The following is a 54,897-nucleotide window of genomic DNA, read 5'->3' as shown; positions in this document are numbered from 1 at the left end:
CGACAGCGCCACAGGGCTGAAGCTCGCCGAGCTTGACGAACCCGAGCCCGCCCCGCACGAGGCGCTGGTCTCGGTCCGGGCTGTCTCGCTGAACCGCGGCGAACTGCGCCTGCTCAACATCCGCCCGAACGGCTGGGTGCCTGGCCAGGACGTCGCCGGAATTGTCGAGCGCGCCGCGGCCGATGGCTCCGGGCCGGCCGTCGGCGCCCGCGTTGCGGCTCTGGTCGACGAGGCGGGGTGGGCCGAAAATGTTGCCGTTCCAACCGACCACCTTGCCATCCTGCCGGACGACGTCAGCTTCGTTGCCGCCGCCACTGTTCCGGTCGCAGGCACGACCGCGCTGCGGACCCTGCGCCTTGGCGGCGAGCTGGCCGGCCAGCGGGTCCTGATTACCGGCGCAAGCGGCGCGGTCGGCCGTTTCCAGGTCCAGCTCGCCAGCCGGCAGGGCGCGTCGGTGACGGCGGTCGCCGCCTCCCGGCATGCCGCGGATCTCCGCAACCTCGGAGCCGAGCGGGTCGTCGAAACGATCGAGCTGGCCGAAGGACTGTTCTCGCTGATTACTGAATCGGTCGGCGGCGATAGCCTCGCCCACGCGATCGAACGGGTGGCGCCTGGCGGGACCGTCGTCATGTTCGGCTCGAGCAGCGGCGAACTCACGCCCATCGGCTTCCGCCAATTCGTGCCGGGTCACGAGGGCGCGCGGCTTCAGACCTTCGCCTACTACACGTCCGGTCCGGAGGTCGGCGCCGACATCGCCTCGCTGCTCGCGCTGATCGCAGCCGGCCAGCTCGAAACGCGCGTGGTCCTGACCGTGCCGTGGCGAGACGTCGGCCAAGCCCTCGACGCGCTGCGGCAGCGCAGCATCAGTGGCAAGGCGGTGCTTACCGTGACCGCATGAGCAGCCGCGGCCACCGGACGGGACAGGTATCTATCCCATGGGCTGCTACGGCAACGTGAGTCCGTCCGCGATTGCCCGTTGAAGCCCGGCCCGGCTTCCGCTAAGAAGCCGGGGCTGGCCGGTTTACCGGCTGGTTCGTTTTCCGGATCGCCGATCCTGAAAGCACCCGTAGCTCAGCTGGATAGAGCGCTGCCCTCCGAAGGCAGAGGTCACAGGTTCGAATCCTGTCGGGTGCGCCAAATCTCAAAGGGTACGGCCCGGAGACATGGGTTGCGGTTTATACCGGAGACATGGTGGACTGCACCCCTTGGATGAGCCACTAATTACGGACTGTTCCCCAAATTTTGGATTGCGCAGAGCCTCCTAGCGCAACGGTTAAGTAGGCGACCGCGGGAAGTCCGCGGAGGGTCAAGCTTGTGCAAAAACGCCGGGCCTGGCTCCAATAAGATCCGTGGATCATGTACTGTGATGAGACGTCGGGACCGAGGATCAGCGGATATGGACGAGGAGGGCTTGGCCGAGATCTCAGCCCGATATATTCGCTTCGCCGATACGGAAGCTCGCGGTCGCTCGCCGCTCTACGAGGAGTTGGCTCGGGCAGTCGCTGGGGATCGGGAGGCGCTCGGTTTCCTGTGGACCCTCCCGGACGTAAAGCGGCAACCGAATCTTCTACTTGCCGCGGTGCGTCACCTGTTCGGTACGCCGACAGGGTGGACCGAGTTTCGCCAGGCGCTTCAGGCTAATCCAGACGCTATCCGCTCGCTTATGCTCGAGCGCTCAACGCAAACCAACGAGCCGGGAAGATGCGCCACCCTGCTCCCCGTCCTGGCGCGGTTGCCGCAGCCGCTGGCGCTCATCGAGGTCGGGACATCCGCAGGGCTCTGCCTCATGCCGGACCTCTACGGCTATGACTATGGACGCACGGTGATCCGCGCACCCGCGATGGCCTTGGAGCAGCCTGTCTTCCGATGCCTCGCCAGCGAAACAACGCCATTGCCGACGGCCTTGCCGCAAGTCGTCTGGCGGGCGGGATTGGACCTGAGCCCGATAGATGCTTCGGACGACTCGCAAGTCGCATGGCTTGAGACACTGGTCTGGCCGGAACAGACAGCACGGCTCGCCAATCTGCGGGCGGCCCTGAAGATCGCTGCCACAGTCAAGCCTCGGGTGGTGAAGGGCGACCTGCGCGGGAGCGACCTCGTGCAACTCTGCAACGAAGCGCCAAACGACGCTACACTCGTCATCTTTCACACCGCCGTCCTCGACTATGTCTCCGACCCTGGTGACAGAGAAGCTTTCGCCGAGCAGGCGATGCGTCTCTCGCCTTATTGGGTATCGAACGAGTTCCCTCGTGTCTTCCCGTCCATCGCCACACGCGCCGGAACAAGCTGGCCGCCCGGCCGCTTCCTCCTATCTGCGAATGGCTCCCCTGTAGCCTGGACTGACCCGCATGGCGCCTCGCTCGAATGGATCGCGAACGAGGCGTAGGATATTGGTGGCGGATTACCGTCTTTGGCCAGAGGCGCCATCAGTTCCCAGCTTCATCTATACTCGTTTCGACTGCTGCGTCTCGAATTCATTGGAAGCGACCTCTCCGACTTGTCTTGTCACCGCCTCTACCGGTCGGCCGAGAACGAGAATGGCGAGCCGAGGCCCGCGCAGACCGTCTCCGCAATCGGGAACCACAGCTATCGGCCAGCCGTTTACACTGCAAACCCACCTGGCGATCCTCAGAGGCCGGGCCGAGTTCTCCGAGATCCGAAAATTGGAGATTGATCATGACAAGCGCTGCCGACCGCGATCCGCGCCACCACACGCAGAAGATGCAGAAGAAATTGGAGGAGGTGAAACAGCACCTTCGCGAGGACATCGAGAAGGTCGATGAGCCGCAGCTGAAGGCGATGTCCGAGACGTCCGCCGAGGTGATCGGCGGTCTCCAGAAAGCGTTCCAGGACTATGAACAAAAGAATGAACCCGCTTGGCGTTGAACGACTTCTTCGTGAGTAGACCTCGAAGGGATCGCCCTGTGCCCGCACCGCCCGAAATGGATGTCGTTCTCGAAAAGCTGCCGTTGAGGATCGGCGCCTACATACCTGACGACCTGCTGGAGGACTGGTTTGCGCCGGGAACGGGCATGAACCCGGTCAGCAAGGAGGCGCTTGCGGCCGCCAAGAATTACGGTTGGCGCTTCGAATGCGACTTCAAGCACTACCCCGACCGAAAGGAGGGCGTGTTCTGGAAGTGGGTGCCGGCGATCTGACCGTGCTGGACGGCTCATCGTTTTACGGAAACGCAGAACCGGTCTATCTTTTTGACGCAACTCCGGACGGAAAACCGTTTCACACTTTTCCTGGAATTGCTTTAGCCGCCGCCTATCGGCGTCGTCACCTTGCCGGTTCCGCCGCATTCGGGGCAGGTCCGGCCGTCGATCATGCCTGACCCTGCACAGCGGCGGCAAATGTTCTCGCCAGCGCCGGGGACGCCTGCCGGAACCTCGTCCATGTTGGTTTGAGCGGCTTGCCGGGGCTTGCCCTGCAGCTTGTTTCTCAACCGGGCGACCAAGCCTTCGTCGACCTCGAGCGGCTTGCTGCTGTCGTCCGGCAGGCCTTCGCCGGATTGGCCGATGGTTTCATTGCGCGGCCGGTCATTCATGCCTGTCGTGATCTTCTGAGCCATTGCCGTTGCCTTTACGCCTTGCAATTTTTCGAACGCCTCAGCTCCGCGGAGGTTCCGGTTGCGGCCAGCCGCCTTCAGCCGGGTTTTGCCCCTGCCGGCCGGCGGCCGCGGCTGGCGAGGATAGTGGGAAGCGTGACCGGACGAAAATCCCAGCTGTCGACGCCGACGTCATACTGGCACGTGACCGGGGTGAGCCGGCCGTGCGAATGGCCATGCAGGTCGATCGACCTCCGGCCGATCTGGTTCCAGGTGCGAAAAGGATAGTGGCAAAGGATCAGCAGGCTGCCGCCGAGCGTCAGCTCCTTGTAGTGTTGCGTGCTGGTCCAACCCGTCGCGTCAATGGTGGCCGCAGCATCGTTGTTGCCGATGATCAAGTGCTTGCTGCCATGAAGAGACGACAGCAGCGACGACACGAAGGACGCCGAGCCCTTGGCAAAATCGCCGAGGTGCCAGACCTCGTCGTCCGGCCCGACAGTCTCGTTCCAGAACGCAATGAGCGCCCGATCATGCTCCGCCAGCGAGCCGAACGGGCGGCGGTCGATGCGCAAAATGCGCGGGTCGCTGAAATGCGTGTCGGCGGTGAAGTAGATCATGCGCTGGAGCCTGTTTCGAACTGCCGATCTGGGCGCGTGGCGCACCAAGTCCATGTTGCTCTCCCCAATGCTTGCTCAACCCGCTCGATCTTCGGTTGTTCCTGTAAACAGGCCTAGGCGGCTTCCGCTTGTTGGAACTTTAAGAAGGGGGAACTTTAAGAAGGGAGAACTTTAAGAAGGGGAACTGTGAAACGGGGGAACTTTGAAATGAGACGCAGGTTAGAATGCTTGAGGCCGATGCTCTGAAAGGACCTCGACGATGACCGACGCAGCACCCGTTGGGCGAAGCCCGGCTCAAGCGCGGGGCGATATCGACGCCGGGCGCGGAGGGGATAAGACACCGGGAATCGACCCAGCCGCGGCTCCCATGGAAACGGACGCGGAATCGGGCGGCAGCGTTCCGGCAAAGGATCGGTCTGCGCCTCATGAAAAGCCGGAGTTCACCAACCAGGCGAGCTACGCCAATGCGATGCGTCCGCTGAAGGATGAGCCCGACGTCCAACCGAGCAGATATGGGCCAGTGCTGGTGATTGCCGCCATCGTCGTGCTGGCCGCGGCGGTTTTCATCGGCGCAGCCATGCTGCGCTGAATATCGCAGATCCGAGAGCAGTGGCTGGACATTTTGCTTCCGGTCCGAGAATTTGCTGACGCGCCAGGTTGAGGCGCGATCAGTCCGGTGCACGTTGACCACGAACCACCAATTCTTTGCCCGAGACGCCACCACCGTGGCGCGCGACATGATTGGCGCGACGCTGCTTTTGCACGGCGTTGGCGGCATCATCGTCGAGACCGAGGCCTATCGCCCCGATGACCCGGCTTCGCATGCTTTCGGTGGCAGGACGGTGCGCAATGGCGCCATGTTCGGCACCCCGGGCAGCGCGTATGTCTATCGCTCCTATGGCCTGCACTGGTGCCTCAATGCCGTGTGCCTGCCCGGCAGTGCCGTGCTCATCCGCGCAATCGAACCGCAATCCGGGCTGGAGGTTATGCGGGCCAATCGCGGCGTTGACGACCCCCGGCTGCTTTGCTCGGGACCCGGTCGTCTTTGCCAGGCGCTGGCAATCGACAAATTCCATGACGGGCTGCCACTGGACGTGCCGCCATTCGAATTCAGGCAGCCGGGCGACGCCAGCGCCATTCTTACAGGCCGCCGGATCGGCATTTCCAAGGCTATCGATGCCGAGTGGCGGTTCGGGCTGCGCGGCTCGGATTATCTGAGCCGCAAGTTCTGACGCCTGCGGCAGCGGCAGAGCAGCTGCCTGGCATCACTCGTCGGGTTTGCCGAGATGCATGGGTGTCGCCTGCTGGCGGGCTTCCCTGGTCACCTCGTCAGCTCCGGCAGGTGAAATCCCTCGCAACGCCTTCGCGGCTTCGACCAGGCGCCCACGATCATTGCCGAAGCTCTTGATCAGCTGACGGACCTGGTCGGCGGTGATGCCGTTCTGTTGGGCAAAATACTCGACTTCACGGTCGTCTTCCGCAGCAACGCGATCGCGGTCGCGGAAATCCCGCTTGCTCTTATCGTCGGCCATTTTTTCCTCCTGGTGGAGCCTTGCATCAACGGCAACGTGGGCAAGCCGCTTTCGTTGCCGCGACCGGGCGGACTTTTGCGCCGCCGAGCCGACTGACCAGGAACCATGAGGCGAGCAGCCGGTTTGGCTTGGATGCAGCAGCCACCAATTCATACCGATGGAGATTACGATGACGCTCGCAAGCAAAACCACTGCAGTTGCCGCGGCGCTGGCTATGTTGGCCGCGCCGGCATTCGGCCAGACGAGCCCGCCCGCGTCCGCAGCTCCGGCGCCCGGAATGAGCGGGCAGAGCCAGGATGCCATGCGCGATATGATGCGCCAGATGATGACCGAGATGCTGGAGGAGAGAATGCAAGAGGATCGCGCGCCCCGGGCGGAACGGCGTGGTCGCGACCGCTGGCATCACGACTACAGGATGGGCCCGCCTGACCGAGATTGGGAGACGGGAGGCCGCGGTGGCATGGGACGCGGGATGCATGGCGCGAGGATGCGAATGATGTTCGCCATAGTCGATGCCGATGGCGACGGCGCGCTTTCCCAGAGCGAAGTCCAGGATTTCGTCGGGCGGATATTCAACGCCGTCGATGAGGACGGTGACGGCAGCGTCGACATGCAGGAAATCCGGTCCTTCTTCCACGGAGGCGGCGTCGAGGATCAGGAGTAAGTCTCCCACCGGTCGGCAAGGAGGCCTATCCTGGCAGCGCCACCTACGTCGGCCGGGAAGATGAAACGTCGCTGGCAACGGGATACCAGGCTGCCAGCCGGGGAGATCCGTTCCTTGGCTGGCATTCGAACGCCGGCGGACCAATCAGACCAGCAGGGATTCGTTGGCCATGACAGAGAAAATTACGGAGAAAACTCCGACCATCGCCCGTATCTGGCGCGGCAGAACAAGGCCTGAAAAGGCGGATGCCTACGAGAGTTACAATTACGAAGCCGGCATCAAGCCGCTGATCGAGAAGGCCCTGGGCGTGCAGACCTTTCGCGAGGACACGCCCACCCATTCGGAATTCGTGACGATCTCCTATTGGGAAAACGTCGAGGCGATGGCGGCATTCACCGGTGGCGATCCGACAAAAATCCACCATCTGGCGCGGGACGAAGAGTTCCTGATCGAGCTGCCGTCGCGGGTGCAGGTGCTGCGCATCCGCTCCAGTCACGGTCGGCTGGCATAGGGCGCCGCCGCTGCCCAGATCTATGGAATCGCCGTCAAGTCGATTTCGGTAATGTGCCAGCGGCCGAGATTTGCGGTGTAGAGCTTGTCGCCCTTGAAGGCGATGTTGGTGGGATGGGCGAGCGTGGTTGCCGCCGGATCCTCGATCAGCACCTCGAGCCCGCTATTCTGTCGCCAGCGATAGATGCGGCTCGGCTCGTAGCACGAGATGAACAGCGAACCGCCCGGGGCCACGGCGACGCCATCGGGGACGTTGTTCACGCCGTCCACGACGAGCTGGCGAGGTCCTGCCGTGCCGTCGGCACGGATCGGCACATAGCTGACGCAGGCTGCATGGCTTTCCACGACGTAAAGCCCATTGCCATCCGGCGCCAATGCCATGCCGTTGGCGAAGGCCATGGCCTCGCGGCACCACAGGCCGCCTTCGCCGGTCTTCAGATCATAGCGGTAGATACCGGAGCGGTTGTCTTCGCCGAGGCTATCGGAGACATAGAGCCAGCCGCGCGCCTCGTCGACGATCGGATAGTTCGGCACGCGGATGCCGGCCGAAGCGAAGCGTTGCATCTCGGCCACCGCGGCATCCCAGCGAAAGACCGCCGCATGTCTGAGATCGCAAGCAAAGCAGTTGCCTGTGCTATCGAAGGCGATGCCAAGCAGAAAGCCTTCCGTGCCACCCATTAGTTCGACCGAGCTGCCATCGGCGGCCAGCCGCAACAGGTCGCCGGTTTCGGTGCCGCACCAGATCGAGCCGTCGCGATGGATGGCCACGCCTTCAGGATGCGCGACGCGCGGGTTGGTGAAGATGCCGTCGAAGAAGACCTTCGCCGCTGACATTTCGAGCAACGGCTTTGCCATGCGCCGCCCCCTCTTCAGCCTGTTTCGGTATGCGATTGCTGCGCGGCAATACAGCGCTCGACCATCAGCCGGTCGGCCGCGAGTATCTCGGCGATCAGCGCGCCGCGCTCCTTGGCGCTGACGAATTCCAGTCGCCGCAGGCCGAGCGGGTCGATGCGGTTTCGCAGGACATCGAGCGTTTCGTTCGCGGGCAGCGGAACGTTGCGGCAATCGGCAGCGAATATCACAGCAAATCCGGTGGCATCCTGGATCTGCCGGCGGGTCACGCCCGGCATCGTCTCGACGACGACCAATTGCCGGCTCTCCCGGTCGAGCCGAAACACGCAAAGGTCGGTGAACACTAGCGCCGCGCCGGTCCGGTAGCCCATCGGCTCGCGTTCGGCCTGCGTCAACAGTCCGCGCGCCGAGCTGGCGATCTCGACGGCATCGACCAGCGACTGCACGGAATGGCGGGGGACGTAGAGCAGATAATCGCGGTGCATGTTGGCGACATCGGCCATGCCGCCTTGCCCGGGCAGCCGGATGGCGCTGCCATCGCGTTTGCGCAAGGCTATGGTGTTGACGCGGCTGCGTCGATCGACCTGTGCGGCACCGACGATCTCATGCGTCACTGCGCCGGCCTGATAGTAGGTCGAATAGGTGTCGTCGCCGCCGGCATGCGCCACCGCCGTTTCGCAATCGAGGCTTTCGATCAGCGACAGGATCATCGGGCTCGGCGCGATGTCGAGATGGCCGCAACTCATGGTGGCGATGATCATGTCCGGCGCGTGCGTCGCTTTGGCCAACCGATAGGCGACATTGGCCAGCGGCGACACCGCGCCGGCACTGGCAAAGCTGTCGTTGTCGAGTTCGGCGGCGATGCGGGCGGCGATGATCTCGTCGATGGACGCCTGCTTTTCGCCGTGCACGAGCCCGGGCATGGCGAGGACTGTCTCAGCCCGAACTTTTGCAGCGTCTTGAACCCGTTCCGGCACGCCTTCCGAAGGCATGCTCAGGCTGTCCGACAAAGGTATTTCCTTGGCCGCGAACGCCCCCGCCAACGCTTGATAATCCGTCACATAGAAAGGCAGGCAGGAGGCGGGATAGGCGCCGCCCGGCGCCAGCGCTATGGCCGACACCTGATTGCGGGTCAAAATGCTCTGCCGGCCGTCATGCCGCAGCGCCCCGACCGGGACAATTTCCTCAACCGTGACCAGCACCTGGCGCGCCGCGCCGGCCATGGCGAAATCCAGCGCCCGCGGCCCGATGATCTGGACATTGCCGCTCTCGTCGGCGCGCTGGGCATGGACGACGAACGTGTCGAGCCGCAAGGCCGGGATGAATCCGATCTCGGTTCTGGCAATGGGATCTGGCACGGCGATCGCGCCCGGCACGCGCGCCAGCATGTCCGAGCCCTCGGGAAGCTGAAACAGCATCGACGGCAGGTTCTGCTGCGCCGCCCGCAGCGCCTGGATCATGGCCAGCGCCGTCCAGTCGCGGACCGGCACGGCATTGGTCTCGGCGGCCGCGCGGAAGCGCGGCGGCAAGCCAAAAATGTCGAGGCTGGAAAAGCAGATGTCGATCTCCGCCACGGCATCCGCTTCGAGGAGCAGTTCGAGCGGCAGGCCGCCGGCCCAGCAGACATAGCGTAGGCCCTTGACGCCCGAGCGGGCGATGGCGCGCAGCAGGGCGATCGGCAGCCGGGCAAAATGATGCCCGCCGACGCCGAAGACATCGCCGCCGCCGACCATCGCCGCCAGGCTCTCGACATCGGTGAAGCGCGGCCGGTTCGGCTTGACCAGGGATGTCATTGCCCAGCCTTCGCCCGCGCGGCACTTTTTTTGGCGAACGCCTTCACCCGCTGCTGGCCGATCTCGCTACGATAAAGCCGGCCCAGTACGTCGCGCTCCAGGGCAAGGCCTTCCGCCAAGTCGCCCGACACGGCGTGCGCTGTCAGCGCCTTCAATGCCGCGATCGCGGCAGCCGGTTCGGCGGCTATCATGCCGGCGAGTTCCAGCGCCCGCGGCATCAGCTTTTCGGCGTCGACGATCTCGTTGACCAGCCCGGCGGCGACGAACTCGGAGGCCGGCACGATGGCGCCGGTCATCAGCAAAAGGTTGGCGCGGTTGCGGCCGAGCTTTTGGACGCTGCGCTGCGTGCCGCCGCCGCCTGGGACCAGCCCTAGCTTGATCTCGGGCAGGCCGAGCTTTGCGAACTGGTTGGCGATGACGATGTCGCAACACAGCACCAGCTCCATGCCGCCGCCGAGCGCAAAACCATTGACCGCGGCGATGACCGGCTTGCGGTTCTGCTCGATCGCCGCATACATGCGCGTGCCGGCGGTCTGGAAGACGTCGAACTCGGCAGCTGTCTGGGCGGCGTATTCCTTGATGTCGGCGCCGGCCATGAAGCCGCGCCCCTCGCCGGTCACCACGGTCGCGCCGATCCCGTCATCCCTTGACAGCGCCTCGAAAACATCGGTGATCTCGCTTTGCATCAGCCGGTTCATTGCGTTGAGCTGATCGGCGCGCCGGAAGGTGACGACTGCGACGCGCCCGGATATTTCCATGCTGAGTGTCTGGTACACGCTCATCGTCAGACAGCATCCACGGTCATGTCGCCGGACGCCTCAAGTGCTGCAATCTCGCCGCTGGAGAGACCGAACTCGGCCAGTATCTCGCGGCCATGCTGGCCGACCAGCGGCGCCGGCCGCTCTATGGTAGGCGGCGTCTCGCTCATCTTGACCGCCGGTGCGACCACCCTGACCTTACCGCCGCGCGGATGATCGTAACTGGTGATCATGCCCAAGTGCTTGACCTGCGGGTCCTCGGCTGCGCGCCTTATGTCCTTCACCTCGGCACACCAGATGTCGGCTGCCAGCAGCCGCGCCAGCAGGTCCTGCGTGGCAAACTTCCTGGTTTCGGCGTTGACCTTGTCGAACACCTCGTCGCGCTTGTCGAACAGCGTCTTGAGATCGTCATAGACAGCAAGCTGCGGCGCCTCCAGCACTTCATACAGCGTCTTGAACGGGCTCATGGCGATCGACACATAGCCACCGTCCTTCGCTTCGTAGATACCGAACGGCGCCTGCATGCCGGGGTGGCCGATGCCTGAATTCGGGCGCACGAAATCCTCGCCGAGATTGAGCACGGCGACATATTCCTGATTGAGGTGCGCCAGCATCCCGGCCAGCAGATTGACCTCGATCTTCTGGCCCTTGCCGGTCTTCTCGCGATAGTAGAGCGCCGACAATATGCCGTAGACCATGTTCATGGCGCCGATCTGGTCGGCGAGGCCGGCACCGGCCGGAACAGGAGCCTGATCGCCGCGGCCGGTGTTGGAGATCAGCCCGGACAGCCCCTGGATCAGCATGTCCTGACCGGGACGCTCGACATAGGGGCCTTCCTCGCCATAGCCGGAGCCAGAGCAATAGATGATGGCGGGGTTGACCGCCTTGAAATCCTCGTAGCCATAGCCGAGCCTGGCGAGCACGCCGGGGCGGAAATTCTGCACCACCACATCCGCCTTCTTGGCCATGTCCATGATGATGGCATGCACCTTGCGGCTTTTCAGGTTGAGCGCGATGGAGCGCTTGTTGCGGTTCCAGGCGAGGAAATTCGGGCTTTCGCAGCCGCCGACCCATTTGGCGAAGAAGGTCATGCCGCGGAACATGTCGCCGGCGCCTGAACGCTCGATCTTGATTACGTCGGCGCCCATGTCGCCGAGCAGCTGCGTGGCGAACGGCCCCTGCAGCAGATGGCTGAAATCGAGGATGCGGACGCCTTCGAGGGCCTTGTTCATTTTTGTCTCATTGGTTGTCAAAGCAGGTCGGGTACGTAGCGGGGTGCCGCGGTGAGGCCGCCGTCGACGCGCAGGTCGGTACCGGTGGTGAAGCCGGCGGCGTCGGAGGCGAGATAGACGGCGGCTTCTGCCACTTCGGACGGTTTGCCGATGCGACCGAGCGGATGCATTTTCACCCAGGCCTTGGCGAGATTGCCGCCGATCTCCTTGATCAGTTTGTCGTTCATCGGCGTGTTGATGGTTCCGGGCGAGATCGAGTTGACGCGGATGTTGAGCGGGCCGAACTCGACCGCCATCTGACGCGTCATCGCCATCACCGCGCCCTTGGCGCCGGCATAGGCGGTCCAGCCGTCGAGCCCGATATGCCCTTGCGCCGAGGCCATGTTGATGATCGAGCCGGATTTCTGCGCGATCATGTGCGGCAGCGCATATTTGCAGCCGCGGAACACGCTGGTCAGGTTGACTGCGATCAGCCGGTGCCACTGCTCGTCGGTCATCTCATGGACCGGCATGCCGCCGATGGCGATGGCGGCATTGTTGACCAGAATGTCGAGATGGCCGGTCTTGCCGACGGCGCCGTCTATCAGGGCGGCGATGTCGGCCTCCTCTGCCACGTCGCAATGGATGTAGTCGGCGCGGTGGCCGGCGGCGCGCAGCTCGGCTGCGAATTTTTCGCCCTTCTCATCATCGATGTCGCCGAGGAAGACGTGCGCGCCCTCACGCGCCATTGCCTCGCTGATCGCATGACCGATGCCGTCGGCGGCGCCGGTGACGATTGCGGTTTTCCCTTTGAGACGATCCATGTCAGACTCCAATGGCGCGCCGGCGCTTCGCTTCGTCGAAAGCGACAGCGGCTATGATGATCATGCCGGTGATGACCAATTGCCACTCGGTCGGCAGGCCGAGCCCGCGCAGCCCGTTGGACAGGAACTGCAGGATCAGCACGCCGAGCGCCATGCCGGTCAGGCTGCCGATGCCGCCGGCAAGGCTCACCCCGCCGAGCACGGTGGCGGCGACGACCTGGAACTCGAAATTCAGCCCGGCCGTATGCTGCGCCGAGCCGACGCGGGCGCCCAGGATAATGCCGGCTACCGTTGCCAGCAGCGCGCTGATGATGAAGCAGATGAATTTGACGCGGCGCACGTCGTAGCCGGCCAGCCGTGCCACTTCGGGATTGCCGCCGACGGCATAGATCTGCCGCCCGAACGGCCGGTGCTGCATCACGTAGGCGAAGACGGCGAGCAGAACGATGGCAATGATAGCCGAATAGGGAACGACGTTGAACAGGCGACCGTCCGACAGCGCGATGAAGCTGTCGAGCGCTGCATCGTCGGGGATGGCGCGCTGGCCGGTGTAGAGGTAGACACCGCCGCGCATGATGAACATCGTGCCCAGGGTCACGATCAGCGAGTTGATGCCGGCATAGGCCGTCAGATAACCATTCACAACGCCGATGATCAGCCCGAACAGCAACGCGCCGCTGATGCCGAGCACAAGCGAGTTGGTGTCGTTCATGATGATGATCAGCGGCAGCGCGATGGTCGCCAGCAGCGAGCCGATCGAGATGTCGACCTCGCCGGAGATGAAGACGATGGCGCAGCCGATGCCGGCCGTCAGCGCTAGCGAAGCTTGACCGAGCACATTGGTGATGTTGCGCACGGAGAAGAAATTCTCAGCGGTGAAGGAAAAGAACGCGATCACCAGGATGAGGCAGAGGAGCAATGCCACTTCCTGCCGTGCGACGAGCCGCGCCAGCATGGACGGCCCAGATTTCGTGGTGTCGGTGCTTGCCAGGCTCATCACTTGGTCCCTTTGCGAAGCGTCATCGTCTTAGCCGATCGCCGCATTGAGGATATTCTCCTGCGTGGCCTCGTCGCGGGACATGATAGCGGTGAGGCGGCCTTCGCACATCACCGCGATGCGGTCGGCAAGCCCCAGCAGCTCGGGCATTTCGGACGTCATCATGACGACCGCCAGGCCTTCGCCGGCGAGCCGGTCGATGAGCGCAAAAATTTCCGACTTGGCGCCGACGTCGATGCCGCGGGTCGGTTCGTCGACGACGATCACCTTGAGACCGCGCATCAGCCAGCGCGAGATCAGCACTTTCTGCTGATTGCCGCCCGACAGGTTCTTGACCTGCTGGAACAAGCTCGGCGTCCTGATGCGGAAGCGGTCGACATAGTCCTGCACCGCTTTGCGTTCGCTTGCCTTATCGACGAAGCCCATCCTGGCGAAGGCGCCGAGCGAGGCGAGGCTGGCATTCTGGTAGACCGGCAGTTCGCCCATCAGCCCTTCGCTCTTGCGGTCTTCGGTGAGCAGGCCGATGCCGAGCCGGACGCCGGTGTGCGTGTCGTGCGGCAGCAGCGGGCTGCCATCGACCGAAATCGTGCCGGAGGTGATCGGATCGAAGCCGACAATCGCCTTGGCGAGCTCGGTCCGGCCCGCCCCCATCAAGCCGAAGAAGCCGAGGACTTCGCCGGCATGCGCTTCGAACGACACGTCCTTCAGCTTTTTCGCCGTGCTAAGTCCTTGCACGGAAAGGGCGACCTTGCTGCCTGGTGCACCGCGCTTGCGCGGGAACAGGTTTTCGATGCGCCGGCCGATCATGTCCTGGATCAGCGTATCGTTGGTGTGCTCGCTGATCGGCCTGGTCGAGACGTGACGGCCGTCGCGCAGTACGGTCACGGTGTCGGCGATCTCGAAGACCTCGTCGAGCTTGTGGCTGACATAGAGCACGGCGATGCCGAGCGCGGCCAGCCGGCGGATGACGGTGAACAGCAGCGAGACCTCGTTCGGCGTCAGCGAGGAGGTCGGCTCGTCCATCACCACGACGCGTGCTTCATGGACGAGTGCGCGGGCGATCTCGACCATCTGCTGCTGGCTGACCGGCAGCGATCCCGTGCGCGCTGCCGGGTCGACGTTGAAGCCGATACGCCTGAACAGAGCGGCCGCATCGGCACGGATCTTCTTCCAGTCGATCGAGCCGCCTTTGCCGGTCGGATAGCCTTCGAGGAAGATGTTCTCGGCGACGCTGAATTCGGCGATCAGCGCGATCTCCTGGAACACCACCTTGATACCCTCTTTCAGGCTGTCGCGCGGCGACTTGATGTCGGCCTCGCGGCCGCGCAGCCGGATGTTGCCGGCATCCTTGCCGTATACCCCGGCCATGATCTTGATCAGCGTCGACTTGCCGGCGCCGTTCTCGCCCATCAGTGCATGGATCTTGCCGGGTTCCAGGGTCAGGTCGACATTGTCCAGCGCCACCACGCCCGGAAAACGCTTGCCGATGCCGCGCATCTCCAGCGCCGGCACGCTTTTGTCGACAGCCACGGTTTCGTCGGGGTGAAGGAAATCAACCGACATTGGCTCTGTTCCGCACGATGTCGAGATAGGTCGCCAGGATGATGACGATGCCGGGCACCACCATCTGCAGATCCTGGTTCCAGCCGAGGATGATGATGCCGTTGTCGATGACCTTCAGCACCAGCACGCCCAGCAACGTGCCAAGCAGCGAGCCGCGGCCGCCCAGCAGGCTGGTGCCGCCGAGGATGACCGCGGCAATAACCGTCAGCTCGAAGCCACGGCCGGCGGTCGGCTGGCCGGCATTCATCAGCGACGACAGGATCATGCCGGCAATGCCGACGCAGAGGCCGGTGACGACGAAGGCGAAGAGTTTCAAGCGTTGCGAGCGCACGCCGGAGAGACGAACCGCGCGCTCGTTGGCGCCGACAGCGTAGAGATAACGGCCGAGCGTGGTGAAGCGCAGCGTTGCCGCGGCCAGCGCGAAAATCACCGCGGCAACGACCACGGGCAGCGGGATCGCGCCGATGTAACCGGCGCCGAGATCGGTGAAGCCGGCAAGTCGGTGGTGGTTCTGCACCGCCTCGCGGGTGAACAGATAGACGCCGCCCTGCAGCATCATCATGGTGCCGATGGTGGCGATCAGCGAGTTCACCTTGAGCATGGTGACGACCAGCCCGTTGAACAGACCGACCGCGCCTGAAAAGGCGAGTGCCGCCAGCAGGCCGAGCGTCAGGCTGTGTGTTGAATTGAGCACGGCCATGCCGATACAGCCGACAAAAGCTAGCGATGCACCGACCGACAGGTCGACTTCCGCGGTGATGATCAGCATCGTCATGCCGGAGGCAACGATCAGCACCAGCGCGCATTGGCGCAGGATGGCGATGATGTTGGCCTCGGAATAGAATTGCGGCGCCGCAATCGAAATGGCGATGCAGAGCACGGCCAGGATCACGCCGAGCACCAGCTGGCTGCTGCCCAGCAGCTGGCCGCCGATGAAACGCCTTGGCGCAGAGGATTGCGTAAGCTCGCTCATGTCCATTTCACTCCGAGCCCGTATCGGTGCCGTCGCCGTTTCGAAGCCTGCCGGCCAAAACAGGACGGTTGCCCTGTTTTGCCGTCGGCATATCTGATCCGCTGCCCTTCCCGCCGTGCGGGAAGGGCTACCCGGAATCCTTACTTCTTCAGATCGGCGGAAGTTTTCATGCATTTTTCCGGTGGCTGAAGCGCATTGACGGCATCCCATTTGATTTTGCGTGTGGTGCCATCGTAGTCGTAGAACTTCTTCCAGTCGTCACCGTTCATCGGCGCGGTCGGGCTGACGATGTGTTCCGGCACCTCTTCGCCGTTGAAGAGCTTAACCGCTGCATCGATGGCGGTGTAGCCTTCCTTTTCCGGGAACATCGCGGCCTCGATCCGGTAGGACGGCTCGTTCTGCATCGCATTGATGAAGGCGAGGCCTTCGCCGCCGGTGCCGACAGTCAACAGGCTATCCTGCGGCTTGCCGGCCGCTTTCCAGGCCTGAAGGCCGCCGAGCGAGGAGGAATCGTTGATGCCGTAGATGATGTTGATGTCGGCGTTCTTGGCAAGAGCCGCCGAAGAGACTTCGAGTGCGCGATCGGGATTGCCGCCGCCGTCGAGGTCGTGGACCATGACCGCGTCGGGGATGATGGTCTTCAGGCCGTCCATGAAACCCTGCGACCGCAGCACGGTGGCGGACAGCAGCGGCAGGCCGACATTCATCACCTTGGCTTTGCCTTCGAGCTTTTCCTTGGCGTATTTGCCGGCTTCGACGCCGGCGGTGTAGCCGGTGTCGTAGTCGCAGATCGCGACCATTGTGCTCATGCCCTTGACCGGATTGCCTTCGAGCACGACCGGAACGTTGTTGGATTTCGCCTGGCGCAGCAGCGGCACGACGCCTTCCTCGTTGACGGGCGTGATGATCAGGACGTCGACGCCCTTGGCCATGAAATCTTCGGCGGCGGAGACCTCCTTGGCGACGTCCAGATTGGCGTCCTGCACCTCGAGCTCGATACCGAGTTCCTTGGCGCGGGCCTGCATACCCTTGATGACGTTCTGATACCACTCATGCGTGGCGTAGTTGGTGACGTAGCCGATGCGCTTCGGCATGTTTTCGGCCTGTGCCGCGGCGGCGCTCAGAGCCAGCACGGCCGCCGAGGCAAACAGCATCGATTTGGACCAGTTCATGTTTCTTCTCCCTGTATTTCTTGTCAGTTGCTGAACGGATAGTCCCGCCGTTCCGGGTCGGCACGTGAAGAGGCGGCAGCTTCGCCCGCGCCCAGCGCCGCCGATATCGTCTCGGCCGCCGCCTTAGTCCGCTCAAAGACGGTGCTGCGATCGAAGCGCGCGGCCTTCTGCGGCAGGAACGGGACGGTGAGCGCGGCAATGACCGCGCCGGTATGGTCGCGCACCGGCGTCGAGATGTTGATGCAGCCCTCGACAGCCAGCGAGGCGCGCATTTCATAGCCGAGCCTTGCGACTTCGTTCAGCCGCGCTTCGATTTCCGCCCGGCTGCCTTGGCCTTCGCCTGCAGCGACGATCCGCTCGACGATGCGGTCGCGCTCGGCGCGGCTAGAATGCGCCAGCAGCACCGCGCCGGAACTCGTTTCGAGGATCGGGAAATGCGAGCCAAGGGCAACCGAATAACGCATCGGCAAAGGCGAATCGATCTGCAGCACGACCAGTGCGCTCTCGCCTTCGCGGACGACGAGATGGCAGCTCTGGTCGGCATTGGCGGCCAAGCCGCGCATCACCGGCAGCGCGCATTCGACCAGGCGGTTCACCGGGGGATGCATATGCGCCAGTTCGAACAGCTTCAGCGACAGGCGGAAGCGGTCCGATTGCGTCCGGAAAATGTAGCCGCGCTTCTCCAGCAGCAGCAGGATGCGGTAGATCTCGTGAATGGAGCGCCCCATTCCGGTGGCGATCTCGGTCTGGGTCAGCGGCTCGCCGCTGGCAGCCATGAATTCCAGTATGTCGAGCGCCTTCTCCACAGCGGGCACGCGGTAGCCGTTGCGGCCGCTTTCGCCTTCGTCGACGATCTGGGCAATATCGGTGGCCATTACGCGACGCTCCGTTGCGGCTGGCCATGCCTGGTCTCGCGATAGAGCCGGTTCAGCCGGTCCGCGAGCTCCGCCGCCGGCAATTCGCCGGTGATGGCGGCCGCGGCGTGAGGGGCGCATTGGCGGAAGAAGCTGATGAAGCCCGGATGGGTCGGGCGCAGATAGGAAGCTTCGATCGTCGCCAGCGTCGAGGCGAAGAAGCCGCCTGAGAGAGCGTTGACCTCGGCATCCTGCCACGCCGCCAGCGATCCCGGCTGTCCGCCGGATTTCACGTAGTCGCCGCGCTGATAGCCGGGCGAGCACAGAAACAGCGCGTAATCGACGGCTGCCTGCTTGTGTTTCGATTGAGCGCTGACGCCGATGCCGGCGCCGCCGAGCAAGGCGCCGGCGGATCGCGGCGTCGGCACGTCGGCGAAGCGCAGATACGGCCTGTCTGCCCTGGAGGCGTAGTTCACATAGCCGAAGGCGAACGGCACGTAGACCACGTCGTCATGCGCGATCATATGATCGTAGCAGCGGATCGGGTTCCATTTCGGCGAGTTCGGGTGCGACAGCGCCGCAAGCTGGCGCAACTGGCCGACGGCCTGCTCGATTTTTTCCCCAGCAATGAACTCGTCGCCGTCTTCGCGGGGCTCACCGAGCGTCAAAAGCAGGCACATGGCGTCAGTCGGCACCAACGGCAGCCCAAGCCATTTGCCGTCCTTCAAGGCGCGCCGGCCGAGCTCCAGCACCTCATCATGGCTGCGCGGCAGCGGTCCGTAGCGCTCCAGGAGATCAGGGCGATACGAGGCAACCTGGCAGGCAGCATCGATTGGCAACGCCCATTGGCGCCCGTCCCTCGCGTAGGATTGCCAGGATGCGCCGACCGAATCCCGTTCGAAGCCGCGGCGCTGCTCAGCCGACAAATCGAACGGCACCATCAGCCCGCCTTCGGCAATATCGCCGATGAACGGATGATCGAACACGACAAGATCATAGGCGCCGAGCACGGGACCAAGCGCGCCCTCGCCGAACTCATAGAGGCTGCGGCGGTCCCATTCGATCTCAAGACCGGGATTGGCGGCGCAATACGGCCCGATGCTGGCCTCGAGCGGACCCCAGCAGCGTCGGTGATCCCACGCGAGGCCGCGCAGTCTTCTCATGCCGAAATTCCTCCCAGAGCCGGCCATGCGCCGGCCCAGCCGATTAGTAGCAACTATTTTCACCTACACAAGTATTTTTTACATACGCAAAGCCGAACTCGTTTCCGGTTTGGCAGAAAGCCGCCCAGCCGCCCCTGGTTCGCATCGCGTTGCCGCCCTGCGCTGCAACCAAAGGCTGCGGTGGATGTGGGTTTTTGGGAACTTTCGCGACGAACATTCGTTCGGTTGGCGCAGCCCTCCAGAGCAGCATCACTGAAATCAGCAGCCACGTCGCAGGGAGCGGACTAAATGGACCAACTATGGGCGCGGCCATGAACCGGTTTGCCGCCTTGGCATTCGCCACGTTTCTGGCGATAACTTCGATCTGGGTACTGTTTCTGGTTTCTTAGGGATTTGGTTCTGGTTTCTTAGGATTTGGCTCTGGTTGCTTGGGATTTGCCGCCGGTTTTTAGGATTTGGAGGGTTCTCGACAGGTCGACCGCTTAACGATGACATCCGCCGCATGTGGTTCTGCCGCCGGAGCCCCGTGCGTGAAGAAACTGTCGCCAGGAGCATACCGGCGCGCACATTCGGGGTTGGCAGCCACGCTGCCTGCAACGTTCCAATCGGTTTTCAGGACACGGCGAGATCTCATGTTGCTGAGGGCGATCGTTCGAAATTGTGCGGCCATCCGTGTTGGCCGCATCGGCGCGACGATGCTGCTTGCCGCTCTGCTTGCCGGCTGCCAGGGCGGCGTACTCGACCCGCAAGGACCAGTCGGCGCCGCGCAGCGGACGATCCTGCTCAATTCGGTCGCCATCATGCTGGCCATCGTCATCCCGACGATCCTGGCGACGCTCGGTTTTGCCTGGTGGTTCCGGGAAACCAACACAAGGGCGCGGTATCTGCCGGAATGGGCCTATTCCGGGCGCATCGAACTGGTGGTCTGGTCGATCCCCATCCTCGTCATCCTGTTTCTGAGCGGCATCATCTGGATCGGGTCGCATGACCTCGATCCAATGAAGCCGCTGGATTCCCAGCAAAAGCCGCTCGAGGTGCAGGTCGTGTCGCTCGACTGGAAATGGCTGTTCATCTACCCCGAGCAGAATGTCGCGAGCATCAACCAGCTTGTGGTGCCGGCGGGCAGGCCGGTGCATTTCTCGCTCACCTCGGCAAGCGTGATGAATGCGTTCTTCGTGCCTCAGCTCGGCGGCATGATCTACACGATGAACGGCATGACGACGCAGCTTCACCTGCAGGCGGATCAGCCCGGCGAATTCTATGGGCGGTCGGCCCATTTCAGCGGCGACGGTTTTCCAGGTATGCAATTCGTGCTGCATGCCGTCGCAGCGGATGCCTTCGACGCGTTCGTCAATTCGGCGCGAAGCCGGGGACAGGCACTCGACAAGGCCAGCTACCACGAACTAGCCAGACAGAGCATCGACGTGCCACCTTCAACCTATCGCTCGGTCGAGCCGGACCTTTTCCATGAAATCGCGACGCAGGGCGTTCCGCCCGCGCCCGGTCCCCAGGCCGATCGCCCCGAGCCGGGCGTATCGCCCAAGACAGGAGGCTGACAATGCTCGGAAAATTGAGCTGGGACGTCATTCCGTTCGATCAGCCTCTGCCGATGATCGCCTCGGCGGTCGTCGCCCTGACAATCCTCGGCGTGCTGGCCTGGGTCTTCCTGGCCGGCCATTTTCCCTATCTGTGGCGCGAATGGATCACCAGCGTCGATCACAAGCGGATTGGCGTGATGTACACGCTGCTGGCGCTGCTGATGCTGCTGCGCGGCTTCAGCGACGCCGTCATGATGCGGTCCCAGCAGGCCCTCGCCTTCCAGGCGCCCGGCTATCTGCCGCCCGACCACTTCAATCAGGTCTTTTCTGCCCACGGCACCATCATGATCTTTTTCGGGGCGATGCCGTTCGTCATCGGCCTGATGAACCTGGTCGTGCCGCTGCAGCTCGGCGTCCGCGACGTTGCCTTTCCAACGCTCAACTCGGTGAGTTTGTGGCTCACCGCCACCGGCGCGCTGCTGGTCAACATCTCGCTGGTGATCGGCGAGTTCGCGCGCACCGGATGGCTGCCCTATCCGCCGCTCAGCGAGACCGCCTACTCGCCGGGCGTCGGTGTCGATTACTATCTGTGGGCGGTGCAGATAGCGGGTGTCGGAACGCTGCTCACCGGCATCAATTTCGTCACCACGATCCTGAAGATGCGGGCGCCCGGCATGAGTTACCTCAGGATGTCGATGTTCTGCTGGACTTCACTCGCCGCCAGCCTGCTCATCGTCGCCGCGTTCCCGATCCTCACAGCCACGCTCGCGATGCTGACGCTCGACCGCTATTTCGGCTTTCATTTCTTCACCAACGAAGCCGGCGGCAACATGCTGATGTTCGTGAACCTGATCTGGGCCTGGGGCCATCCCGAGGTTTACATCCTCGTCCTGCCGGCGTTCGGCATCTTCTCGGAGGTCATCTCCACCTTCTCCAGCAAGCCGCTGTTCGGCTACCGCTCGATGGTGGCCGCGACACTGTTCATCTGCATCGTTTCCTTCATGGTGTGGCTGCACCACTTCTTCACCATGGGCGCCGGCGCCGACGTCAACGCTGCGTTCGGCATCGCCACCAGCATCATCGCTGTCGGTACCGGCGTGAAGATCTACAACTGGATGTTCACCATGTATGGCGGCCGCATCCGCTTCGCGACCCCAATGCTGTGGTCGCTGGGCTTCATGGTGACGTTCGTCATCGGCGGCATGACGGGCGTGTTGCTGGCGGTGCCGCCGGCCGATTTCCTGCTCCACAACAGCCTGTTCCTGGTGGCGCATTTCCATAACGTCATCATCGGCGGCGTGCTGTTCGGCGCCTTCGCGGGATATACCTACTGGTTTCCCAAGGCATTCGGTTTCCGGCTGCACGAGGGCTGGGGCAAGCTGGCCTTCTGGCTGACGCTGATCGGGTTCTATGCTACCTTCGTGCCGCTCTACGCCGTCGGCCTGCTCGGCATGACCCGCCGCATGCAGCATTTCGACGTGCCGGCCTGGTATCCCTGGGTGCTGGTTGCCGGCGCCGGCATGATCATCACCACCGCCGGCGTGGTCGCGCAGATCATACAGCTCGTCGTCAGCATCCGGCAGCGTGCGGCGCTTCGAGATTCCACAGGGGATCCCTGGGACGGGCGCTCGCTGGAATGGGCCACGCCCTCGCCGCCGCCGGTCTTCAACTTCGCCGCGCTTCCGCACGTCGAGGGCGAAGAGCCCTACTGGAGCATCAAGCAGCGGGCACGCGAGCAAAACCGCCTGCGCGACGAGCCTGAATACGAGCCGATCGAGATGCCGCGCAACAGTCCCACCGGGTTCATCTGCGCCTTCTTTGCGACCGTGATGGGTTTCGCTCTCATCTGGCACATCTGGTGGATGGTGGCACTCGGCGCGCTCGGTGCTTTCGCTACCTTCGTCGTATTCGCATGGCGCGACAAACCCGAATACGTCATTTCTGCCGCCGAAGTCGCCCGGATCGACCGCGCCAACCGAAGCGCGCGCCGCGAGGCACTGGCTACCTACACGGGGCCAAGGCCATGACCGCGATGGACGTTCGAGAGCGTGACCCTTACCGTATCCATGGCGGGCACGGCCATGCACTCGGCGGCCCGGCCCCGATCCGGATCGTCGTCGGCTATGGCTTCTGGATCTTCCTTCTGAGCGACATCGTGATGTTCTCCGCCTTCTTCGCGGCCTATGCCGTGCTGGCGGGCAAGACGGCGGGCGGACCAAGCGGGGCCGAGCTGTTCAACTTGCGCAACGTCGCGATCGAGACGGCCGCTTTGCTGTTGTCGAGCTTTACCTGCGGTCTCGCCGGCCTTGCCGTGACAGCGCGGCGAAGCTCCTGGTTCTATGTCGCGATGACTGTCACCTTCGTGCTCGGCGCCAGCTTCATCCTGCTCGAGTTGCGCGAGTTCGTGCATATGGTTGCCAGTGGTGCCGGACCGACGCGCAGCGCTTTCCTGTCGGCGTTCTTCACGCTGGTGGGATGCCATGGCCTTCACGTCACGGCGGGGCTGCTGTGGCTGCTCACGATGATGGCGCAGATCTTCGCCAAGGGATTCCGCGACGATATTCTTCGGCGTTTCATGTGCTTCAGCCTGTTCTGGCACGCCCTCGACATCATCTGGGTCGCGCTGTTCACCGTGGTCTATCTCCTGGGAGCAAGTCGATGAGCAATGCGGATGATCGCCACGCGCAACGGCGCGACACCCATGACCTGGAGCGCTACGACATCGATACGGCGCCGGGTGACGAATACCTCGGCGACACCGACGTCGGATCCGGGCTACGTGGCTATGTGATCGGCCTCGGGCTGGCAACGCTGCTGACGATCGCCTCGTTCTGGTTGCCCGGAACCGACCTGGTATGGGCACCCGGCGTTCCGGTGGCGCTGGTCGTGCTGGCGATCGCCCAGATGGGCGTGCATCTCGTCTTCTTCCTGCACATCACGACGGGACCGGACAACACCAACAACGCCCTGGCGCTTGCCTTCGGCGTGCTGATCGTAGTTCTGGTGATCGGCGGCTCGATCTGGATCATGGCCAATCTCGACAAAAATTTGATGCCGATGAACGCGATCATGAACATGAACCGCTGATTTAGCGATTATTCCGGCCATCGGCCGCAGTTCATGCGACAGCGAACTCCGGTCTCAAGCCCGTTCGAATGTGCCGACGAGGTCGGCGTCTCCCAGGACGTGTGGGGCGGCCTCCTTCAGCACGTTGTCCACCGCAGCCTTCTCGCCGGGACGCAGCGTCTCGACGTCGACCGCAAGAAGCTCCGGGCAGCCACCCGGTCAAACCCGCAGCCGGCCGTTGGCCGGAACATTCGCCGCGCCAACGGGTTTTTTGGTTCGGACGCATTGCCGCGGAAACGGCAATGGGCTCGGCAATGGACGAAGGGCGCGACATGACCGGGCTAAGCGGTAGGCAACCAAGCGGGGCGAAAGGTGTTGTGGTCGCATTCTCCGCGCCGGGTGGCGAGACCATCTATGCCCACGAACGGGAAACCGTCGCTGCCGTCGCGCGCACGATTGCAGCGTTGAAGGGATTTTCCTTCCGCGAGGGCCTGCGTGAAGGTGGCGGTGACAGCGGCGGGTTGTATTTCGTGCCGGACGACAGCCTGCTTGCTGCCGGTGCGGTTCAACTGGGCATAAACGGGCCCGACGATCTCTTCGGCGGGGTGGTGCCCTGGCGCTTCGCAACCACCAAGGCCATAACCCACGAGCTGGTGGACGGATCGGCGGCACGGCCAAAAGAATGGCACGCCGGCTTCGGCAGCGCCGTCGCCGCGGCCGTACTGCCCGGCTACACCGCATTTTCACGCCACGACGCGCTGCGCGCAGCGCAACGTCTGCTGGAGCTCGGGCTGGTCCGGTTCAAGCCACCGCGCGCTTCGCGGGGCCGCGACCAGCACACCGCCACGACGGTCGGCGATGTCGAAAGGCTGCTGGACCAATATCCGTCGTCTGACCTAAGCGAATACGGCCTTGTTCTTGAAACGCAGCTTCGCGACATCGTTACGCTGAGCGTTGGCAGAACCATGATCGACGAATTGTCGATCAGCTATTACGGCACCCAGCGGACGACGACCGACAACGACGGACGGCCCGTTTACGGCGGATCCGATCTGGTTGTCGTGCGCGGCGGATGGGAGGCGCTGGGTGAGCTGCGATTATCTCCGGCGCTGGGTTTGGCCGTGGCGCAGGCGAGAACCTATGACGCAGCGATGGATGGTTATCCCGGATTCTTCGCCTCGCGACGCAACTACGACATCGGCCAAGGTGTCGATTCCTCGGGCATCTGGCGATCGGGTGTGCTGGAAGCCAGCTGGCGGATCGGTGGCAGCAGCAGCGCCGAGCTGGCAGCGATGGACGCCATGACGCGCGATCCCGACATCCAGATCGTGCATGTCTCCGCCGTCAAGCAGTTCGGCAGCACTGCGCGGCTGCCGCCGAACGCGGCAATTCATTTCCACGGGGAGGACCCGGAGGAGGGTCAAATCACGCGTTATACCGTCGTCACCCAGGCGATCCGAGGGCCGATCGGAGAAGCCGGCCGATTCTAGCCATGCAGGTTGAAGTCAAGCACGCCTCCGGCAGGGAACATCCACCAATGGCCCGAGTTTGTTTCGGGCAGGCAGCAAGTCAGAAAAGGCCCGGGCCCTGGGTGGCGGGCGTGCAATAGCGGCCTTGCCTGCCGGAGTGGTTACGGAAATGGCCATGCCAACCGTTTACGACAAACGACAGGATCCGGAAGGCCTCTGGGAGGTCTATGACAGCGAGAGCGACGAAGCCGTCGTGGTCGATGGCTTGCCGCTTTCCGGTCTCGACGAAAGCGAAGCCGATGAAGCGATTGAAAAGCTCAATCGCGGCGAGCTGACGTCGGACAACATCCCCGAGACAGCTCGGTCAGGGTGGCCTCCGACCAAGGATGGATTGTGATGACGGCCTGACGGACGTCACCGAGGCGATCTGTCGCGGATCTACGACGAGGCCTTGACCCCGAGCTTGCGGGCCTTGTCCTCGAAGTCGTCACGAATGTCCTCGATCGTCGGCAGATGCAGTCGCCGCAGCTGGGCGTGCAACTTTTTGGCAGCGTCGGAATTCAGGTCGCGCCTGAAGTTGGTCGCGACCTCCTCGGCCGAGCCGTAACGGCGATAGCGCTCAATCTCGGTCTTCGTGGCCTGCTGGACGTGTTCGAGCGTCTTGCGCTCGGCATCGGATTTTCCGCCCGGTTTGGCCCGCATGACCGGGTTGAAGGCTTTGCTGATAACGAATTCGACCAGTTCCTGCTGGGCGTGAGCCATGATTGTTCTCCCTCGAAGGAGGCCTGTCCGGGCCTAGAACGGTTCGTCTGTTCCTGGAAACGCTGAACTGCTCTATCCTTTTGCTCTGACGCAATTCCGAACGGAAAACCGTTCCACACTTTGACTGGAACTGCTCTAACCGCGGCGGCAATTGAAGATTCCTTGGCGGATTTCGTTACCGCTGCAGGTCAAGCGCAGTTCCTCGAAGTCACAGCCGAGCCTTGGTGGTGCGTGGCGTTGCCAGGAGCAGGCTTGTTTCGCTGCCGGTAATTCCGGGGATCAGGCGGATACGTCTCAGCACCGCGTCGAACTCGCTCAGGGTCTGGGTTCCGAGTTCTATCACCAGATCCCAGCGGCCATTGGTGGTGTGGATGGTCGAGACCTCGGAGAAGCCACCCAGCGCCCGAATGACGCGATCGGCGGCGTGGCCTTCGATCTCGATCATCATGATGCCACGCACGCGCTGATCGACCGCGTCGGCGCGCAGAATGACGGTGTAGCCGACGATGACGCCGTCCCTTTCAAGTCGCTCGATCCGGGACCTTACCGTTGCCCGGGAGACACCCAGGCCGACGGCAAGATCGGAAATGCTGCGCCGGGCGTCGTGCCGCAGAGAGGTGATGATCTGCTCGTCGAGCTGGCCCATGATTGCTCACAACGGAAGTAGATGATGCCACTATGGTAAGGCATTTCGACAAATTTGCCAATTTGACATGTTCATTCTGCCAGCGATGCGGGCTTCAATAAAGGCATCGTAATTGGCGGGGTATGAGAATGCATTGCACGATCGTGGGCGCACCGATCCAGGCCGGCTCAGGCCGCATGGGCTGCGAGATGGGGCCGAGTGCGCTGCGCACGGCCGGCCTGGCCACCGCACTGGCCGAGCTCGGCCATACGCTGACCGACCTCGGAACGATCGTCCCTGCCGATATGCGTCCCGTCGTACACGGCAACGCGGCGGTGAAGGCGCTGCCGGAAATAGCCGCCTGGACGGCAGCAATCAGCGAAACGGCCTATGCCGCGAGCGCCGATGCGATGCCGATCTTTCTCGGCGGCGACCACAGCATTTCGGCCGGTACGCTCGCCGGCATTGCCCGCCGGGCGGCGAATGCCGGCCGGCCGCTCTTCGTGCTGTGGCTCGATGCGCACCCCGATTTTCATACGCTCGACACTACCACCAGCGGCAATTTGCATGGTGTGCCGCTGGCCTATGCCAGCGGGCAGCCCGGCTTCGAGGGCTATTTCCCCCGCCTTGCAGCGCAGGTGGACCCGGCTCGCATATGCGCGCTGGGGATCCGCAGCGTGGACCTGGCGGAAAGGGAAGCGTTGCGCAGAGCCGGCGTGACGGTCCATGACATGCGTTCGATCGACGAGCACGGCATTGCGCAACTGCTTCGCGCCTTTCTCGAACGGGTGAGCGCCGCCAACGGCATGCTGCACGTCAGCCTCGACGTCGATTTTCTCGACCCGTCGATCGCCCCGGCGGTCGGCACCACCGTTCCCGGCGGCGCCACCTTCCGCGAGGCGCATCTGGCGATGGAAATGCTGCATGACAGCGGTCTCGTCACCAGTCTCGACCTGGTCGAGCTCAACCCTTTTCTCGACGAACGCGGCCGCACCGCCACGCTTCTGGTCGACCTGACCGCGAGCCTGATGGGCCGGCGGATCATGGATCGCCCGACGAGGGGGTTCTGAGCCATGACCGTCAATTTGAACATCGTCCCGTTCGTCAGCGTCGACCGCATGATGAAGCTCGTGCTTGCCATCGGCACCGAGCGCTTCGTGCTCGAGCTTGCCACCTATATCGAAGAGGATTTCAGGCGCTGGGAGCTGTTCGACAAGACGCCGCGCATCGCCTCGCACAGCGTTGACGGCGTGATCGAGCTGATGCCGACCAGCGACGGGCAGCTCTACGGGTTCAAATACGTCAACGGGCATCCGAAGAACACGCGTGACGGCCGCCAGACCGTGACCGCTTTCGGCGTGCTTGCCGATGTCGGCAACGGCTATCCGATGCTGCTTTCGGAAATGACCATCCTGACGGCGCTCAGAACCGCCGCAAGCTCGGCTGTCGCAGCGAAATACCTCGCTCCCGAGGCTGCCAGGTGCATGGCGATCATCGGCAATGGCGCGCAATCGGAATTCCAGGCGATTGCGTTCAAGGCGCTGCTTGGCGTCGACAGGCTGCGTCTCTACGATATCGACCCGGCGGCCTCGGCGAAATGTATGAAGAACCTTGCCGGCATGGGTTTCGACATCAAGCTCTGCGCGTCGGCGCAGGAAGCCGTCGAAGGTGCAGAGATCATCACCACGGTCACCGCCGACAAGCGGTCGGCAACAATCCTGACCGACAACATGGTTGGATCCGGCGTGCACATCAACGCGGTGGGCGGGGACTGCCCGGGCAAGACCGAGCTGCATCGCGACATACTGCTGCGCTCGGACATTTTCGTCGAATATCCGCCGCAGACGCGCATCGAAGGCGAGAGCCAGCAGCTCGATGCGGATCACCCGCTCACCGAATTGTGGCAGGTGATGACAGGAAAGGCAGTAGGCCGGACGGACGCCCGACAGATCACATTGTTTGACTCCGTCGGCTTTGCGATCGAGGATTTTTCCGCGCTGCGCTACGTCCGCGATCAGCTGCAGCGGACCGGCCTTTACGAGGAACTAGACCTTCTGGCCGATCCCGATGAGCCGCGCGACCTGTTTGGCATGCTGCTGCGCGCCGAAAAAGCGACCGGGCTGGCGGTTGCCGGCAGCTGAGCTGCGATCCCGTCGGTCAGTCCTTCTTTTCCTGATACAGGCGCTCGGTCGCACGCTCGCTTTCCCTGCGCTCCGCCGGGCCGCGACGGCGCTGCGTGAGCAGGGCGTAGGCGATCAGGACTGCCAGCAGCAGTGGACCGCCTGCAACAACGAGCAACCACAAACTATTCCCAGACATCGACCGTCTCCTTTCCCTCACAACCGGAAAGGACCCGAACCGTTCCTCCGTCTTGTTGGATGTCGCCCGCAGGACGTGGTGCGATTCAGGATTTTGTGCCGCGAGCAGGACGTTCCACGCCTTGTCTGCACCCAGGATGCCCTTATCTAGACTCTTATCGTTCGGTCACATGCACTCTCTGCGAAGTGAAGGGAACCACAAGGGCTTTCCAACATTTGGTTGTTCAAGAGACAAACATGCAGCCACATCGGCTCCGGGGCTAGGAATACCATGCGTGAGAATCAATCCGACGTCTTCGATCTGTTTTCCGAGGTTTACAAGAATGCGGCGCAGGAGGAGATAAGCCTCCAGCAATATCTGCTTGCCTGCCGCGAGGACAAGTCGATGTACGCCTCGGCACCCGAACGGATGGTCGAGGCGATCGGCGAGCCGACCTTTGTCGATACCAGCAAGGACGAGCGGCTCGGCCGTATTTTTTCGAACCGGACGATCAAGATCTATCCGACCTTCGCCGACTTTTACGGCATGGAGGATACGATCGAGCGTATCGCCGGTTATTTCCGCTATGCCTCGCAAGGGCTCGAGGAACGCAAGCAGATCCTCTATCTCCTCGGCCCGGTCGGCGGCGGCAAGTCCTCGCTTGCGGAGCAGCTGAAAAGGCTGATGGAGCAGCGTCCGATCTATACGCTGAAGGTCGGCGGCCAGGTCAGCCCGGTCTTCGAATCGCCGCTCGGGCTGTTCGATCCCGACCGCATGGGCGACCTTTTGGAGGACAAATACGGCATCGCCCGGCGGCGGCTGACCGGCCTGATCTCGCCCTGGGCGGCCAAGCGTCTCGACGAATTGTCCGGCGACATTTCCAAATTCAGCGTCGTCAAGCTGATGCCGTCCAGGCTTCGCCAGATCGGCATCGCCAAGACCGAGCCGGGCGACGAGAACAACCAGGACGTTTCGGCCCTGGTCGGCAAGGTCGACATCAGGCAGCTGGAAAACTTCAGCCAGTCCGATCCGGACGCCTATTCCTATAGCGGCGGGCTGAACCGGACGACGCAAGGACTGCTCGAATTCGTCGAGATGTTCAAGGCGCCGATCAAGGTGCTGCATCCGCTGCTGACCGCCACCCAGGAAGGCAGCTACAACGGCACCGAGAATTTCGGCGCTTTCCCCTATCAGGGCATCATCGTTGCCCATTCCAACGAATCGGAATGGCTGCAGTTCAAGAACAACAAGAACAACGAGGCGTTCCTCGACCGCATCCTGGTGGTCAAGGTGCCGTATTGCCTGCGCGTCACCGAAGAGCGGCAGATCTACGAGAAGCTGTTGCGCGAAAGCGAACTGGCCAACAGCCCCTGCGCTCCGGAAGTGCTCGACATCCTCAGCCGGTTCACCGTCTCGACCCGCCTGGCCGAACACGACAATTCGCCGCTCTACACCAAGATGCGCGTCTATGACGGCGAGAACCTCAAGGAAACCGATCCCAAGGCGAAGTCGGTCCAGGAGTACCGAAACGCCGCCGGTGTCGATGAAGGCATGACCGGCGTCAGCACCCGCTTCGCCTTCAAAATCCTGTCGCAGACCTTCAACTACGACACCGAAGAGGTGGCCGCCGATCCGGTGCATCTGATGTACATCCTGGAAGAGGCGATCAAACGCGAGCAGTTCCCGAAGGAAACAGAGGCGGACTATCTCGATTTCATAAAGTCGGAGCTGGCCACCCGTTATGCCGAGTTCATCGGCCACGAGATCCAGAAGGCCTATCTGGAATCCTACAGCGAATACGGCCAGAACCTGTTCGACCGCTACATCGCCTATGCCGATGCCTGGATCGAGGATCAGGACTACAAGGATACCGATACCGGCCAGATCCTCAATCGCGAGGTCTTGGACAACGAACTGTCGCAGGTCGAAAAGCCGGCCGGCATCGCCAATCCCAAGGACTTCCGCAACGAAGTGGTGAAGTTCACGCTGCGCGCGCGGGCCAGAAACCATGGCCGCAACCCGTCATGGACAAGCTATGAAAAGCTGCGCGAAGTCATCGAGAAGCGGATGTTCGGGCAGGTCGAGGATCTGCTGCCGGTGATCAGCTTCGGCTCCAAGCAGGACAGCGTGACAGAGAAGCGGCATACCGAATTCGTGCAGCGGATGATCCAGCGCGGTTACACCGAACGCCAGGTTCGCCGGCTGGTGGACTGGTACATGCGGGTGAACAAGGCGGGTTGAAGCCAGCCCGGGGTAACATATGCCGATCTTCATCGATCGCCGACTGAACCCGAAGGACAAAAGCCTCGGCAATCGGCAGCGTTTCCTGCGGCGGGCGCGCGAAGAGTTGAAGCGCACCATCCGCGATCAGATCCGCACCGGCAAGATCGCCGATGTGGACGCCGAGCATGCCGTTTCGATGCCGGCGCGGGGCACCGGCGAGCCGAGCTTCAACGATGCCAGGAACAGCGGCAGCCGCCAGCACGTCCTGCCCGGCAACAAGCATTTCTCCCCAGGCGACCGGCTGCCCAAGCCCGGCCAGGGCGGCGGCATGGGGTCCGCACCGGGGAGAACCGAATCGGAGGACGATTTCCGTTTCGTGCTGTCGCGCGAAGAGGTGCTCGACCTCTTTTTCGAAGACCTCGAACTGCCTGACATGGTCAAGCTCAACCTCAAGGAAATCCTCGCCTTCAAGCCGCGCCGGGCCGGCTTCGCCGCCACCGGCTCGCCGACCAACATCAATGTCGGGCGCACGATGCGCAACAGCCATGGCCGCCGCATAGCGCTCAGGCGCCCCAAGCAGGAGGACCTCGACGCGATCGCGCAGGAGATCGCGTCGCTGGAGGCGAAACCGCAAAACGCCGAGATGCGCCAGCGCATCGTGGCGCTGCAGGAAGAGTTCGATCGACTGGAGCGTCGCCGCAAGCGGATCGCCTATGTCGACCCGGTCGATATCCGCTTCAACCGCTTCGACGCCCAGCCGGTGCCGAACGCCAACGCGGTGATGTTCTGCCTCATGGACGTGTCCGGTTCGATGGGCGAACGCGAGAAGGATCTGGCCAAGCGCTTCTTCGTGCTGCTGCACCTGTTCCTGAAGCGGCGCTACGACCGGACCGAGGTGGTCTTCATCCGCCACACCCACGAGGCGCAGGAGGTCGACGAGGAAACCTTCTTCTACAACACCCAGAGCGGCGGCACGGTCGTTTCCACCGCGCTCGAGGAGATGCACCGCATCGTCGAGCAACGCTATCCCAGCCGCGAATGGAACATCTATGTCGCCCAGGCCTCGGACGGCGACAATTTCGTCACCGATTCCGAGCGCTGCATCGCCCTGCTCGACGAACAGATCATGCGGCTGTGCCAGTATTTCGCCTATGTCGAGATCCTCGACGAGCGTGAGAGCCATATTTTCGGCGCTACCGACAACGGCACGTCGCTGTGGCGTGCCTACAGTGCGGTCAAGCTGAGATGGTCGAATTTCCAGATGAGCCGCATCGCCACCGCGGCCGACATCTACCCGGTTTTCCGCCAGCTCTTCGCCAGACAGCCGGGCTATCAAAAGAGCGGTGAAAGAGGGGGCTGATGGCGAGCAGATCCGGGCTGCTGTTTTCCGGTTCCGACTGGGATTTCAGGACGCTGTCGCGCGCCTACGAGACCATCGAGGCGATCGCCACCGAAGAGCTCCACCTCGACACCTATCCGGTACAGATGGAGATCATCTCGTCCGAACAGATGCTCGACGCCTATTCCTCGGTCGGCATGCCGCTGATGTACCGGCACTGGTCCTTCGGCAAGCACTACCTCTACCAGGAACTGCTCTATCGCAAAGGCGGGCGAGGGCTCGCCTATGAACTCGTCATCAATTCGAATCCCTGCATCGTCTATCTGATGGAGGAAAACACCATGGCCCTCCAGGCCCTGGTGACGGCGCACGCGGCACTCGGCCACAACCATTTCTTCAAGAACAATTATCTTTTCCGGCAGTGGACGGACGCCGGCGCCATCCTCAGCTATCTCGACTTTGCCAAGGGCTACATTGCCCGCTGCGAGGAGCGGCATGGCGTCGATGCGGTGGAAGAGATCCTCGATGCCGCACACGCGCTGATGGAACAGGGCGTGTTCAGATATCACCGGCCGCCGAAGCTGTCGTCGGAAAAGCAGCGCGAGGGCCTTCGCGAGCGCCTGGAATACGAGGAGCGCTCCTACAACGATCTGTGGCGCACGCTGCCGCCGTCCAAGGACGGCACCAAGGTCCGCGAGACGGACACCATGGCGGAGCGCAAGAAATCGCTCAAGCTGCCCGAGGAGAACCTGCTTTATTTCCTGGAGAAGAACAGCCTGATCCTGGAACCGTGGCAGCGTGAGGTTATCCGGATTGTCCGCGTTATCGCGCAGTATTTCTATCCACAGCGCCAAACGCAGGTGATGAACGAGGGTTGCGCCACCTTCGTGCATTACACGCTGATGAACCTTTTGTTCGACCGCGGGCTGATCGGCGAAGGTGCCATGCTGGAGATCCTGCGCAACCATTCGAACGTGATCTTCCAGCCGGGCTTCGACGATCCGCGCTTTTCCGGTATCAACCCTTACGCGCTGGGTCTCGACATGATGCAGGACATCCAGCGCATCTCGACCGCGCCGACGGCCGAGGACCGCGACTGGTTCCCCGATATCGCCGGCAACGGCGACTGGCGCCAGACCTTGCTGGACGCCTGGGCCAACCATCGCGACGAGTCCTTCATCCGCCAATATCTGAGCCCTACCCTGATACGGAAATGGCGGTTCTTTGTGCTTGCCGACGCTGCCAACGACCCCCATTACGAAGTCGCCTCGATACACAATGAGCGCGGCTACGAGAGTATCCGCAGCGCACTCGCCCACAGCTACGACATCGGCGCCAGCCGGCCGGACATCCAGGTGGTGGATGTGGACCTGCTCGGCGACCGGCATCTGCGCCTGCAGCACAAGGTCAAGGACGGCATCGTGCTGGAAGGCGGCAGCCGCGACGCCACGCTGCGCCACATCCGCAAGCTCTGGGGCTACGAGGTCAGCATGGTCGCGGTCGACGCGCAGACCGGCGCCAGGCTCCACGAACGCTCGACCAGCCAGATCGGGGAATGACCGAACAGCCTGCCGGCGAAGTCGGGCGCCTTTTCAGGATCACCAACCACCCTATCTACGCGCGCACCACGAGGGCATGGTCGGGAGCAGGAGACATGCGCGCATTGACGATCGCCACGCTTCTGTTGGTCGCCGTCTCGATGGCGCTCTCGCTCGCGCACGCTTTGGAATTGCCCGGCAAGTTGCGCCTCAAGGAGGCCACCTACAGATCAGTGCAGGCGATCTACTATCCCGGCTTCACGATCGGCGGGTTCGCCGAGATCGGCGGCATCATTGCACTCGCCGTCCTGCTTTACCTGACGCCCTATCCAAGCGCCCGATTCTGGTGGACCTTGGCGGCGCTTGTCTCCTTGCTGGTGGAGCACGCGACCTATTGGTTGGTCACCCACCCCGTCAATAATTTCTGGGTGCAAGACACTGCCCTGCCGAAATCCGCCGCGACGTTTTTTTCAATGTTCTCTCGAAAGCAGACCGGCGACTGGAGAGATTTGCGCAACGTCTGGGAGGCTTCGCATGTGGTCAGGGCAGGCCTGGCAATGCTGAGCCTCGTCTCAATTTCTGTCGCCGCGACATTTTTTTGCCGAATAGCCCCAGGGATTAAGGTCAAGGGACGGACCCGGCATCGTATTGTCTTAACGTCAAGCGATCCGGCCGTTCAGCGGTCGGCGCGATGCTTGTTGTGGGCGCTTTCCTGGTGCTCGCCGCGGATGATGTTGCGATCGTCGGGATCGGCAATCTCCTTCGGGTCCGATCTGAGCTCGGCACCGCGCCGGAACGCCTCGCGCTCTTGCCTGGTCTTTTTCAAATCCGCTTCCGCGTCGAAATCCTTGCCGGCGTTTTTCGTGTTCTCGCGCTCTTCGATGATGCGCAATTGCTGCTCATGAGTCTTCTTTCCGGCCATTGGTGACCTCCTTCCTTTCGATTTTCCGCTTCCCCAAGTTCCAGATTCGCTACAGCCCGAAAGGATAAGTCTCGGGAAGGCCTGTCCCCGCATGCTCCGGCCCAAGCGGCGTCACGGCATTGGTCTCATCGAACCAGACGAAACCATCGAACTGGCGGGCGAGCGAGGCGTCGGCATAGTGGCTGTGCAGCTCGGTCTCGGGCCGGTAGATGACGCCGATAAAGCGTTCCAGCCGGCGCTCCAGAAGCCGTTGGCGCAGCGTGTCGTCGCGCTCGAAATCGAGCAGGAAAGGCGAGACGCCGCTGTCGTGGCAAAGCCGCTCATAGCTGTCGTTGTGGGAAGGCCGAACCGGTTTCACTTCCATGTCGCCGTCCCAGTCGGTGGCAGCGGCCACCGTCCCGGAATGCGTACTGAGCCCAATCAAGGCAACCTCGTCGCCAAAACGCTGGCGGCAGAGCTGGCCGATGTTCAATTCGTCCCTGACGATCCCCATCTCGGTATAGCGGGCATCGCCAATATGGGAATTATGTGCCCACACCACCGCCTTGGCGTTCGGGCCGCGGGCCTGCAGCAGGTGCTCCAGCGTTTCGAACATGTGGGTGTCGCGCAGGTTCCAGGATTGCGCGCCGCCATAATACATGGTGCGGTAATAGCGCTCGGCGGAGGCGACCAGGCGGGCGTTCTGGGTGGCGTCGAGGAAATCGAACCCGTCCTGCTGCGCATAGTCGAGCTCTCTGGCAAGCAGTTCCCGGCATTGCTCGAGCACGGCCTTCTCGCATTTCTGGTAGCCGGAAGTGAGTGCGACACGGCCATAGGTGGCCGGGTCGTTCTGCCACGGCGTCAGGCAGCCGTAGCGTTCGCGTGCGATCCTCGCCGCCTGCGGATCGACCCGGTCGAGATATTGCAGGACCGCCGCGATCGACCCGCCCATATTGTAGATGTCGAGGCCATAGAACCCGGCCCGCCGGGAGGATATCCTGATCCGCTCATTATGCTCTCGCATCCAGTCGACGAACGCAGCGACGTCGGTGTTGCGCCACATCCAGGTGGGAAAGCGCTGGAACGGCGGATCGGCGCCCGGCCGTGGTGGCCGGTGGCGGACGTAACGGTCGATCGCCGCGGCATCGGGCCAGTCGGCCTCGACCGCGACGATGGTGAAGCCATGCTTCTCGATCAGCCTGCGAGTGATCGCCGCGCGCGCACGGTAGAACTCCGACGTGCCGTGGCTGGCTTCGCCGAGCAAGACGACGCGGCGGTCGGCAAACCGGTCGAACAGCGCACCGAAGGCCGGATCGTCGAAATCCGGAAGCGGTTCGGCGGCGGCCGCTATCATCTGCGGCAGGCTGCTCCTGCGCTGATGCCGGTGCGGAAGATCGGCCGCTATCTGGCTGTCGCTGCCTGGCTCGCCCCAGCCTTGCTCGCCGATCAGCGGAACAAACCGCACGCCGCCGAAATCCTCCTCGGTGTAAGTTGCTGCGCCGGTCCGGGTGACCTTGAGCAGGCGCTGCGCGTCGAATTCGTCGCCGACCGGGATGATAAGCCGGCCGGCGACGTCGAGCTGTTCCTGCAGCGCGAGCGGTGCGCCGGGTCCAGCGGCGGCAACCAGGATAGCATCGAAGGGTGCAGCCTCTGGCCAACCCTTGGTGCCGTCGCCAGTGCGGACTTCAATATTGTCGTAGCCAAGCTTTTTAAACCGCTGCCTTGCCGCTTCAGCCAACGCGGCGTGGCGCTCGATGGTGTAGACACGTTCGACGATCCGGCTCATTACGGCAGCCGCATAGCCCGAGCCGGTGCCGACCTCGAGAACATGGTCACCGGCTCCGACCTCGGCCATTTCGATCATCAACGCAACGATATAGGGCTGCGATATCGTCTGACCTTCGGCGATCGGCAGCGGCCCGTCTTCATAGGCAAATTCTTCAAAACCGGGCTCGACGAAAGCCTCGCGCGGGACCTCGCGCATCGCCTGAAGGACATTGCGGTCGCGAATGCCACGGCGGCTTAGGTGAATGTCGACCATTTGGTTGCGGGCATGGGAGAGATCGAGCATTTTTTGCTCCTCCTACGGGCCTCCGCCACAATCGCCCAAGCTGCTCAACGGCACTTTGGCCAGTCGATGTCCCGGGGGCCTCGGCAGTCCCCTTGGATTCATGCAATGCGGTGCATCTTCCTAACCGTTGGCAAGCCCCGAGGTTCCTCAAAGACCGACCCGCTTTTTGTCGGGCGAGGCGGATTGCAGGATCGGCGAGCGGGAGCTGGCCGCGCCCGCCCAAACTTATTTCGAGGCAAATCCTTTCTCCGAGGCGACGCCACTCCAGATAACGACGGACGAGGGTATTCCGGAGGCATTTCCATGAACGACGAGGCCCGCACCACTGCGCAAACAACCGGCCTTGACCAGATGGATCTGATGGACCGCTACTGGCGCGCCGCGAACTACATTTCGGTTGGCCAGATCTATCTGCTCGACAATCCGCTCTTGCGCGAGCCTTTGCGGCCCGAGCACATCAAGCCGCGGCTGCTCGGCCATTGGGGCACGACGCCCGGCCTCAATTTCATCTATGTGCATCTGAACCGGATCATCCGTGAACGTGGTCTCGAGGTTCTGTTCATCTGCGGGCCGGGTCACGGCGGCCCGGCAATGGTCGCGAACACCTGGCTCGAGGGCACCTACAGCGAAATTTATCCCGAGATCGGCAGGGATGAAGACGGCCTGCGAAAGCTGTTCCGGCAGTTCTCGTTCCCCGGTGGTGTGCCGAGCCACGCTGCCCCGGAGACACCCGGCTCGATCCACGAAGGCGGAGAGCTCGGCTATGCGCTGGTCCATGCCTTCGGCGCCGCCTTCGACAATCCGAACCTTGTGGTTGCCTGCGTCGTCGGCGACGGCGAAGCCGAGACCGGCCCGCTCGCCGCGGCCTGGCATTCCAACAAGTTCCTGAACCCTGCATCCGACGGTGCCGTCCTGCCGATCCTGCATCTCAACGGCTACAAGATCGCCAGCCCGACGATCCTCGGCCGCATGGAAGACGAGGCGTTGCGCAGCCTGTTCCTCGGCTATGGCTACGAAACCTTTTTCGTGGAAGGCCACGAGCCTGCCCCGATGCATCGGGAGATGGCCCGCACGCTCGATACCGTGCTCGACCGGATCCACTCCATCCAGGAGCCTGCACGAGCCGCGGGCTGGAAGGGAGAGCGGCCGCTGTGGCCGATGATCGTGCTGCGCAGCCCAAAGGGCTGGACCGGGCCGAAAGAGGTCGACGGCAGACGAGTCGAGGATTTCTGGCGCTCGCACCAGGTCCCGGTGTCGAACGCACGCGGCGATGCGGCGCACCGCCAGATCCTCGAAGACTGGATGCGCAGCTACGAACCGAAGACGCTGTTCGATGAAGGCGGGCATCTCCTGGCGGAGCTCGCGGCGCTGGCGCCCACAGGGCCAAGACGCATGGGCGCAATCCCCTACGCCAATGGCGGCCTGCTGAAGCAAGACCTCGTGCTTCCCGACTGGAAAGGCCTGGCACTCGACGTACCGCGTCCGGGCGGCACTGTTGGGGAGGCAACGCGGACCGTGGGGAGCTATCTTCGCGACGTGATCCGCTTGAACGCCGAGGCCGGGAATTTCCGCCTGATGGGGCCCGACGAGACGTCCTCCAACCGTCTCGACGACGTGTTCGAGGTTACGGACCGGGTCTGGATGGAGCGGATCGAGCCTTACGACGTTCATCTTTCCCGCGGCGGTCGCGTCATGGAAGTGCTCAGCGAACACCTTTGCCAGGGCTGGCTGGAGGGCTATCTACTGACCGGCCGCCACGGCCTGTTCTCGTGCTACGAGGCGTTCGTCCACATCGTCGATTCCATGGTCAACCAGCATGCCAAATGGCTGAAGACCTCCGGCGAACTTGCCTGGCGCAAGCCGATCGCCTCGCTAAACTACCTGCTGACCTCGCATGTTTGGCGGCAAGATCACAACGGCTTCAGCCACCAGGATCCGGGCTTTGCCGATTTCGTCGCCAACAAGAAGGCCGACACGGTAAGGCTCTATTTCCCGCCGGATGCAAACACGCTGCTGTGGATCACCGACCATTGCCTGAAAACCTACAACCGCATCAACGTCATCGTCGCCGGCAAGCAGCCGGCGCCGCAATGGCTGTCCGCCGAAGACGCGGAAGCGCACTGCAAGGCCGGCGCGGGCATCTGGGAATGGGCCGGGACGGTTGCCAAGGGCGAAGATCCGGATGTGGTCCTGGCTTGCGCCGGCGACGTGCCGACGCTGGAGACGCTTGCCGCAGCCGACATCCTGCGCTCGGGCATTCCGGACCTGAAGATCCGCGTCGTCAATGTCGTGGACCTGATGATTTTGCAGTCGAATTCCGAACATCCGCATGGCTTTACCGACGACAGATTCGACGCGCTGTTCACCAAGGCCAAGCCGGTCATCTTCGCCTATCACGGCTACCCCTATCTCATTCACCGTCTGACCTACCGGCGCGCCAACCACGACAACATGCATGTGCATGGCTTTCGCGAGGAAGGCACGACGACGACGCCGTTCGATATGGTCGTGCTCAACCAGCTCGACCGCTATCATCTGGCGCTCGCCGCGATCGCGCGTGTGCCGGGGCTGGCCGAGCGGGCGAAGGAGCTTGCCGCGGCGCTGCATGGGAAATTGGCTGAGCACAAAGCCTATGTCCGCGAACATGGCGAGGACATGCCCGAGATCCAGAAATGGTCCTGGCCGCAGGACGGCGCGACAAGGGCCGGCGATTGATGCGACGATCGATCCTTGCGTTGAATGCCGGCTCGTCGAGCATCAAGTTTAGACTTTACGACCTTGCAGCATCCGCCGAGCTGGATCTTGCCTCTCGCGGTTCGCTGGATCTGGGCGATGTGCCAAGGCTGACCGCGAAAGCCGCCGATGGGGAGCTGCAGTGCGATCGGCCGCTTGCCGCGGACGCATCACGCGACATGGGCCTCGGCCAGATGCTGCAATGGATCGAGAACGAACTTGGCGGAAGGAAACTGATCGCCGGCGGCCATCGCATCGTCCATGGCGGACGCGAGTTCGTCGAACCTGTCCGCCTGACACCGACAGTTATCGAGGCTCTCGACAGGCTGACGCCGCTTGCGCCACTGCACCAGCCGCGCAGCCTCGCGCCGATCCGGTCGCTTGCCGCGTTGCGGCCCGACTTGCCGCAGGTCGGATGTTTCGACACGGCCTTCCATCGGACCATCGAGCCTCTGGTCAGCCGTTTCGCGCTGCCGCGCCGCTATGAGGCAGACGGCATCCACCGCTACGGCTTTCACGGGCTTTCCTACGAATATGTCGCGGGCCGGCTCAAGCAGATATCGCCCGATCTGGCGGCGAAAAGAACCATCGTCGCCCATCTCGGCAACGGGGCGAGCCTGTGCGCCATGCGCGACGGGAGAAGCGTCGATACGACGATGGGCTTTTCGGCGCTTGACGGCCTGGTCATGGGCACGCGCTGCGGCGCCATCGATCCGGGCGTGCTTTTGTACCTGCTGCTGGAAAGAGGTGTTTCGGGAGAGGCGCTGCAAGACATGCTCTACGAGGAATCCGGCCTGCTCGGCGTGTCCGGCATTTCCGGCGACATGCGCACGCTGGAGGCCAGCGACGACCGCCGGGCGCGCGAAGCGGTGGAGCTTTTCGCCTTCCGCGCCGCCAGGGAAGTTGCCGCCCTCGCCAATACGCTGGGCGGGCTGGAATGCCTGGTGTTCACCGGCGGCATCGGCGAGCACTCTGCCGCGGCCCGCAAAGCGATTTGCGGCAGGCTTGGCTGGCTCGGCGTGGCGATCGACGAAGCCGACAACAACTCCCATGAAGCGCTCATAAGCCAGGCGGACAGCAAGGTCGAAGTCCGCGTCATCGCGACCGACGAAGAAGGTGTCATCGCCCGCCACACGCGCAAGGTGATCGACGGGCCTTGCTGATGGTCGAAAAATCTCTTGAATTGTTCGCTATCCAGCACGCCCGCCAGATGCGGGGTATCGAGCAATTGCTGGAGCTGCTCGGTTTTTTCGACTTCGGCGGGCATTCCAGGCTTTCGATGTTTCTGGTGAAGCCATGATCAATATCAGGTCGCTCACCAACTGCGAAGTCCGCTCATTGCCGCGCGGCTACGAATGGCGGAGAGCCGAGATCATGGTTGAGAAGCGTCGGAAGACTCAGCTCGAATGGCTCTGCTCGACCAGATGGTATTTATACCGGTCGCGAATATGTTCGTTGAAGAACCGGCCCTTCGACGAAGCCTTGCGGAACGCAGCGTGGACCTGCGGCGGAACGTCCTCGTAATCATAGCGGTTTCCGCTCGGGACGAACCACACCGAGAGTACCCTCGTCGCCGGCCGGTAGTCGATGTTTCTGATCGCAGTTGAAGGCATCTCGACAGATCCAATGCTCGGCAGTGCTCCAATCCACGCCATCGTGTGAGTAACCCTGCACGGAGAGCGAGGTTCCTTGCTGCCGAAGCAGTCTTGCCGCTACGGGCCGGCTTCACCAAGTACAGTTGATGCTACCACTCAAGACATCGGCTGCAGCCCGTCAGGGCGATCTCTTTGCCGCCTCCGACGACCTGCCGGAAGGATTCCGCTACCGGCCCGAACTGATCACGCCGGACGAGGAAGCAGCGTTGGCAAGCCAGCTCGCAGGCCTGCCTTTTCAGCCCTTCGACTTTCACGGCCATCTGGCAAACCGGCGGGTGGTCGGCTTCGGGCTGCGTTACGACTACGACCGGCGCGAAGTCGTCGAAGCACCGCCGATACCCGGCTTTCTGCTGCCGCTCAGGGACAAAGTTGCAGCCTTGGCCCGCCTGCCGGCCGAAACCTTCGTGCAGGTGCTGATCAACGAATACCGTCCGGGCGCCGGTATCGGCTGGCACCGCGACAAGCCTCATTTCGAGGTGATCGCCGGCGTTTCGCTGCTGGCCGCCTGCAGCTTCCGCCTGCGCCGGAAAAACGGCACGCGATGGGATCGCAAGACGGTCACCGTCGAGCCAAGATCAGCCTATTTGATGACGGGTGCTGCGCGCAACGAATGGGAGCACAGCATTCCGCCGGTCGCCGAGCACCGCTATTCGATCACATTGCGCACGTTGCGCGCTCAAAATTCGCTTGGGATAGCGCCGTAAGGCAAGCCAGGCGCCGCCCTGAAGTACTGAGCCGATCCGATTTCATGGGTCGCCATGCCGACCGGCCAAATCCGCCAGCATGGCGCGCTGGCCTTTCAGTATCTTGAGGTTGGCGTCAGGCAGGGAGAACCAGCCCGCTCTGTCGACTTCGGCAAATTCCTTCATCGAGCCGGACCTTGGCGGCCATTCCATGACGAAGGTGTTGCTGCTTATGGCGTCGCTGTCGAAATCCGCTTCGACGCACCATGCGACGACGAGCTTGCCGCCCGGCTGCCGGTAGCTGCCAAGGTGTTCGAAAACTCCATCGATGGCGACCCCGAGCTCCTCTTCGGCTTCGCGTTTTGCCGCCGCCAGTTCGTCCTCGTTCTCGTCGACCAGGCCCTTCGGGATCGACCATGCGCCGTCGTCCTTCTTCGCCCAGAATGGGCCGCCGGGATGCACCAGCAGCACCTGAAGTGAACCTCGGCTTTGGCGATAAATGAGCAACCCTGCGCTGCGTTTGGCCATTCCGCTATTCCCCTGACGAAAATGAACCGAATGTTCTCGTCCGGGCCGGCGTATGGACCAGCCTGCCACGGCGGAACGATTTCGGCTCGCAGCCGTTCCGTCCGTTCGGCAAATGAGTGATTGACATGGCGACGCCGCGAGCTGCCTGGAAGGGCTTTATGAAAGTCGGATCGGTTTCCTGTGGCGTCAAGATCATCGGCGCCGTCAGCGAGGCCGAGAAAGTGCATTTCAGGATCCTGAACCGCAAGGACGGTCTCCCGGTCAAGAGCGCTTATATCGACGAGGAGACCGGCGATACGGTGGAGGCTGCCGACCAGGTAAAGGGCTATGAAGTCGAGAAGGGCGAATTCATCCGCATAGAACCGGACGAAATCAAGAAACTAAAGATGGTATCGCAGCACACGCTCGAGATCGGCGAGTTTGTGCCCACCGCCGAAATCGACGCACGCTACCTCGAAAAGCCCTATTATCTGGTCCCGGCCGACGCGCCCTCCACTGAGGCCTTCGCGGTGATCCGGGACGCCATGGCCAGGAAGAAAGTGGCAGCCCGCTCCTGCGTCGTGCTGTACCAGCGAGGCCGAGAGGTGCTGATCCAGCCGCTGGGCAAGGGCATGGTGATGACGGAATTACGCAACCACAATGAAGTGGTCGCAACCGACGCGGTGTTCGAAGGACTGAAGGCTCGCAAGTCCGATCCCGAGATGCTGGAAATCGCGCAATTGCTGATCGACAAGAAGCCCGCCAAATTCGACCCGTCGAAGTTCGAAGACACTTATGAACAGGCGCTGGTTGCGATGATCGAAGCCAAACGCAAGGGCAAGAAACCGCCCAAGCCGGCACCTGCGCCGAGGACGAATGTCGTCAACCTCGCCGATATTCTGCGCAGAAGCCTGGCGCAGGAAGGCGGCAAGGCTCCTAACAAAGGTCGGGGAACGGCCGCGAAACGCAGATCGGCCTGAATGTCCGAAAGCGGATCGAACGGAACCGAAAACGCTCGCGCGCATTTAGATGACGTAGCAATCCGTCGGCAAGCCAAGCGGAGCGGGGGACTGGTGGACGTCGTTGAACTAAAGACTGGCGGAATCCCGCAAGTTTCCTCCGCCGATCTGATGCAGGCGTTGCCTGTGGCTGTCTACACCACCGACAGACAAGGCTACATCTCGTTCTTCAATGAAGCCGCTGCCGATCTCTGGGGATATCGTCCGGTTATCGGCCAGGACCGCTGGTGCGGATCATGGAAGCTTCGCCACCTCGACGGACGGCCGATGGCGCACGACGAATGTCCGATGGCCGTTGCCTTGCTGGAGGAGCGGGACGTTCCTGGGGGCCGGGCGATCGCCGAGCGGCCGGACGGCCAGTTCATCCCGTTCAGCGCGCATCCGGTCCTGCTTCGCGATGCGAACGGCGAGGTCGTCGGCGCCATCAACACCTTGCTCGACCTGCGCACTCAGGCGCTGGCTGACGACGCCAGCATAAGGCTCGCTGCCATCGTCGAATCTTCGATGGACGCGATCGTGTCGAAAGACCTGAACGGCATTATCACCAGCTGGAACGACGCGGCACAACGCCTGTTCGGCTACACGCCGGCGGAGGCGATCGGTCGCCCGGTGACGATGCTCATCCCGCCCGACCATCTGGATGAGGAAGCCATGATCATCAGCCGCATTCGCGCCGGCGAACGGATCCCTTCATACGAGACTATCCGGCAGCGCAAGGACGGCACCCTGGTACCGGTTTCGCTCACCATTTCGCCGATACGCGACGGCATCGGGCGTATCGTCGGGGCCTCCAAGATCGCGCGCGACATCAGCCCGCACAAGGACAGCGAACGGCGTATCCGCACACTCATGCGCGAAGTCAACCATCGCGTTAAAAACCAGTATTCGGTGATCGTCTCGATGATCCGCGAGACCAGCAAGCTGGCGGGTACGCCAGAGGCTTTCCTTTCCCAGGTCCGGGAACGCATCATGGCACTTTCGGAATCACACGATCTGCTGGTCGATGCCGAATGGCGTGGCGCGACCATCGGCGAACTAATCCATGCCCAGACCAAGGCCTTCGCGACACAGGCCAGGCTGTCGATGAGCGGGCCGATGATCATGCTGCAGCCGAATGCGGTGCAATATCTCGGCATTGCCTTTCACGAGCTGGCCACCAATTCGGTAAAGCACGGAGCGCTGTCGCGCCTCGACGGGCGGGTCGAGGTCGAATGGACCGTGACGCCAGCCGCCGATGGCAGCGACGGCTTCCGCCTTGTCTGGCGGGAACTGGACGGACCATTGGTCGATGAAAACACGCGACGCGGTTTCGGAACGGTCGTGCTCAAACGCGTCACCCCGCAGGCGCTCAGCGGCACCGGCCGCCTGGAATTTGAGAGGCACGGCATCACCTGGACGCTGGAAGCGCCGCTGCGCTTCGTTCAGATGTCGATGGCTGGCATTGCGGCTGATTGAAAGCCGCTATCTCGGCCGCGGCTTGGATGCCGTGTGGCAACGCAATCGCTATGGCAGCAATCAGGAGGAGCAGCGATGAGTTGGCTGGGCACCTGGCGGAACCAGTACGGGTCGGTCGTCGAACTGACCAGCGAAGAGGGCGGACGGATCAGCGGAACCTTCAGGACGGCGCTAGAGGACAGCGCCTTCTTCGGCACGACGGTGCCGCTGTTCGGAGCCTGCCATGGAGATGTCATCGGATTCACCTGCGCAGCTGAAGGGCGGGTCGGAGCCGCGGCGGTGAGCTATACCGGCATCCTCAGGAACGGGAAGCTGGAGATGCTATGGCACACCGTTGCGGATGCCGCTTTGTCGGCGGAAAAGGAAGGGGCGCCGGCCCGAGCCAGGAAACTCCCCGCCTGGCGTGCCTTTGGAACCAGCCTCGACAGTTTTGAACGCGTCTCCTGATTATCGCGCCCGCCACCGCGGCATTCAGCTCGCAAGCGAGGCAGCAGGGTCCGGCGGCGCGTAGGAACTCGCACTGACAATGGCGCGTTGGTGCGCCAGGAGATGCGCCGTTCGTTACGGGATCGACCCAATGAGCGTGCTTTATCGCGCAGCGAAAATCGCCGAACAGGCCCATGCCGGGCAGACGGACAAGACCGGGCGGCCTTATATCGAACATTGCCGCCGGGTCGTCGATGCTGTCGAAACGCTCGATCAGAAAGCCATCGCCTATCTTCACGACGTCATCGAAAAAGGCGACGGCTGGAATCGCGACCGGCTTGAGGCGGCCGGGTTCGGGCCGTCCATCGTATCGGCCGTCGACGCACTGACACGGCGGCCGAACGAGGACGATGCTGTGTTCGTTCGCAGGGCTGCGGCCAACCCGCTGGCGTTGCCGGTCAAGCGCGCCGATCTCGCCGACAATCTATGGCAGGCACGGCAGATCGGTGCCTCGACAGCGAAATACGAAGCCGGCTTGCGCATTCTCAGAGAAGAGTTCGCGAGCTGACGGAAAGCTGACGGCTGTCGCCGATGTGGGTCTATTCGGTGACGTGCGGCGTATGCCGCTTGTCCTCCGCGGGATCGGCCTCAATCCGCGCCCGGCCGGGATCGAACGCGCCGTGGCGGGCGATCGTCCGTGCCGGGGTGTCGGGCGTCTCGTAGGCCCACATGAAGTCTTCTGCCGACGAGCCGACCGCATGAACACGCCAATAACTTGCCGTGCCCTTCAGCGGGCTGTGGCTCGTTGTGTTCGTCTTCTCCAGAAGGTCGAAATAGATGTCCTCGAAGGGTATGTAGAAGACAGGATCGTGACCGTCTTCGTAGAGCAGCTTTGCCCGCGCGCTCGACGCAATAATGGCGTCGGAGAACCGAACGGTTACGGTTCCATCGAACGGGACAATCCTGACCGGACCTGAGCGGGGGGCGGAATTTGCGGCTAAGGGCTGCATTCGACTTCTCCGTTGACTGCGCTGCCCTCCCGAAACGTGTTGTTGCCCGTCAGGGTTCCAGACCGCGGGCGCGCCGACGCCGGCGGTGGAACGGTTTTACAAGGTCGTCGTTGTTTCAGACCTCCGCACGCGCCATAATCGCAATGGCCGCCACTCGCCGACTCAAAAGCAAATGGATCAGATGCTGGATCGATCGCCTACCCTTCCAAGGTCGCTTGGCGCTGCGCTGCGAAGGGAAGTGCCGCGGTTTACGGCGCCCGGCAACGAAATTTCGTGCACCACGGTTGCATCCTACAATGTGCATAAATGCGTCGGCACCGACGGCAGGTTCGATCCGGAGCGGGTCGCGGCCGTGGTCAAGGAACTCGACGCCGATATCATTGCCTTGCAGGAGGCCGACGAAAGAACCGGAAGCAGGCAGGGTTTGCTCGATCTCGCAGCGCTCGAGCGGGATAGCGACCTCGTCCCCACACATGTCCCGGAAAACCGCCGCAGCCATGGCTGGCACGGAAATCTGATCCTGGCGCGCCGCGGCGTGGTCGAAAGCGTGAACCAGATCCGGCTGCCCGGCCTTGAGCCGCGCGGTGCGGTCATCGCGGATCTGGAGCTGAAGGGCGTCTCGCTTAGGATCATAGCCGCACATTTCGGCCTGCTGCGGCGGTCGCGCTCGCAGCAGGCCAACGCGCTGGTCGAAGCCACGCACCCGGTTCTGCGGCCAACCATCCTGCTCGGCGACCTCAACGAATGGCGCGTCCGCAACAGGTCTTCGCTGCTGGCCTTGCTGCCGCATTTCGGTCCGATCGATGCGGTTCTGCCGAGCTTTCCGTCGCGCTTTCCACTGTTTGCGCTCGACCGCATCCTGGCCAGGCCGCCCCACCTGATTTCCAGCATCGAGGTGCACAAGACGCCGCTGGCGCAGCGCGCTTCCGATCATCTGCCGATCAAGGCCCGGCTGAACCTGGACGCGATACGGCAGCCGCGACTGCAACCAGAATGAACCTGAAGGGTTGTTAATCAGATTTCAGACCGTTTGCTTCGCTGACGTTTGCCGGTGCACTTGATGGATACAGCCATTTCGCGGTTTGCCCGGGACAAGATCGCGGCCGGCAATAGCGGGTTGCTGCTGATCGCCGACAATTATGACGCGTTTGCCGCGCGAATCCTTGCTGCGCGCAGTGCCACAAGCAGCCTCGACCTGATGTACTATCTCTGGCACGACGACCATAGCGGCCGGCTGCTGATGCAGGAGGTCGTCAAGGCGGCGGAGCGCGGTGTCCGCGTCCGCCTGCTGCTGGACGATATAAATCCGCGCAACAGCGACGCCGCTTACCTGGCGCTCAACAGCTACAAGAACATCGAGCTGAGGCTGTTCAACCCCAGCGGCATGAGGAACGGCAGCATCTTTCGCTCGCTGGAGATGGTCGCCCGGCTGTTTGCGATGACCCGCCGCATGCACAACAAGGCCTGGATCGCCGACGGGAGCCTGGCCATTGTCGGAGGAAGAAACATTGGCGATGCCTATTTCGACGCTGCGGAGACGAATTTTCGCGATCTCGACCTGTTGCTTCTAGGTCCTGCCGTAGGGCAGACGATGCAGATCTTCGAGGCGTTCTGGAGTTGCGAGGCGGCAAAGCCGATCGAACTGCTTAACCCGGCTGCAGCCGGCTCGCGCGCCGATTTCCTCGACAATCTCGATGCGACCGCGGACGGCCAGCTTTTGAACAGCCTCCGTGCCTGGCGCACGATCACGGAGTTCATTGTAGCGCACAGCGACGTCTGCTGGACGAAAGGCGTTCGCGTCATTTCCGATCCGCCGGAAAAGGTGCGCGGCAAGAGGCGCAGGAACTGGCTGACAAAGGAGTTGCTTCCCGCTATCGCCGCGACCAGGCAGCGCCTCGAAATCGTCTCGCCCTATTTCATCCCCAGCCGCACCGGGTTGGCCATCCTGTCGAAGCTGGTGGACCGTGGCGCGGAGGTTGCAATCCTGACCAACTCGCTCGCCGCGACGGACGTCGCAGCCGTGCACGGCGCCTATGCCAAATACCGCCGCAAGCTGCTTAAAAAAGGTATCCAGCTTTTCGAATTGCAGCCCTTCGACCGCCAGGCCAACATCTCCGTTTTCGGTTCAAAGGGAGCCAGCCTTCACACCAAGGCCTTCACGGTCGACGACACGCTGGGGTTTGTCGGTTCCTTCAATTTCGATCCGCGTTCGGTGTCGTTGAATGCGGAAATGGGCGTGCTTTTCCACGATACCAATCTGGTGAGGGAGTTGCGCCGGCTGTTCGAGCACGAAAAATCACCGCAGACGAGCTACCAGCTGGTCCTGGACAAAGGCGCCTTGCGGTGGCTCGGCTTGGCGGATGGCGAGATGCGGCAATATTCGCGTGAACCGGAGGCCAGTCTCTATCGGCGCATCATTGCAGCGCTGGTTGGCTGCCTGCCGATCGAATCGCAATTGTAGAAGCGACGGATTTGTCGGAACGCGACTCTTTGTCGGAACGGAAATGCGGGATCACGAGTTGTAATCCGGTCCGGAGCATGCCGATGAAGACCACGCTATACAGTTTTCTTGCCGAGCTCTTGCCGTTCTGGATGGCGCACAAACGCAAAATGCGCGCCGACCGTGTCGCTGAGCGGCCGACACGATCTGCCGCAGGTGACGATGTTCGGCCGTCAGGCGACCCGAACCGCGCAACACCGGCGCGACGGCGCAATGCGTCTTAGGGCGGGATGCTGCAAATTACGCCCCCGCCCCAAATGTCTGGTTAGCGGCATTCTGCGACGCCAAATGATTTCCCTTGACTGCAAAGCTCTAGCTCTTTGGCGATCACGCTATCGTTAAAGTATCGCTGTTTGAAATTCGGCGTTGCCAAGCATCCATTTTGCAGCACGTACGTTAATGACACTACAGTTTGCCGCTACAGGTGAGCACCATGAGTGCTAATGCGATAGAATTCTTGCAGGACTGGATTCACGAAAACGTTCATGTGCCGCCGCCTCCGATCAGGCTTGAAAAGGAGGCGGAAATCCTCGCCAGGGAATGCAAGCAAGAGGCGGCCAACGCCGGGGTACCCATCGAAGACATCGAGGAAGAGGTTGGCGACCTCAAGGATCTGCTCGTCGCCAAGCTCGAAGACGCAGCCGAGGACGAGGCCAGGCAACTCAATGGCAGGGGCAGCGACATGAATAGGACGGCTGGAGCCAGCCGTCGGGCGACACTGCAGAACAATCTGTGATTCAGGGCGGGCCGAACAAATGCGCCGCTGAGGACGCCGCAATCTCCTGGGCATTTTCAGCGGGTTCGTACTGCAGCGGGTTGCCGTGGCTCAGACTTCGCACGATCCGCTCCGGACTGAAGGAATGACGCCATGGCATAAACCTTTTCGCCGGACATGCGTTGTTGGGTTTCAAGTCAGGGAGATGACCATGCAGATGAAATCGGAAATCGCCGGCGAGGCCGCCAAGCAGCGGCATATCCAGCGCCGTATCGACGAGAAGGACAAGTCCAAATCCAATGGCAAGCAAAAAGGCGCTATGCAGGCCGGCGCCCGCAAATATCCCGAACCGCCCTTCCCCGAGCAGCACCAGCCGAAGCCGGGGCATGAATGGGCGATCGAGCCGGCGCCGCTTTATGATGCGCCATTTTATATCGGATCGAAAAAGCTCGACGGCAAAGTGGCCGTCATTACCGGCGGCGATTCAGGCATCGGCCGTGCGGTGGCCGTGCTCTATGCGCGTGAAGGCGCCGATGTGGCGATCGTCTATCTCTCGGAGGACAAGGACGCCGAAGAGACCAAAAGGGCCGTCGAAGCCGAAGGCCGGCGCTGCATCCTGATCAAGGCCGATGTCAGCGAACGCGACCACTGCCACAACGCGGTGGCTGAGATCGTGCAGGAGTTTGGGCGCATCGACGTGCTGGTCAACAACGCCGCTTTCCAGATCCACTCCAGCGATTTCAGCGAACTGACCGAGGAGCATTTCGACACGACGCTGAAGACCAACCTCTACGGCTATTTCCACATGGCGCAGGAGGCCGTGCCACACATGAAACCCGGTTCGGCGATCATCAACACCGGTTCAGTGACCGGCATCGAGGGCTCGAAGCAACTGGTCGACTACTCCATGACCAAGGGCGGAATTCATGCCTTCACCCGCGCGCTCTCAGGCAACCTTGTCGACAAGGGCATAAGGGTCAACGCCGTGGCGCCAGGCCCGGTTTGGACGCCGCTCAACCCCTCGGACAAGGAAGCCGGCGATGTTTCGAAATTTGGCGCCGATACGCCGATGAAACGCCCGGCCCAGCCGGAGGAGATCGCGCCGGCCTACGTGTTCCTCGCCTCGCCACATTGCTCGAGCTATATCACCGGCGAGATATTGCCGATCGTGGGCGGCTACTGACGGCATGTATTTCATTGCCCTGGCCACTGACTATGACGGCACGCTGGCGCATGAAGGCGTCGTTGCCGAGAAGACGCTTGCGGCGCTTGAACGCTTCAAGAAGAGCGGCCGCAAACTCATTCTCGTCACCGGGCGCGAGCTGCCCGACCTCAAACGCGTCTTTCCCGAAGTCGCGATCTTCGACAAGGTCGTCGCCGAAAACGGCGCGTTGATCTACACGCCGGCCAGCGAGGAGGAGCGGACGATATCTCCGCCGCCCGCCCCCGAGCTCATCGCCAAACTCAGGAAACGCGGTGTCAAACCGCTTTCGGTCGGACGCTCGATCGTCGCAACCTGGGAACCGCATCAGGCTACCGCGCTCGAGGTGATCAAGAAATTGGGGATGGAGCTGGAAATCATCTTCAACAAGGGCGCGGTGATGATCCTGCCCAGCGGCATCAACAAGGCGACCGGCCTGACAGCCGCGCTTCAGGACCTCAGATTGTCGCCGCACAACGTCGTCGGTGTCGGCGATGCCGAAAACGACCACGCCTTCCTGCGCGCCTGCGGCTTCAGCGTCGCCGTCGACAACGCACTGCCGGCGGTCAAGGAAACGGCGGATCTCGTGACACGCGGCGCGCGCGGAAAAGGCGTCGAGGAACTGATCGCCAAGGTGGTGGAGCGCGATCGCGAGCTTGTGCCGAGCCGCGACGGCATTGTGCTTGGCTCGGAGGACGGCAAGGAGGTGTATTTGTCGCCAACCGATACGGTGCTGATCGCCGGCAGCTCCGGCATCGGCAAATCGACCCTGGCGACCGCACTGACGGAGCGCTTCGTCGAGAGAAAGTTCCAGTTCTGCATCTTCGATCCGGAAGGCGACTACGATGGCCTCGAAGGCGCGGTCCGGCTGGGCGACGGCTCGAACGCGCCGACGAAAACGCAATTGCTCGATCTCCTGGAGAAGCCCGACAACAATCTTGTCGTCAATGGCCTGGCGCTGCGCGTCAATGAGCGGCCAGACTTCTTTGCCGACCTGCTGCCGGGCCTCGGCAGTCTTCGTTTCCGTACGGCACGACCGCACTGGCTGATCATCGACGAGGCGCATCACCTCCTGCCGAAGCGGCGCGACGATACCCCAATGGTGCTGGCGATGGAATTGCCCGGCACGATCCTGATCACGGTTCATCCGGACGCGATCTCAACCGATGCATTGCGGCTGGTCACCGCCGTCATCGCACTCGGCCCCAAGGCAAAAAAGGTCATCAAGACGTTCTGCCGCGAGACCGGCACCGAACCGCCAAAGGACAAGGATCTGAGCTCTCCAAAAGACCAGCGCGTGCTGTTCTGGCGGCCGCAGGCGCACAAGAAACCTGCCATTGTCGAGCCGATCGAGCCGCGGCAGTCGCTCAAGCGCCACAGCCGCAAATATGCCGAGGGCCAGCTCGACGAGAAGGGCAGCTTCTATTTCCGCGGCCCCGACAATGCAATGAACCTCCGCGCCCATAATCTGATGATTTTCGCCCAGATCGCCGAGGGCATCGACGACAGGACCTGGGAACATCATCTGCGCGCCGGCGATTATTCCGAATGGTTTCGCCACCAGATCAGGGACAAGGAACTGGCGCGCGAGACCGCGGAGGCGGAGAAAGACGGCACACTTTCGGCGCAGGAGAGCCGCAACCACATCCTGGACGCAGTGCGCCGCCGCTATACCGCGCCCGCCACCGCGCCAAAGGAATAGATGCAAACGGCGCCCAGCCGTGGAACCTCATCCGCCAAAACGAAATTGTGTTCTATCGGGCGCCAGATCCAATCGATGCCGAATAATTGCCCCGGAAAGAGACGATGGATGAGCAGCGACCCGGACAAGAATGGTCCTGTCTTTTCGGCGGAGCAGGCGCGGCAGGGCGAGATCATCCTGCGGACGCGGGCGCGCCGGATCATTTTCATCGCCGGCCTGGTGGGTCTCGTCTTTCTGGCATTGCTGGTGTGGTGGGTTTGAATTCCTGACGGCTGGAGCGAAATCATGAAATCACAACTTGTTGCCGAAAGCGCCGGGCAGAGAACGTTTGTGGTTGTGCTTGATCCCGGCGAAGAGGCGTTTGCGCAACTGACGTCGTTTGCGGTCGAGCGTGGCGTCGGCGGCGCGTCGCTGACTGCGCTCGGCGCTTTCGAAAGGGCAACCGTCGGCTGGTTCGACCCTGGAGAAAGGACCTACCGGAAAATCCCCATCCAGGAACAGTGCGAGGTGCTGAGCGCGATCGGCGATGTTGCCATCGGCGACGACGGCAGGCCCAGCCTGCACGTCCACGCAGTCCTTGGATTGAGTGACGGCACCACGAGGGGTGGTCATCTGCTGGACGGAATCGTGCGGCCGACGCTCGAGGTCACATTGGTGGAGACGCCTGGCCATCTGCGCCGCAGGCATCATCCCGAACTCGGCGTCGCCCTGATCGACCTGGAGCCTTGATCCGAGCCGATCACTTCGTTGATTTGACTGCGGCCGTTTCGGGTACACCCTCCCAACCGAAGACGCTGCGGCCGCCGAGCAGATGCGATTGCTCGAACTCCCCGGCGACGATTTCCTTCAGGCTTGGGCCGGTGACATAGCGCTCGACCTGCCGCGACTGGTCGTCCAGCCGCCGCAAGGCGCCGATCTCTTCGTCACGGCCGAGCCTGGCCTTGTGGACAGCCGACTTCAGCACGCCGATCGTCTCGTCATAGACTTTCAGCGGCACAGGGAACGGGTGCCTGTCCTTGCCGCCATGCGCCAGCGAGAAGCGTCCTGGATCGGAAAAACGGCACGGCGCGCCATGCACGACTTCGGCGACCAACGCCAGCGCCCGCACCGTGCGCGCGCCGACATTGGGCACCAGGAGAAGCTCGGCGAAATCCGTCGGGCCGCGCTCGGCCGCCGCGGCGATGTTGCCGTGCAGGCGGCGCATGACGACATCGCTTTCGCGCACATCGTGGTGCGCCGGCATGACCAGATGCGGCAACAGCTTTTGCGCCGGCTCCGGCGCTGGCGCCGAACCCCGCTCCAAAGCGGCAAGTTCCCTCACGATGCGATCCGGTCCAAGGCCGTGCAGAAGGTCCAGTTGTCCCTGGCGCGACGCTTCGGCGCGGCGGTCGGTCAGGTTGACGATCTCGCCCTGATTGGCGCCCTCGATGGCAGCATGCGGCTGGTCGACAAAGCTCTTCAGGCCCTCGGACAGCCAGTGATAGCGGCGCGCCACCTTGCTGTCGCCGTTCATGCCTTGCTGCACCACCACCCACTTGCCGTCGTCGGTGACGATAAAGCCGTGCAGATAGAGATCGAAACCGTCCTGGACCGCGGCGCTGTCCACCTTGGCGACAAGCCGGCTGGCAGTCGCGAGGCCTTGCCCGTCGAGGCCGACACGCTCGCCGATCAGGGCGAGCTCATGCGGGGTCTTGCGCGAATGCGCGCCGCGGCCGCCGCAAACGTGGATGCCGAGTTCGCCGGAAAGCGGCGACAGCCCGCGCTTCAACGCTCCGACGACGCTGGTGGTGATGCCGGAGGAATGCCAGTCCATCCCCATCACGGCGCCAAAAGACTGGAACCAGAACGGATGTGCCAGCCGGCGCAGCAATTCATCGCGGCCGTAATGGTGGATGATCGCCTCGCACATGACCGCGCCAAGCCGCGTCATGCGGTCGCCGAGCCATTTCGGTACGCGCCCGCCGTGAAGTGGGAGATCAGCACTTCCCGATCGCTGTGCCACGGTCTTTTGCTTGCTCCTTGAGTCCTGCCTCGACAGATAGGTATCGAAAGGGGTGTGGAGAAGCTATGGCCTGATTCAGGCCGCGATCGTTGCAAGCCGCCAGCTAGCGGGCAGGTTCGCTGAGGAGATCAAACTTCTGGATCTCGCAATGCTCGCCCACCGATTCCAGCAGATCTATTGGCGGTGCGCCAGTGTCCGGCCGTCTCCAACTGATCTCGAACGAGAAAACAGGGTCTTTGATATCCGGGCGCCTCTCTATCGCGACGAGGCGTGCCCGGTAGCCAAGCGGCCCGATCATCGTATCGAGTTCCTGTCGGGCTGCGGCCTTCCAGGTCACTGCCAACTGGGCGTGGTGTTCGCGCGAAATTCGAAGATCCACCCATTTCAGGACGAGCAAGGTGGCCAGCGTCAGTGCGGTGCCGGCCG

Annotated in this window: 58 protein-coding genes and 1 tRNA gene (2 of these 59 cut by a window edge); 35 read left to right on the top strand and 24 right to left on the bottom strand. The window is 62.7% G+C overall.

The window, feature by feature from the left end; all coding sequences use genetic code 11:
- From NMG46_RS00565 to NMG46_RS00545, 5 genes are all read left to right on the top strand, one after another.
- Positions 1-898, top strand: partial view of a zinc-binding dehydrogenase gene (locus NMG46_RS00565; RefSeq protein WP_254815814.1) — the 3' portion only. Its footprint begins 23 nt before the window's first position; 898 of the gene's 921 nt are visible here — the last part of the coding sequence; its start codon lies beyond the left edge, outside the window; the stop codon is at positions 896-898.
- A gap of 162 nt (positions 899-1,060) precedes the next feature.
- Positions 1,061-1,137: transfer RNA gene (locus tag NMG46_RS00560), tRNA-Arg, on the top strand.
- Between the two features lie 259 nt (positions 1,138-1,396).
- The gene (locus NMG46_RS00555; RefSeq protein ID WP_254815813.1) at positions 1,397-2,386 is read left to right on the top strand and encodes a DUF2332 domain-containing protein; all 990 of its coding nucleotides are present in this window, start codon (positions 1,397-1,399) and stop codon (positions 2,384-2,386) included.
- Between the two features lie 290 nt (positions 2,387-2,676).
- A complete protein-coding gene (locus NMG46_RS00550) occupies positions 2,677-2,886 on the top strand; it encodes a hypothetical protein (RefSeq protein ID WP_254815812.1) in 210 nt (69 codons plus the stop codon).
- A 38-nt stretch (positions 2,887-2,924) separates the two neighbouring features.
- Entirely contained in the window at positions 2,925-3,158 is a 234-nt protein-coding gene (locus NMG46_RS00545; RefSeq protein ID WP_254815811.1) for a hypothetical protein, read from the top strand.
- 101 nt (positions 3,159-3,259) lie between these two features.
- Here the strand turns inward: NMG46_RS00545 and NMG46_RS00540 are convergent, their stop codons facing one another.
- Positions 3,260-3,574: a hypothetical protein gene (locus NMG46_RS00540; protein ID WP_254816401.1), complete on the bottom strand. Its 315-nt coding sequence runs from the start codon at positions 3,572-3,574 to the stop codon at positions 3,260-3,262.
- A 74-nt stretch (positions 3,575-3,648) separates the two neighbouring features.
- A complete protein-coding gene (locus NMG46_RS00535; protein ID WP_254815810.1) occupies positions 3,649-4,167 on the bottom strand; it encodes a metallophosphoesterase in 519 nt (172 codons plus the stop codon).
- Between the two features lie 259 nt (positions 4,168-4,426).
- Here NMG46_RS00535 and NMG46_RS00530 point away from each other — a divergent pair, with 259 nt between their 5' ends.
- Complete coding sequence (locus NMG46_RS00530) at positions 4,427-4,756, top strand: hypothetical protein (RefSeq protein WP_254815809.1); 330 nt, start codon at positions 4,427-4,429, stop codon at positions 4,754-4,756.
- Positions 4,757-4,850: 94 nt separating this feature from the next.
- Positions 4,851-5,399 (top strand): DNA-3-methyladenine glycosylase, encoded by a 549-nt coding sequence (locus NMG46_RS00525; RefSeq protein WP_302893448.1) that lies wholly within the window; start codon positions 4,851-4,853, stop codon positions 5,397-5,399.
- 33 nt (positions 5,400-5,432) lie between these two features.
- On the opposite strand, the gene NMG46_RS00520 is transcribed toward NMG46_RS00525, so the two are convergent.
- Positions 5,433-5,699, bottom strand: coding sequence for a DUF3606 domain-containing protein (locus NMG46_RS00520; protein WP_352701054.1), 267 nt, complete (start codon positions 5,697-5,699; stop codon positions 5,433-5,435).
- Positions 5,700-5,868: 169 nt separating this feature from the next.
- On the opposite strand from NMG46_RS00520, the gene NMG46_RS00515 reads away from it, so the two are divergent.
- Positions 5,869-6,363, top strand: a complete 495-nt coding sequence (locus tag NMG46_RS00515) for an EF-hand domain-containing protein (protein WP_254815808.1) — start codon at positions 5,869-5,871, stop codon at positions 6,361-6,363.
- Between the two features lie 169 nt (positions 6,364-6,532).
- On the top strand, positions 6,533-6,874 hold the full coding sequence (locus NMG46_RS00510) for an antibiotic biosynthesis monooxygenase (protein WP_254815807.1): 342 nt from the start codon (positions 6,533-6,535) through the stop codon (positions 6,872-6,874).
- A gap of 20 nt (positions 6,875-6,894) precedes the next feature.
- Here the strand turns inward: NMG46_RS00510 and NMG46_RS00505 are convergent, their stop codons facing one another.
- The 11 genes from NMG46_RS00505 to NMG46_RS00455 all read right to left on the bottom strand — a co-directional run bounded on the left by NMG46_RS00505 (position 6,895) and on the right by NMG46_RS00455 (position 19,033).
- Positions 6,895-7,728 carry an SMP-30/gluconolactonase/LRE family protein gene (locus NMG46_RS00505; protein ID WP_254815806.1) on the bottom strand — a complete coding sequence of 278 codons (834 nt, stop codon included), beginning with the start codon at positions 7,726-7,728 and terminating at the stop codon, positions 6,895-6,897.
- A gap of 14 nt (positions 7,729-7,742) precedes the next feature.
- Positions 7,743-9,518, bottom strand: a complete 1,776-nt coding sequence (locus NMG46_RS00500) for a CoA-transferase (RefSeq protein ID WP_254815805.1) — start codon at positions 9,516-9,518, stop codon at positions 7,743-7,745.
- On the bottom strand, positions 9,515-10,300 hold the full coding sequence (locus tag NMG46_RS00495) for an enoyl-CoA hydratase/isomerase family protein (protein ID WP_254815804.1): 786 nt from the start codon (positions 10,298-10,300) through the stop codon (positions 9,515-9,517). The genes NMG46_RS00500 and NMG46_RS00495 overlap by 4 nt, the downstream gene beginning before the upstream one ends.
- Positions 10,301-10,302: 2 nt before the next feature.
- Positions 10,303-11,508 (bottom strand): CaiB/BaiF CoA-transferase family protein, encoded by a 1,206-nt coding sequence (locus NMG46_RS00490; RefSeq protein WP_254815803.1) that lies wholly within the window; start codon positions 11,506-11,508, stop codon positions 10,303-10,305.
- Between the two features lie 17 nt (positions 11,509-11,525).
- Positions 11,526-12,311, bottom strand: coding sequence for an SDR family NAD(P)-dependent oxidoreductase (locus NMG46_RS00485; RefSeq protein WP_254815802.1), 786 nt, complete (start codon positions 12,309-12,311; stop codon positions 11,526-11,528).
- 1 nt (position 12,312) lies between these two features.
- Positions 12,313-13,308 (bottom strand): ABC transporter permease, encoded by a 996-nt coding sequence (locus tag NMG46_RS00480; protein WP_254815801.1) that lies wholly within the window; start codon positions 13,306-13,308, stop codon positions 12,313-12,315.
- 30 nt (positions 13,309-13,338) lie between these two features.
- Positions 13,339-14,871 carry a sugar ABC transporter ATP-binding protein gene (locus NMG46_RS00475; protein WP_254815800.1) on the bottom strand — a complete coding sequence of 511 codons (1,533 nt, stop codon included), beginning with the start codon at positions 14,869-14,871 and terminating at the stop codon, positions 13,339-13,341.
- Positions 14,861-15,844, bottom strand: coding sequence for an ABC transporter permease (locus tag NMG46_RS00470; RefSeq protein ID WP_254815799.1), 984 nt, complete (start codon positions 15,842-15,844; stop codon positions 14,861-14,863). Before NMG46_RS00470 ends, NMG46_RS00475 begins: the two co-directional genes overlap by 11 nt.
- A 140-nt stretch (positions 15,845-15,984) precedes the next feature.
- The gene (locus NMG46_RS00465) at positions 15,985-17,016 is read right to left on the bottom strand and encodes a sugar ABC transporter substrate-binding protein (protein ID WP_254815798.1); all 1,032 of its coding nucleotides are present in this window, start codon (positions 17,014-17,016) and stop codon (positions 15,985-15,987) included.
- A gap of 23 nt (positions 17,017-17,039) precedes the next feature.
- The gene (locus tag NMG46_RS00460) at positions 17,040-17,891 is read right to left on the bottom strand and encodes an IclR family transcriptional regulator (RefSeq protein WP_254815797.1); all 852 of its coding nucleotides are present in this window, start codon (positions 17,889-17,891) and stop codon (positions 17,040-17,042) included.
- Positions 17,891-19,033, bottom strand: coding sequence for an ABC transporter substrate-binding protein (locus NMG46_RS00455; protein ID WP_254815796.1), 1,143 nt, complete (start codon positions 19,031-19,033; stop codon positions 17,891-17,893). Before NMG46_RS00455 ends, NMG46_RS00460 begins: the two co-directional genes overlap by 1 nt.
- Positions 19,034-19,665: 632 nt before the next feature.
- Here NMG46_RS00455 and cyoA point away from each other — a divergent pair.
- From cyoA to NMG46_RS00425, 6 genes are all read left to right on the top strand, one after another.
- Positions 19,666-20,589 carry a ubiquinol oxidase subunit II gene (gene cyoA / locus NMG46_RS00450; protein ID WP_302893446.1) on the top strand — a complete coding sequence of 308 codons (924 nt, stop codon included), beginning with the start codon at positions 19,666-19,668 and terminating at the stop codon, positions 20,587-20,589.
- Between the two features lie 2 nt (positions 20,590-20,591).
- Complete coding sequence (gene cyoB / locus NMG46_RS00445; RefSeq protein ID WP_254815795.1) at positions 20,592-22,598, top strand: cytochrome o ubiquinol oxidase subunit I; 2,007 nt, start codon at positions 20,592-20,594, stop codon at positions 22,596-22,598.
- Between the two features lie 5 nt (positions 22,599-22,603).
- Positions 22,604-23,233 carry a cytochrome o ubiquinol oxidase subunit III gene (cyoC, locus tag NMG46_RS00440; RefSeq protein WP_254816355.1) on the top strand — a complete coding sequence of 210 codons (630 nt, stop codon included), beginning with the start codon at positions 22,604-22,606 and terminating at the stop codon, positions 23,231-23,233.
- Entirely contained in the window at positions 23,230-23,658 is a 429-nt protein-coding gene (gene cyoD, locus NMG46_RS00435; protein ID WP_254815794.1) for a cytochrome o ubiquinol oxidase subunit IV, read from the top strand. Before cyoC ends, cyoD begins: the two co-directional genes overlap by 4 nt.
- A gap of 293 nt (positions 23,659-23,951) precedes the next feature.
- Positions 23,952-25,127 (top strand): DUF3182 family protein, encoded by a 1,176-nt coding sequence (locus NMG46_RS00430; protein WP_254815793.1) that lies wholly within the window; start codon positions 23,952-23,954, stop codon positions 25,125-25,127.
- Between the two features lie 154 nt (positions 25,128-25,281).
- Positions 25,282-25,503, top strand: a complete 222-nt coding sequence (locus NMG46_RS00425; protein WP_254815792.1) for a hypothetical protein — start codon at positions 25,282-25,284, stop codon at positions 25,501-25,503.
- A gap of 41 nt (positions 25,504-25,544) precedes the next feature.
- Here the strand turns inward: NMG46_RS00425 and NMG46_RS00420 are convergent, their stop codons facing one another.
- Together NMG46_RS00420 and NMG46_RS00415 are read right to left on the bottom strand one after the other, a co-directional pair.
- The gene (locus NMG46_RS00420) at positions 25,545-25,868 is read right to left on the bottom strand and encodes a hypothetical protein (RefSeq protein ID WP_254815791.1); all 324 of its coding nucleotides are present in this window, start codon (positions 25,866-25,868) and stop codon (positions 25,545-25,547) included.
- Between the two features lie 208 nt (positions 25,869-26,076).
- Positions 26,077-26,514, bottom strand: a complete 438-nt coding sequence (locus tag NMG46_RS00415; RefSeq protein ID WP_254815790.1) for an Lrp/AsnC family transcriptional regulator — start codon at positions 26,512-26,514, stop codon at positions 26,077-26,079.
- Positions 26,515-26,642: 128 nt separating this feature from the next.
- Between NMG46_RS00415 and rocF the strand changes: the two genes are divergently transcribed.
- The gene (gene rocF / locus NMG46_RS00410; protein WP_254815789.1) at positions 26,643-27,563 is read left to right on the top strand and encodes an arginase; all 921 of its coding nucleotides are present in this window, start codon (positions 26,643-26,645) and stop codon (positions 27,561-27,563) included.
- A 3-nt stretch (positions 27,564-27,566) separates the two neighbouring features.
- Positions 27,567-28,634 (top strand): ornithine cyclodeaminase, encoded by a 1,068-nt coding sequence (locus NMG46_RS00405; RefSeq protein ID WP_254815788.1) that lies wholly within the window; start codon positions 27,567-27,569, stop codon positions 28,632-28,634.
- Positions 28,635-28,650: 16 nt separating this feature from the next.
- On the opposite strand, the gene NMG46_RS00400 is transcribed toward NMG46_RS00405, so the two are convergent.
- A complete protein-coding gene (locus tag NMG46_RS00400) occupies positions 28,651-28,812 on the bottom strand; it encodes a hypothetical protein (protein ID WP_254815787.1) in 162 nt (53 codons plus the stop codon).
- Between the two features lie 270 nt (positions 28,813-29,082).
- Between NMG46_RS00400 and NMG46_RS00395 the strand changes: the two genes are divergently transcribed.
- From NMG46_RS00395 to NMG46_RS00385, 3 genes are read left to right on the top strand one after another with little or no spacing between them, the layout of a single operon-like run.
- Complete coding sequence (locus NMG46_RS00395) at positions 29,083-31,032, top strand: PrkA family serine protein kinase (RefSeq protein WP_254815786.1); 1,950 nt, start codon at positions 29,083-29,085, stop codon at positions 31,030-31,032.
- Positions 31,033-31,051: 19 nt separating this feature from the next.
- Entirely contained in the window at positions 31,052-32,374 is a 1,323-nt protein-coding gene (locus NMG46_RS00390) for a YeaH/YhbH family protein (protein WP_254815785.1), read from the top strand.
- On the top strand, positions 32,374-33,912 hold the full coding sequence (locus tag NMG46_RS00385) for a SpoVR family protein (RefSeq protein WP_254815784.1): 1,539 nt from the start codon (positions 32,374-32,376) through the stop codon (positions 33,910-33,912). Before NMG46_RS00390 ends, NMG46_RS00385 begins: the two co-directional genes overlap by 1 nt.
- A gap of 655 nt (positions 33,913-34,567) precedes the next feature.
- On the opposite strand, the gene NMG46_RS00380 is transcribed toward NMG46_RS00385, so the two are convergent.
- A complete protein-coding gene (locus NMG46_RS00380; protein WP_254815783.1) occupies positions 34,568-34,813 on the bottom strand; it encodes a hypothetical protein in 246 nt (81 codons plus the stop codon).
- A 49-nt stretch (positions 34,814-34,862) separates the two neighbouring features.
- Entirely contained in the window at positions 34,863-36,863 is a 2,001-nt protein-coding gene (locus NMG46_RS00375) for a protein-L-isoaspartate(D-aspartate) O-methyltransferase (protein WP_254815782.1), read from the bottom strand.
- 303 nt (positions 36,864-37,166) lie between these two features.
- Between NMG46_RS00375 and NMG46_RS00370 the strand changes: the two genes are divergently transcribed.
- From NMG46_RS00370 to NMG46_RS00360, 3 genes are read left to right on the top strand one after another with little or no spacing between them, the layout of a single operon-like run.
- Complete coding sequence (locus NMG46_RS00370) at positions 37,167-39,578, top strand: phosphoketolase (protein WP_254815781.1); 2,412 nt, start codon at positions 37,167-37,169, stop codon at positions 39,576-39,578.
- The gene (locus tag NMG46_RS00365) at positions 39,578-40,759 is read left to right on the top strand and encodes an acetate/propionate family kinase (protein ID WP_254815780.1); all 1,182 of its coding nucleotides are present in this window, start codon (positions 39,578-39,580) and stop codon (positions 40,757-40,759) included. The genes NMG46_RS00370 and NMG46_RS00365 overlap by 1 nt, the downstream gene beginning before the upstream one ends.
- A complete protein-coding gene (locus NMG46_RS00360; RefSeq protein ID WP_254815779.1) occupies positions 40,753-40,896 on the top strand; it encodes a hypothetical protein in 144 nt (47 codons plus the stop codon). The genes NMG46_RS00365 and NMG46_RS00360 overlap by 7 nt, the downstream gene beginning before the upstream one ends.
- A 97-nt stretch (positions 40,897-40,993) precedes the next feature.
- On the opposite strand, the gene NMG46_RS00355 is transcribed toward NMG46_RS00360, so the two are convergent.
- Positions 40,994-41,209: a KTSC domain-containing protein gene (locus NMG46_RS00355; protein ID WP_254815778.1), complete on the bottom strand. Its 216-nt coding sequence runs from the start codon at positions 41,207-41,209 to the stop codon at positions 40,994-40,996.
- Positions 41,210-41,337: 128 nt separating this feature from the next.
- On the opposite strand from NMG46_RS00355, the gene NMG46_RS00350 reads away from it, so the two are divergent.
- On the top strand, positions 41,338-41,955 hold the full coding sequence (locus NMG46_RS00350; RefSeq protein ID WP_254815777.1) for an alpha-ketoglutarate-dependent dioxygenase AlkB: 618 nt from the start codon (positions 41,338-41,340) through the stop codon (positions 41,953-41,955).
- 42 nt (positions 41,956-41,997) lie between these two features.
- Here the strand turns inward: NMG46_RS00350 and NMG46_RS00345 are convergent, their stop codons facing one another.
- Entirely contained in the window at positions 41,998-42,462 is a 465-nt protein-coding gene (locus tag NMG46_RS00345; protein ID WP_254815776.1) for an NUDIX domain-containing protein, read from the bottom strand.
- 125 nt (positions 42,463-42,587) lie between these two features.
- On the opposite strand from NMG46_RS00345, the gene NMG46_RS00340 reads away from it, so the two are divergent.
- The 4 genes from NMG46_RS00340 (at position 42,588) to NMG46_RS00325 (ending at position 45,909) form a co-directional block, all read left to right on the top strand.
- Positions 42,588-43,421 carry a Ku protein gene (locus NMG46_RS00340; protein ID WP_254815775.1) on the top strand — a complete coding sequence of 278 codons (834 nt, stop codon included), beginning with the start codon at positions 42,588-42,590 and terminating at the stop codon, positions 43,419-43,421.
- A 150-nt stretch (positions 43,422-43,571) separates the two neighbouring features.
- The gene (locus NMG46_RS00335; RefSeq protein WP_302893596.1) at positions 43,572-44,915 is read left to right on the top strand and encodes a PAS domain S-box protein; all 1,344 of its coding nucleotides are present in this window, start codon (positions 43,572-43,574) and stop codon (positions 44,913-44,915) included.
- A gap of 75 nt (positions 44,916-44,990) precedes the next feature.
- Positions 44,991-45,362 (top strand): avidin/streptavidin family protein, encoded by a 372-nt coding sequence (locus NMG46_RS00330; protein ID WP_254815773.1) that lies wholly within the window; start codon positions 44,991-44,993, stop codon positions 45,360-45,362.
- 130 nt (positions 45,363-45,492) lie between these two features.
- Entirely contained in the window at positions 45,493-45,909 is a 417-nt protein-coding gene (locus NMG46_RS00325; protein ID WP_254815772.1) for an HD domain-containing protein, read from the top strand.
- A 31-nt stretch (positions 45,910-45,940) separates the two neighbouring features.
- On the opposite strand, the gene NMG46_RS00320 is transcribed toward NMG46_RS00325, so the two are convergent.
- Entirely contained in the window at positions 45,941-46,351 is a 411-nt protein-coding gene (locus NMG46_RS00320; protein ID WP_254815771.1) for a DUF427 domain-containing protein, read from the bottom strand.
- A gap of 238 nt (positions 46,352-46,589) precedes the next feature.
- Here NMG46_RS00320 and NMG46_RS00315 point away from each other — a divergent pair, with 238 nt between their 5' ends.
- The 7 genes from NMG46_RS00315 to NMG46_RS00285 all read left to right on the top strand — a co-directional run bounded on the left by NMG46_RS00315 (position 46,590) and on the right by NMG46_RS00285 (position 53,198).
- Entirely contained in the window at positions 46,590-47,348 is a 759-nt protein-coding gene (locus tag NMG46_RS00315) for an endonuclease/exonuclease/phosphatase family protein (RefSeq protein WP_254815770.1), read from the top strand.
- A gap of 63 nt (positions 47,349-47,411) precedes the next feature.
- Entirely contained in the window at positions 47,412-48,812 is a 1,401-nt protein-coding gene (locus NMG46_RS00310; protein ID WP_254815769.1) for a phospholipase D family protein, read from the top strand.
- A 472-nt stretch (positions 48,813-49,284) separates the two neighbouring features.
- Positions 49,285-49,587, top strand: a complete 303-nt coding sequence (locus tag NMG46_RS00305) for a hypothetical protein (RefSeq protein ID WP_254815768.1) — start codon at positions 49,285-49,287, stop codon at positions 49,585-49,587.
- A 190-nt stretch (positions 49,588-49,777) separates the two neighbouring features.
- On the top strand, positions 49,778-50,749 hold the full coding sequence (locus NMG46_RS00300) for an SDR family oxidoreductase (protein WP_254815767.1): 972 nt from the start codon (positions 49,778-49,780) through the stop codon (positions 50,747-50,749).
- Between the two features lie 4 nt (positions 50,750-50,753).
- Entirely contained in the window at positions 50,754-52,469 is a 1,716-nt protein-coding gene (locus tag NMG46_RS00295; protein WP_254815766.1) for an HAD family hydrolase, read from the top strand.
- 108 nt (positions 52,470-52,577) lie between these two features.
- A complete protein-coding gene (locus NMG46_RS00290; protein ID WP_254815765.1) occupies positions 52,578-52,730 on the top strand; it encodes a peptide ABC transporter permease in 153 nt (50 codons plus the stop codon).
- A 24-nt stretch (positions 52,731-52,754) separates the two neighbouring features.
- The gene (locus tag NMG46_RS00285; protein ID WP_254815764.1) at positions 52,755-53,198 is read left to right on the top strand and encodes a PPC domain-containing DNA-binding protein; all 444 of its coding nucleotides are present in this window, start codon (positions 52,755-52,757) and stop codon (positions 53,196-53,198) included.
- Positions 53,199-53,208: 10 nt separating this feature from the next.
- Here the strand turns inward: NMG46_RS00285 and NMG46_RS00280 are convergent, their stop codons facing one another.
- Both NMG46_RS00280 and NMG46_RS00275 read right to left on the bottom strand, forming a co-directional pair.
- A complete protein-coding gene (locus NMG46_RS00280; protein WP_254815763.1) occupies positions 53,209-54,471 on the bottom strand; it encodes a DUF763 domain-containing protein in 1,263 nt (420 codons plus the stop codon).
- A gap of 103 nt (positions 54,472-54,574) precedes the next feature.
- Positions 54,575-54,897, bottom strand: the end of a protein-coding gene (locus tag NMG46_RS00275) for an MgtC/SapB family protein (RefSeq protein ID WP_254815762.1). The gene runs 490 nt beyond the window's last position; 323 of the gene's 813 nt are visible here — the last part of the coding sequence; its start codon lies beyond the right edge, outside the window; it ends in the stop codon at positions 54,575-54,577.

Origin of the sequence: Mesorhizobium sp. LMG 17147, from assembly GCF_024297145.1 — a bacterium.
Classification (GTDB): domain Bacteria; phylum Pseudomonadota; class Alphaproteobacteria; order Rhizobiales; family Rhizobiaceae; genus Mesorhizobium.
This window is presented reverse-complemented; position numbering and strand designations above follow the sequence as displayed.

Excerpts from the sequence above, each read along its gene's own strand:
- NMG46_RS00420 (WP_254815791.1), bottom strand. The coding sequence starts at position 25,868 with ATGGCTCACGCCCAGCAGGAACTGGTCGAATTCGTTATCAGCAAAGCC.
- NMG46_RS00535 (WP_254815810.1), bottom strand. The coding sequence starts at position 4,167 with ATGATCTACTTCACCGCCGACACGCATTTCAGCGACCCGCGCATTTTG.
- NMG46_RS00330 (WP_254815773.1), top strand. The coding sequence starts at position 44,991 with ATGAGTTGGCTGGGCACCTGGCGGAACCAGTACGGGTCGGTCGTCGAA.
- NMG46_RS00340 (WP_254815775.1), top strand. The coding sequence starts at position 42,588 with ATGGCGACGCCGCGAGCTGCCTGGAAGGGCTTTATGAAAGTCGGATCG.
- NMG46_RS00310 (WP_254815769.1), top strand. The coding sequence starts at position 47,412 with ATGGATACAGCCATTTCGCGGTTTGCCCGGGACAAGATCGCGGCCGGC.
- cyoD (WP_254815794.1), top strand. The coding sequence starts at position 23,230 with ATGAGCAATGCGGATGATCGCCACGCGCAACGGCGCGACACCCATGAC.
- NMG46_RS00350 (WP_254815777.1), top strand. The coding sequence starts at position 41,338 with ATGCTACCACTCAAGACATCGGCTGCAGCCCGTCAGGGCGATCTCTTT.
- NMG46_RS00395 (WP_254815786.1), top strand. The coding sequence starts at position 29,083 with ATGCGTGAGAATCAATCCGACGTCTTCGATCTGTTTTCCGAGGTTTAC.
- NMG46_RS00390 (WP_254815785.1), top strand. The coding sequence starts at position 31,052 with ATGCCGATCTTCATCGATCGCCGACTGAACCCGAAGGACAAAAGCCTC.
- NMG46_RS00540 (WP_254816401.1), bottom strand. The coding sequence starts at position 3,574 with ATGGCTCAGAAGATCACGACAGGCATGAATGACCGGCCGCGCAATGAA.
- cyoB (WP_254815795.1), top strand. The coding sequence starts at position 20,592 with ATGCTCGGAAAATTGAGCTGGGACGTCATTCCGTTCGATCAGCCTCTG.
- NMG46_RS00405 (WP_254815788.1), top strand. The coding sequence starts at position 27,567 with ATGACCGTCAATTTGAACATCGTCCCGTTCGTCAGCGTCGACCGCATG.
- NMG46_RS00520 (WP_352701054.1), bottom strand. The coding sequence starts at position 5,699 with ATGGCCGACGATAAGAGCAAGCGGGATTTCCGCGACCGCGATCGCGTT.
- NMG46_RS00290 (WP_254815765.1), top strand. The coding sequence starts at position 52,578 with ATGAGCAGCGACCCGGACAAGAATGGTCCTGTCTTTTCGGCGGAGCAG.
- NMG46_RS00555 (WP_254815813.1), top strand. The coding sequence starts at position 1,397 with ATGGACGAGGAGGGCTTGGCCGAGATCTCAGCCCGATATATTCGCTTC.
- NMG46_RS00295 (WP_254815766.1), top strand. The coding sequence starts at position 50,754 with ATGTATTTCATTGCCCTGGCCACTGACTATGACGGCACGCTGGCGCAT.
- NMG46_RS00505 (WP_254815806.1), bottom strand. The coding sequence starts at position 7,728 with ATGGCAAAGCCGTTGCTCGAAATGTCAGCGGCGAAGGTCTTCTTCGAC.
- NMG46_RS00345 (WP_254815776.1), bottom strand. The coding sequence starts at position 42,462 with ATGGCCAAACGCAGCGCAGGGTTGCTCATTTATCGCCAAAGCCGAGGT.
- NMG46_RS00300 (WP_254815767.1), top strand. The coding sequence starts at position 49,778 with ATGCAGATGAAATCGGAAATCGCCGGCGAGGCCGCCAAGCAGCGGCAT.
- NMG46_RS00550 (WP_254815812.1), top strand. The coding sequence starts at position 2,677 with ATGACAAGCGCTGCCGACCGCGATCCGCGCCACCACACGCAGAAGATG.
- NMG46_RS00365 (WP_254815780.1), top strand. The coding sequence starts at position 39,578 with ATGCGACGATCGATCCTTGCGTTGAATGCCGGCTCGTCGAGCATCAAG.
- NMG46_RS00455 (WP_254815796.1), bottom strand. The coding sequence starts at position 19,033 with ATGAGAAGACTGCGCGGCCTCGCGTGGGATCACCGACGCTGCTGGGGT.
- NMG46_RS00480 (WP_254815801.1), bottom strand. The coding sequence starts at position 13,308 with ATGAGCCTGGCAAGCACCGACACCACGAAATCTGGGCCGTCCATGCTG.
- NMG46_RS00500 (WP_254815805.1), bottom strand. The coding sequence starts at position 9,518 with ATGACATCCCTGGTCAAGCCGAACCGGCCGCGCTTCACCGATGTCGAG.
- NMG46_RS00380 (WP_254815783.1), bottom strand. The coding sequence starts at position 34,813 with ATGGCCGGAAAGAAGACTCATGAGCAGCAATTGCGCATCATCGAAGAG.
- NMG46_RS00460 (WP_254815797.1), bottom strand. The coding sequence starts at position 17,891 with ATGGCCACCGATATTGCCCAGATCGTCGACGAAGGCGAAAGCGGCCGC.
- NMG46_RS00485 (WP_254815802.1), bottom strand. The coding sequence starts at position 12,311 with ATGGATCGTCTCAAAGGGAAAACCGCAATCGTCACCGGCGCCGCCGAC.
- NMG46_RS00325 (WP_254815772.1), top strand. The coding sequence starts at position 45,493 with ATGAGCGTGCTTTATCGCGCAGCGAAAATCGCCGAACAGGCCCATGCC.
- cyoA (WP_302893446.1), top strand. The coding sequence starts at position 19,666 with ATGTTGCTGAGGGCGATCGTTCGAAATTGTGCGGCCATCCGTGTTGGC.
- NMG46_RS00385 (WP_254815784.1), top strand. The coding sequence starts at position 32,374 with ATGGCGAGCAGATCCGGGCTGCTGTTTTCCGGTTCCGACTGGGATTTC.
- NMG46_RS00370 (WP_254815781.1), top strand. The coding sequence starts at position 37,167 with ATGAACGACGAGGCCCGCACCACTGCGCAAACAACCGGCCTTGACCAG.
- NMG46_RS00305 (WP_254815768.1), top strand. The coding sequence starts at position 49,285 with ATGAGTGCTAATGCGATAGAATTCTTGCAGGACTGGATTCACGAAAAC.
- NMG46_RS00355 (WP_254815778.1), bottom strand. The coding sequence starts at position 41,209 with ATGCCTTCAACTGCGATCAGAAACATCGACTACCGGCCGGCGACGAGG.
- NMG46_RS00515 (WP_254815808.1), top strand. The coding sequence starts at position 5,869 with ATGACGCTCGCAAGCAAAACCACTGCAGTTGCCGCGGCGCTGGCTATG.
- NMG46_RS00375 (WP_254815782.1), bottom strand. The coding sequence starts at position 36,863 with ATGCTCGATCTCTCCCATGCCCGCAACCAAATGGTCGACATTCACCTA.
- NMG46_RS00430 (WP_254815793.1), top strand. The coding sequence starts at position 23,952 with ATGGACGAAGGGCGCGACATGACCGGGCTAAGCGGTAGGCAACCAAGC.
- NMG46_RS00335 (WP_302893596.1), top strand. The coding sequence starts at position 43,572 with ATGCAGGCGTTGCCTGTGGCTGTCTACACCACCGACAGACAAGGCTAC.
- NMG46_RS00320 (WP_254815771.1), bottom strand. The coding sequence starts at position 46,351 with ATGCAGCCCTTAGCCGCAAATTCCGCCCCCCGCTCAGGTCCGGTCAGG.
- NMG46_RS00510 (WP_254815807.1), top strand. The coding sequence starts at position 6,533 with ATGACAGAGAAAATTACGGAGAAAACTCCGACCATCGCCCGTATCTGG.
- NMG46_RS00425 (WP_254815792.1), top strand. The coding sequence starts at position 25,282 with ATGCCAACCGTTTACGACAAACGACAGGATCCGGAAGGCCTCTGGGAG.
- NMG46_RS00490 (WP_254815803.1), bottom strand. The coding sequence starts at position 11,508 with ATGAACAAGGCCCTCGAAGGCGTCCGCATCCTCGATTTCAGCCATCTG.
- NMG46_RS00285 (WP_254815764.1), top strand. The coding sequence starts at position 52,755 with ATGAAATCACAACTTGTTGCCGAAAGCGCCGGGCAGAGAACGTTTGTG.
- NMG46_RS00475 (WP_254815800.1), bottom strand. The coding sequence starts at position 14,871 with ATGTCGGTTGATTTCCTTCACCCCGACGAAACCGTGGCTGTCGACAAA.
- NMG46_RS00495 (WP_254815804.1), bottom strand. The coding sequence starts at position 10,300 with ATGAGCGTGTACCAGACACTCAGCATGGAAATATCCGGGCGCGTCGCA.
- rocF (WP_254815789.1), top strand. The coding sequence starts at position 26,643 with ATGCATTGCACGATCGTGGGCGCACCGATCCAGGCCGGCTCAGGCCGC.
- NMG46_RS00465 (WP_254815798.1), bottom strand. The coding sequence starts at position 17,016 with ATGAACTGGTCCAAATCGATGCTGTTTGCCTCGGCGGCCGTGCTGGCT.
- NMG46_RS00530 (WP_254815809.1), top strand. The coding sequence starts at position 4,427 with ATGACCGACGCAGCACCCGTTGGGCGAAGCCCGGCTCAAGCGCGGGGC.
- NMG46_RS00470 (WP_254815799.1), bottom strand. The coding sequence starts at position 15,844 with ATGAGCGAGCTTACGCAATCCTCTGCGCCAAGGCGTTTCATCGGCGGC.
- NMG46_RS00400 (WP_254815787.1), bottom strand. The coding sequence starts at position 28,812 with ATGTCTGGGAATAGTTTGTGGTTGCTCGTTGTTGCAGGCGGTCCACTG.
- NMG46_RS00415 (WP_254815790.1), bottom strand. The coding sequence starts at position 26,514 with ATGGGCCAGCTCGACGAGCAGATCATCACCTCTCTGCGGCACGACGCC.
- cyoC (WP_254816355.1), top strand. The coding sequence starts at position 22,604 with ATGGACGTTCGAGAGCGTGACCCTTACCGTATCCATGGCGGGCACGGC.